Here is a 57671-nt window from a genome sequence, read left to right on the forward strand (position 1 = left end):
GAAAGCATATGTTTTCCCGGGGCAGGGTTCTCAGTTTGTAGGCATGGGCAAAGACCTGTATGAGCAGCACGAAGAGGCGAAGAATCTGTTCGACAAGGCAAACGAGATTCTTGGCTTCAACATCACCGAGATCATGTTCAACGGCACGGATGAGGAGCTGAAGCAGACCAAAGTGACCCAACCGGCTATCTTCCTGCACTCGGTGGCACAAGCTGCCGTAGCTCAAGAATTTAGCCCCGAAATGGTGGCAGGCCACTCTTTAGGTGAGTTTTCTGCCCTTGTTGCCAGCAAGGTATTGAGCTTTGAGGACGGTTTACGCCTGGTGTCGAAGCGTGCGCTGGCCATGCAGGCTGCCTGCGAGGCAAACCCCTCTACCATGGCCGCCATACTTGGCCTGGAAGATGAGAAAGTGGAGGAGGTGTGCGCTTCTATTGACGAAGTAGTAGTGGCGGCCAACTACAACTGTCCGGGTCAGCTCGTGATCTCAGGCTCTAACAAAGGCATCGAGATTGCCTGCGAGAAGATGAAGGAGGCCGGTGCCAAGCGTGCTCTTCCGCTACCGGTGGGTGGCGCATTCCACTCGCCGCTAATGAAGCCAGCCGAAGAAGAATTGGCGAAGGCGATTGAGGAAACCACCTTCTCAGAGGGTATTTGCCCTATCTACCAAAACGTGGATGCCAAACCGCATACCGACCCAAGTGAGATCAAGCAGAACCTGATCAAGCAACTGACCGCCCCGGTGCGCTGGACACAGTCGGTGCAGCGGATGCTGGCCGACGGCGCGACGCATTTTGTGGAGTGCGGACCGGGCAAAGTGCTGCAGGGACTGGTGAAGAAAATTGACCGCAACGCCGAAGTGAGCTCTGCGGAGTAACAGTTAGCGATTGCCAAAGTATAACGCCCGCCCTGGCCATGAGCCGGAGCGGGCGTTTGCTTTTTTTACCCTGGCTGATACTTTTGCCTGAAGTGAGGCGCTGAAGCGTGATGTTTTATATTTTCTCTTCCTGATCCCTCCTAGACTATGGAAAATAAAACGCTGCTGCTCCTCGTGCTAGGGATGTTCCGCCACAGAAAAGCCGAGCCAAAGTCGCGGTTACCTGAAAAGCTGGTAGCCTGACAAAATTTTGTATGCTACTTACCTGAGCGAAAGTTTGCCAGTAGGTAAGGGATATCAACGGATTTAGGCCAGTTGGTTGGCCGCTCAAAATCCTGCCCCGATTGCAGCACCTGTGCCTGCGGGTATCGTTTTTTAACCTCTTTCCAACTCGTGTCCTCCCAATGTGCCTTATCAAGCTCCTGCAGGCGCACACCTTTCAAGGGGCCAGACACTGCTTTCTCTACCAAGGGCCACCATAGGCTTTCTGTCTCACGGTCCCACAGCACAAAAGCGTCAAGCCCGTTCCAGATCGCTGGGTCATAATAGGTATAGCCACTCAAGGCAAAGGTGAGGACTTCATCGCCGTACTGGCGCTTGTATACAGCGCCCAAATCCGCTAAGATACAATATGCCGCCATGATCGGATGCCCGTTCAGTTCATCGTTCACGACCTCGTGCCGGATCAGATCCTGCACGGCATAGGCTTTCACCTCATCACCGGCGTGCGCTACCAGAAAGCGCGCGTTGTTCGGCCACAGCCGGTCTGCCTCTGCCACGGATATGAATGCAGGCTGGAGCAGTGCCGGAAATGCCTCACGCCCCAAGCCATAATGAAACTGCTCTTTTTTCAGCTCCAGGTTACTGACATCAAAGTGGTCGGAGTCGCACGGGCCACCGTAAAGGAGCTGCTTACCTTGCCCGGAAAAAAACTTCCCGTCTTGCAGCGCAAGGGGCCGCAGTGGTTGTTTCGTTTGCTGGGAATGCGAGGCGATGTGGTCTGTCTGCTTCACGCTATGCGAGTTGCAGGCGGCAAGCAGTACCATCAGCAGTATACTTAGTGGCTTCATAAAGAACATGTGCGTGGTTCTTAAACAACGTGGCCGTATGCGGAGGCAGTTCCCAATCTCGTCTACCTTTGGCAAAATAGAGAAGTAAGTTACAGGAAGTGAACGGCAGCCGTGCCAGATAGAACTTGCAGCAAGGCCACCCAGGACTCCGGTTAGCTGCTATACCCCCCGCTTATGCCTTAAACTCCCATACCTCCAAGGGGTCGAGGCAAGCCGCCAGTAGGTGTGCTGCACTAAGTTTCAACACCGGGTGCTGCAGGTCCGGGGCCAATTCGGCCAGCGGCAGCAGCGTGAAGCGACGCAGGTGCAGTTGCGGGTGCGGAATCGTCAGGCGCTGGGTTTGCAGCACCAGGGCGTCATAAAAAAGGATGTCGATGTCGATGACGCGGGCACCCCAGTGCTCCTGCCGCACTCGCCCCAGGTCCGCCTCAATTTGGTTGACCGTTTGCAGCACCTGCTCCGGCGTCAGCGCGGTGTGCAGCTCCAGCACCTGGTTCAGGAAGTTAGGCTGCTCCGTATTGCCCCAGGCCGCTGTTTCGTACAGCCGCGAGGCATTGGTGGTAGGGCCTATCTGCTCAGAAAGGCGCGCGCGGGCCTGCTGCAGGTAATCGGCGCGGTTGCCAAGGTTGCCGCCCAGCAGGAGGTATAGCCTAGGCATGTCTCCGGAAGAAATCAATTGTTAGGTCAGCAGCAGCTTTTGCAGGCGCCGGAAGTTCCTCTGGCGCATAGGGGTGCTCTCCGCCAAACGAGTGGTTGGTATCCGGCAGGAAGTGCAGCTCGGCATCCGGCTTCCAGCTCTTCAGGTCCAGGGCCATTTGGGTGGGCAGCGTCTCGTCTTGCTCACCGTGCAATAAAAGCAGTGGCTGCTGCATGCGTTTCACCACGGTAGGTATATCGAGCCGGTATTTGTTCTCGATGAAATTCTCCACGATCTGGTAATACAGCGGCATTTGCTGGCCGGTGCGCCCGTTCAGCACGTACTGTACGCCTTTCTCTTTCCACTCACCCATGTGCAGCTCGTCCCAGCGGTTGTCGTAGCGGTTCACGGCGGCCCAGGTAGCCACGGCTTTGATGCGCGGCTCCTCGGCGGCTTTCAGGATAACGGCGCCGCCACCCCGGCTGTGGCCAACCAGGTAGATGCGTCTCAGGTCCAGTTCTTTTGTTTGGATCGGCGGGTTCTCGCTGTGCAGCAACTCTACCAGCGCCTGCATGTCATCCAGCTCCAGCGTAAAATTGTTCAACCCGAACGCCTCCAGGTCGTGCATGTCCGAGTGGTCGTCCACGGAGGTGCCGTTGTAGGCAAAGTTAAACTTGATGAACACAAACCCATGCTTGGCAAAGTAGGTAGCCAGGTGGTTGAAGTGTCCCCAGTCTTTAAAGCCTTTAAATCCGTGCGCAAAGATCACGATAGGTTTGGGCTGGCTGTCGGGCCAGTACGTAGCATCGGCGGTGAAAGGGCGGCCGTGGTCAGGGTATACTACAAAATCAACTTTCATTTTTTCTGTGGGTTGGTGGCTTTGAGCTGTTTGTTAAGTGGCGCTGTAGTGCCGAAGCAAAGCAGATTGTTTATCCGCTGAACAACAGCGTAATGTAGTGGTTGATAAAAAACAGTGTTGTTCAGTCGGTTTACAGCCATACGTTCACGGTGCCGGGAAAGGCTACTTACATCCAGCAGGCAACAACCAGACTCTCGGGCAATTTAACAATTTCTATATAATATAACGCCGATTCGCAACGACACGTTTGGATACCACTTTGGCAGGTAGTAATATTGCGGTCTTAACACATGAGCATTAGCCTAAAGGAAATACAAGCGCCTGTTGCGCCGGAAATGCAGCTTTTCGAGAAGAAGTTCAGAGCCTCTATGAAATCGAAGGTGCTGCTGCTGGACCGGATCATGAGCTACATCGTGAAGCGCAAGGGGAAGCAGATGCGGCCCATGTTTGTGTTCTTCTCGGCCAAGCTTTTTAACGGCGCCATCAGTGAGGCGACCTACCGGGGTGCGGCCCTCATCGAGTTGCTGCACACCGCCACGCTGGTGCACGACGACGTGGTGGACGATGCCAACTACCGCCGCGGGTTCTTTTCGGTCAACGCCCTCTGGAAAAACAAGATCGCCGTGTTAGTGGGTGATTATCTCCTCTCCAAAGGCCTGCTGCTCTCGCTGCAAAACGATGATTACGAACTGCTCAAGATCGTGTCGAATGCGGTGAAGGAGATGAGCGAGGGCGAGCTGCTGCAGATTGAGAAAGCCCGCCGCCTTGACATCACTGAAGACATTTACTTTGACATTATCCGGCAGAAAACCGCCTCCCTTATTGCATCTTGCTGTGCCGTGGGAGCCGCCTCGGCGGGGGCCTGCAAAGAAGATGTGGAAAAGGCCCGCCTGTTCGGCGAAAAAGTAGGCATCGCTTTCCAGATCAAAGATGACCTGTTCGATTACGGGACTGCCGAGATAGGTAAGCCGGTTGGCATCGATATCAAGGAAAAGAAAATGACGCTTCCGCTGATCCATGCGCTGCAGGAGGCTGACTGGCTGACCAAGCGCAAGGTGATCTATAATGTTAAAAACAACAACGGCGATAGCAGGCGGGTACAGTACGTGATCGACTTCGTGAAAGAGTCCGGCGGTATTGCCTATACCATCGAGGTGATGAACCGTTACCATGCCGAGGCCCTGGCCATTCTGAATACCTTCCCGGCGTCTCCCTCGCGCCGCTCCCTGGAACAACTGATCGCCTATACCATAGAACGCGAAAAGTAGTATTTTAACAACCAGCGCAAACAATCTGAACCTTTTTGGGCGTTTTGCAGTAGCAGGTCTAACATTGGTTATATTGCTATATAAGCTTGTTGTTATAACACCTATTATTTATGCGTAATGCCCTCCTGTTGGCGAGCTTCGTGCTGTTGCTGTGCCCTTTTGCCGTGTTTTCCCAAAGCCACGAACCTGTCTTTGTGCATGAGAAATACCAGCATCCCACCCAACTCATTGCCGAGAACATGCTGCCTGATGTATATGAACTTTCTAAGCTATGTGTTAATTCGGTTACGTTTGTGCGCTTTGTAGTGGGGGCCGACGGGAAAGTGAAGAAAGTAGCCTGCACACAGAACACGCCTTCTGTGATAGCTAAAACGCTAAAGCAAACCGTTATGACTACCAGTGGGCATTGGCTGCCCAAACAGGTAAACGGTAAGGCCGTGGAGAGTAAGCCTTTCCTGCTCCCGGTAATGTTTGACGTGAATTACGGATGCCCCAAAGAGAACCAAAGCAAAAACAAGTATGAGGATGCCGTGCGCCTGATGCTGGTCTTTGATGACGGCAACTATTCCGATTCGATGGAGTGCACCATGTTGCCGCCAATGGTGCAGCGCTACGTAAAGAACTAAAGCTGTTCTACGAAAAGTATTGGTCTGAATCATGAGGTTCTTTATATTAGCCTTTGCTGATTTTTATACCCCATGGGACTCAACACCAACGCCTGGAACCGCCTTCGCTATACCTTGTACCTGCCCATTTATGACCTGGTGGCAGACCGGTTTTTTCGACGCTGCCGAAAACGCTCAGTGGCACTTTTGGGTGCGCACTCCACCGATGAACTGCTGATTCTGGGAGCCGGCAGCGGCCTGGATTTACCCTACTTGCAAGACTATCCCAACATCACAGCTATTGATATCACTCCCGGCATGATTGCATTGCTTCAAAAGCGGGCGGAGCGGCTGGGCATACCTGTCAAAGCCAAAGTAATGGATGGGCAGGCGCTGATGTTTGCGGATGCATCTTTCGATGCTGTGCTACTACACTTGATCCTGGCGGTGATACCAGACCCAGTTGCCTGTTTGCAGGAGGCAGAGCGGGTTTTGAAGCCGGGCGGCACCGTGATGGTGTTCGATAAGTTTTTATCCGATGGCGTTCAGCCTTCACCAGTACGCCGATTACTCAACCAAATAGCCAGCACCCTCTTCTCAGACATTAACCGCAGCATCGGCAGTATTGTAAGCCATACCTCCCTGCAAGTAGAACTGAATGAGCCAGCTGCATTGGGCGGTACTTTCCGACTCATCCGTCTGCGCAAACCGGCACTGAGCTAAATGGTTTACCGGCCCACCTATCCACCCATGAAGGGTAACGCGCCCCAGCCCGAGTGAGCGGTTGGAAACCAATTCAGCGCATGTGAGAGCAATGCAACAGGCATAACGAATAACCAGCTTTAGCTACTGGAGAAGGCCATACCCTCTCAGCTACACTAACTATGTGTTGCGCGCGATAAAGGCTTTGGCAAAGCATCGTAATTATAAGATATTTCAGGGGATTCATTAATTTTAGCTTTCATAATGTATCACGTGTGTGGCCTGCTAAGGGAGCATGCCTGCTGTTTTGCGCCTGGTTCGTTCAGGTGCAGGCAGCCAACAGACTTTTAACGATTCTTAAATGACTTCTATCCAAAAAATGCTTCCGCTACTCCTGTTGGCTGTTAGCGTGAGCACAGTAGCAGTGGCTCAGACAAAACCAAGAGCGCGCGAATTTGGGATACCGTTCGAAGGAACCACCGGTACGCATAACGCCATTACCGACGTGGCCGGGGTGCTGGTAGGGTATAAGACCAAGATCATCGGAAAAGCGCATCACGGCACGGGCCAAGCACCAATCCGGACTGGCGTGACGGTGATCCTGCCCAAGGGAAAATCCAATGCACCTGTGCCGGCGGGTTGGTTCTCGCTAAACGGCGATGGGGAAATGACCGGTACCACGGTGCTGGAGGAGTACGGCGTCACCTATGGTCCCATCGGCATCACCAACACCAACAGTGTGGGAGTAGTGCGCGATGCGATCGGGGAGTGGAATATCAAGCATTTCTCGGAAGGGGATATGCTTGATTTCTCGTTCGGGCTGCCGGTGGTGGCCGAAACCTTCGATGGGATTCTGAATGATATCAACGGGCTGCACATCAAGAAAGAAGATGTGTTTGAGGCGCTGGATGCTGCCCAGTCCGGGAGGGTTGCAGAGGGCAACGTGGGGGGCGGAACGGGTATGAGCCTCTTCCTTTTCAAGGGCGGCAGCGGTACCTCGTCCAGGGTTGTGCGCATCGGGGAGGCATCCTATACGGTGGGGGCCTTCGTGCAGGGCAACTTTGGCGGACGGCGAGACCTTGTTATTGCCGGGGTGCCGGTAGGCCAGGAAATACTGGAGGCCAGGCCTATTATCAACTCGAAGGAAAAAGACGGGTCAATCATCGTTATACTGGCCACAGACGCGCCCTTGCTGCCCATGCAGCTAAAGCAGGTAGCGAAACGGGCCTCCTTAGGCGTGGCGCGAACCGGCGGGTTGGGGCGCAACAGCTCAGGCGACATCTTCCTGGCTTTCAGCACGGCCACCTCAAAACTGAATAAGGATGAAACCATCGAAACCTGGCAAAGCTTGCCGAAAGAACATATGGATGAGGTATACAAAGCCGCTGTGGAGAGCACAGAAGAGGCGATCATCAATGCCCTAATGGCGGCTGAAACCATGGAAGGCGTCAATGGGAACACGCTCTATGAAATCCCAAAAGACAAGCTAAAAGCCGTGCTGCGCAAATACAACCGCTTCAAGGTTAAAAAATAGGCTGTTCCCAGGTCAGCGAGCGCCCTTGCCATCGAGATATGCTTGCACCCTTCGCCTGTTAGGGGTATGAGCAAGGTTGCTCACCACGAAAAAGCCATCTACCGTTTTCGACAGTAGATGGCTTTTTGCTGAAGGCGTTTCAGTGAGACTATTTCTCAGCCAGTAGCTTTTCCATGGTTTGGTTAAAGTCCGCTACAAACTCCTCGTAATACTTGCCGGTTCCGGGCCCGGAGAAACCCGTATGGATCTTGCGTACCTTGCCATCGCGGCCAATGAAGATGGTGGTCGGGAAGGACATCACGTGGTTCAGAGCGGGGAGGGCTTTGGCTGCGGCCTCTTTGTCCGACACGCCTGCCACCAGCAAGTCGTAGTTGATGTTGAGGCGGTCTTGCATCTTTTGCAGGCGCGCGGCGGCCTTCTCAAACTCCGGGCTGCGTTCAAAGCCAAGCCCGATGATTTCCACGCCTCTGTCTTTGTTCTTGATATAGTAAGGAATCAGGAACTGCGTTTCATCCAGGCAGTTCGGGCACCACGAGCCCAGCAACTGCACAATCACCACCTTGCCTTTGTATTTAGGGTCCGACAAGGAAACAGATTCTCCCTCCAGGTTCGGGAACGTAAAGTCAAGCGACTCATACCCCGCCTTCAGGTAAGTCAGGGTGTCGGCGCTGGCGAGCTCGGCATTGGCGTTGCGCTTTGCCGTCCAGCTTTCGTAACCGCTTATGCCGGAGTAAAAGTCACCGATGAGGGTGCTGTCAGATGCTGGCTTTGCCGTGAACAGGTAAGCGTGGTTGCCATCAAAGGTCGAGAGCTTCAGCTGGTCGCCTTCCACCTGGCCTTCGAGGTAGCGGTAGTCGCCTGTTTCTGTCAGGAAAGTTCCGGTTACGTGGTTGTCCTGTTGCTCAAACACACCGATGGCGTTGTAGCTGCCGCCTTCCCTGTCCGAGAAAACCACTTCCCATTTACCATCATAGGTATAAGTAGCAGGAGCGGGACTTTCAGAAAAGCGGTTCTGCTTGCCATGCACAGCGGTAAAAGGCACCGAGTAACGGGTCTGGGTGTCGTTCTTCACGAAGCGGCCGGCCATCTTACCATCCTTGACACTTGCAATCAAGTCGGCGTCAAAAATATGCAGGCCGATCTTAAGCGAGTCGCCTTGCGGGGTGATGTCGTCCAGCAGCAGGCGCTCGTCACCGTTAATTAAATAAAGCACGGGCTTGCCGTCTTTTTGCGCGGCTTCCATCACAAAGGGGATTTCCTGGCCCTGTGCCTGCAAGGCAACGCGCCAGTAGCCTTCTTCAATCGTGTTATCGGGGGTGTCCATTGAGGTACAGGAGTATAAAAATTGACTGATTACTATTGCCAAAAACAAAAACAGGCTGGCAGGGGTATTAACAAACTGATGTTTCATGCGGAATAGGAGTATGAATCGGTATCACAAAACTACACCATGCGGCCCAAAAATCCGCATACGGCACTAAGAGCCTGTCTAATTAATCATGTACCCTATATTCGTAGGGGCTAATGTTTTAAGAGAAACTTAGTTTTCGTACCTTTGTGGACTTTATAAGTAAGCAATATAAAAATTAACAATAGCAAAACTATGGCATTTGATTTAGGAATGATCAAGGCAGTATATGCCGGCATGGAAGAGCGCATTACCGCTGCCCGTCAGGCAGTTGGCCGACCGCTTACCCAAACAGAGAAAATCCTGTACGCCCACCTTTACGAAGGCAAAGCAACGCAGGGTTTTGAGCGTGGCAAGTCTTACGTGGATTTCGCCCCGGACAGGGTAGCGATGCAGGATGCAACCGCTCAGATGGCGTTGCTCCAGTTTATGCAGGCTGGCAAACCGCAGGTGGCGGTTCCATCTACCGTGCATTGCGACCACCTGATCCAGGCGCGCGTGGGCGCTGACGCTGACTTGCAGGATGCATACGATGAGAACAAGGAAGTGTATGATTTCCTGGCCTCTGTATCCAACAAATATGGTCTTGGCTTCTGGAAGCCGGGTGCGGGTATCATTCACCAGGTAGTGCTGGAGAACTATGCCTTCCCGGGTGGTATGATGATCGGAACTGACTCGCACACACCGAATGCCGGTGGTTTGGGTATGGTGGCGATTGGTGTCGGCGGTGCAGATGCCGTAGACGTAATGGCCGGCATGGCCTGGGAGCTGAAGTTCCCTAAAGTGATCGGTGTGAAACTGACTGGCAGGCTGAGCGGCTGGACTTCTCCGAAAGACGTGATCCTGAAAGTGGCTGGTATCCTGACTGTAAAAGGTGGTACGGGCGCTATCGTGGAGTATTTCGGTGACGGTGCTGAGTCGATGTCTTGTACTGGCAAGGGCACCATCTGTAACATGGGTGCTGAGATCGGGGCGACGACTTCGCTTTTCCCTTATGACCGCAAAATGCGTGAGTACCTGATGTCCACTAACCGCGAGGAGATTGCTGACATGGCCGATGAGGTAGCAGCACACCTGCGTGCCGACGACGAGGTATACGCTGACCCAGCTGCCTTCTATGACCAACTGATCGAGATCGACCTGTCTACCTTGGAGCCACACGTAAACGGCCCGTTCACGCCGGACGCAGCCTGGCCAATCTCTCAGTTCGCAGCCGTTGTTAAAGAGCACAACTGGCCAGCTAAACTAGAAGTAGGTTTGATCGGCTCATGCACCAACTCATCTTACGAAGACCTTACCCGTTCTGCTTCTATCGCCTCACAGGCAATCGAAAAGGGCTTGGTAGCCCAGGCAGAATTCACCATCACGCCAGGCTCTGAGATGGTGCGTTACACCACAGCCCGCGATGGCTTGTTGGACACATTCGCGGAAATGGGCGGTGTGGTGTTGGCAAACGCCTGCGGTCCGTGCATCGGCCAGTGGGCACGCCATACCGATGACCCGACGCGCAAGAACTCTATCATCACCTCCTTCAACCGTAACTTCGCGAAGCGTAACGACGGTAACCCGAACACACATGCGTTCGTGGCATCGCCAGAGATCGTAACTGCTTTCGCTATTGCCGGTGACCTGACTTTTAACCCGCTGACAGATACCCTGACGAACAAGGACGGCCAGCAGGTGAAATTCGATGAGCCACAGGGTATCGAGTTGCCGACTCAGGGCTTCGCTGTAGAAGACGCTGGTTATGTGGCCCCTGCTGAGGATGGCAGCCAGGTAGATGTAGTGGTAAGCCCTGCATCTGACCGCCTGCAACTGCTGGAAGGCTTTAAGCCATGGGAAGGCACTGACCTGAGAGGTCTGAAGCTGCTGATCAAGGCGCAAGGCAAGTGTACCACAGACCACATCTCGATGGCTGGCCCATGGTTGAAGTACCGCGGCCACCTCGACAACATCTCTAACAACATGTTGATCGGTGCCATCAACGCCTTTAACGGCGAGTCTAACAAGGTATACAACGACATGACCCGTGGCTATGACACCGTGCCGGCAACCGCCCGTACGTACAAAGCCGCCGGTATCGGAACGGTGGTAGTGGGAGACGAGAACTACGGTGAGGGATCTTCTCGTGAGCACGCGGCTATGGAGCCACGTCACTTAGGTGTTCGTGCCGTGATCGTGAAGTCGTTCGCGCGTATCCACGAAACTAACCTGAAGAAGCAGGGTATGCTGGGTCTGACATTCGCCAACAAAGCGGATTACGACCTGATCGAGGAGACCGATACGTTTGATATCTTGGGTCTGGAAGACTTCCAGGAAGGCAAGCCATTAAAAGTGGTTGTGCACCACGCAGATGGCAGCCAGGACAGCTTCATGGTAAACCATACCTACAACCAGGGACAGATTGAGTGGTTCAAGGCAGGCTCTGCCCTTAACCTGATCCGTCTGAAGGAAAAAGGCGCACAAGCTTAATTCTTTCCTGTTGATACTTCATTGCGAAGGCCTCCTGCAAGCAGGAGGCCTTCGTGTTTTATACCGGTTAAGTGAGGTGGTAGGAGCGAAGTACAATAACAGGGTATGAGGAACTATCAACCTTGTGGCTGTGCCTTAATGGGAGCAAAAAGAAGCATGCATAGCAGCAACGGCCTGATCATACGCTGTAACCTGAAAATATCGGGCAAGCAAAAATCCCCCTGCAGCTAACCGCAGGGGGATTTTTGCTTGATGGTTTTGATGGTATAAATAATGCCGGTTAGTCAACTCCAAGCTTTACCTGTGGCGCACCAAGATGCGTTTGGTTATGGTCGTGTTGTTGTATCGCACATGCGCAATGTAAATACCCGCGGTCAGTCTGCTCACATCGAAATGCAGGTTGCTGCCTTGTATAGAGCTGTCAGGACTTACGACTTTTCCCGTCAGGTCGGTTAGCGTTAAGTGCGGTGTGGAGGCCTTGTTGTGGGGGTCAATAGGGCCGAGCAGCGAAAGCGCGACAAAGTTGTAGGCCGGGTTAGGGTATAAGACTATTTCGTTGGCGTACACCTGCACTTGTTTCTGAGTGATGCTCTGTGTGCAGCCCATGCTGTCGGTTGCGGTGAGCGTGATGGAGTACAGGCCGGCGTTTTGGTAAGTGTGCTGTGGCTGCAGGTCCGTAGAAACTGTTCCGTCTCCGAAGTCCCAGAGAAGCGAGGCGGCGTGCTCGCTGTGGTTTACGGGGCTGATGGCGGCAGCGGTGGTGGCATATGCTTTTTCCAGGGTGAAGTTGGCTACGGGTAGCGCGGCTACCTGGTAGGTATAGGCTACCGTCGCACTCTCGAAAAGCGAATCTGCGTTGCTCACGTAAATGGTTTTATTATCAACCAGAGTGCCCAGGTTCAAAGAGTTTCCCTCGCCAATCAGGTGTTGCTTTGGTTGGTCGGTATAAAAACGGAAGTTGCTGCCTTTGTCAGGTGTTACGAGCACTGCAGCGCCTTTGCAGATGCTTTGCTGCACCCCGGAAGGAAGCGGGCCTGTCTTGATGCTTTTATACTTGGCCTGCGCGGCAGCGGCAGAGGTTCTCATGTCATCCAGGTTGTCGGCGGCCAGCACAGCAAAGGCTACCGTGCGGGTTTCGTTCGGGGCCAACTGGTAAAAAGTCTCCCCCAGCACATGCGACACGCTGTTGCCGTTTACCCCTCCGGCACGCGTGCGGCTGATGCCCCTCGAGATGATCTTGTACTTTTCTAAATCCGTGAAGCCATCATCCACAGTCACAGTGGAGTCGTTGCCGCCAACGTTGTCCGCAGCATGGTAAAGTGGAGCACCCGTATCGCTTAGCAGTTTCAGGCCAGCGTAAGGGAGTGGGGCTACGGTATTGTAGACGTAGCCCAATGCCAGTGCGCTGTCCCAGGCGGCAGCGTTTTGGGTATAATTTCCGATGTCCCAGTCTGCAAACAAGCCGGCGTGCACTTTCCTGAGGGTATCGGGGGTGATGTTGGTCAGCTGATACTCCACGATCACGTAATCCAGATCCGGGCTGCTTTTCCAGGCCGAGGCCACCTGCTTCACTTTCACGCCTGCCTTTCCCTCTCCGGCAGCAGTCATGGCCGAGCGTACCTCCTGGTCGGCTAAAGCAGTGCTGTTGTACAGCTGGATCGGGCCTGCCGATTTGTAGTTGTTATCGTTTAGCCAGTCAGCGTTATGCAGGTTATCGGAAACCCTGGTGGAGTCTGTTGCTACGATTAGTCCTCCCTCAAACAAAAGCGAAGGGCCCCCTTTGTACTGCATGCCCACGCCTTGTTTAAAGTTCAGGCCATTATAGCCCAGGTTCCCTGTATTGTTCAGGCTGATGTTGATGTTGTTGGCCGTCAGGGTAACAATGCTTGGGTTGATGACAAGCGGGATGTACTGAAAATCTGTGTAACTGTCATCGCTAAAATCCAGGCGCAAGTATACGGTATAGTTTTCGGGTGCATCTGCGGTGATGCGCAGCGTGTACGGCCGAGCCCCGGTATGGCTGGTGCTGTTGGTAGCCATTACCCCCGCAATGAAGGTGCCCTGCTCCACCTGCACGTAAGGGGAGGCAGTCGACAGGCTTACGGTCAGGTTACTGACAGGGGCCAGGTAGTTCTGGAAGCTTGCCTCCAGGAACACGGTGCTGCCTGCAGCCGCAACAGGACTGCGGGCTTCCAGTTTGGCAAGCGTGCAGCGCACCGAGCGTAGCTGTGCTTCCTTCAGGGCGCGCTTCAGGTTCAAGCGACCTTTGCCAAGTAGCCCCACGTAAGGTTGGTTGCCTGTCAGGCTATAAATGTCATCGGTGCTGACGCGTAGCCGCTCAATCGCCTGCAAGGCAGTCAGGTGCGGAAACCGTGACCTCACTAATGCTGCAGCCCCCGCCACAATAGGGGAGGCAAATGAGGTTCCCCAGGCTCCGGCATAGCTGTTGTCGCTGGTCATGTTCGGGGACAGAATGTTCTCGCTCGGCGCTGTCAGGTCTATCCGGTAATTGTAGGAATGGTCCCTGGACTTTACATCGAGGGTATTGGAGCCGCCCACCGAGAGCACATTGTCGTATGCCGCCGGGAAGATGTCCAATAATTTATTAGTGTTGCCGGCAGCGGCCACGATCAGCACGTCGTAGTCAAGGGCAGCAAAGTTGATAATGTCCTGCTCAAACTGCGATTGGCCGGTGCCGCCCCACGATAGGTTGATGACCTTACAGCCGTGGGTGGCCGCATACACAATAGCCTCATACCCCCCAAAGCGCCCGTTCTTGACAGATGAAAATACCTTAAGGGGCATGAAAAGGGTGTTATAGCCGAGGCTGGCAATGCCCTTGCCGTTGTTGGTGGCACCTGCGGCCACACCTGCCACCCCGGTGCCATGGCCTTTGTACTGTGTATCGTCAAACACATTGTTGTCCTGGTCCGAGAAATCCCAGCCTGTGTAGTTGTCCACGTAGCCATCCCCGTCGTTGTCAATGCCGTCGATAGGGTCGCTGTAATTGCGCTTTACCTTGGTGCGCAGGTCCTCGTGGCTCAGTTTGTATCCTGTGTCCAGTATCCCGATCACAACGTTTGTGTCTCCTTTCTCCACTGCCCATCCCTCATAGGCGCGCACCAGCTTAAGGTAAAACTGATTTGTTTTCAGGGAGTCTGCGTGTGGGTCGTTGGGTTGGGAAAGGGGCTCCCGGATATAAAGCGGCTCGGCATACGCCACCAGTCCGGTTGCCATGAGCGTTTGCTGTACCTCCTCCAGTTTCATGCCTGGGGCATACTGCAGCTCGTAAATCAGGGAAAGGTCTACGGTTGGGGTTCTTTTGCGGGTATTGGTTGCTGGAGCAGCTGCCTGAGCCGGGAACTTCTGGTGCACCCGTTGGGCCCCGATGTGCTCCAGGGCCCTGTTAAAGCTGCGCGCCGATGCCTGGTTTGTGCGGGCGGCCTGCGCAGCGGCGGGCTTCAGTTTATATACAATTGTGTTCGGAACCGTGTTCTCTCCAAAAGTGGCCGGGCGCTGCCCGTAAACCCAGTTAGACAAAAATAGGACTGCAACGATAGTGCAGACGCCATGCTTAAGCAAAGAGAGGAGTGGGAACATGGAGTAAATATAAAAGAGAATAGGCTTTAAATCTATTAACGGGCATGAAAATGATTTGTATTTCGTTGTGTTACAGGTTTCTAGATGTAGTTTTATTTACTTCTGCAACCAAGGCAATTTTTTAGTATCTTTCCTTAAAGCAAGTGCCCCCTGAAAGGGCAAGGCAGTGTAAAAGCGAATTGATGGCTTTATGGCGTAAATAAGCTTTTGTTGTGTTATTTTGTTGTTAATGTATATGTTTTCTATTATATAATCAAACTACTATGAATTTAAATTTAGTGGATAAGCACAATTCCACCCTCGAAGCGGCAGTTCGTGCCTTGCATGAACGCACCTTTTTCGCCCATTTCCCTGAAAACCCTTCACCGGATGTATATGGGGAGACTGCGGACAAAGATGGCCGCGAGAAATACAAGGCACAACTGAACAGGAATTTCGACGAGCTGCTGCAGCAAGACCCTGAAACATGGGTAGGGCAGGAAGAGTCGCCTTACGAGCAGCAGCCACTGGGAGTTAAGTACCCTTTCTTTTCGCCTGAAACGTTAGTGACACGTGCCGAAGAGGCTTTCCATGCATGGCGTAAGGTAAAGCCCGCAGATAGAGCGGCACTGTTGGTAGAGGCCATTGAGCGCCTGAGGGGCCGCTTTTTTGAGATTGCCTATGCCACCATGCATACCACCGGTCAGGCTTACATGATGTCGTTCCAGGCTTCGGGGCCGCACGCCGCGGACCGCGCGCTGGAGGCTGTGGCCGCTGGCTACGAGGAGCAGACACGCTTCCCGGAAGCTGTGAGTTGGGAGAAAGCGATGGGGAAATACAGCCTGAGGCTGAACAAAAGCTGGAAAGCAGTGCCAAAAGGTGTTGCCCTGGTAATTGGCTGCGCGACCTTCCCGACCTGGAACACTGTGCCGGGCATGTTTGCCAGTCTGGTAACCGGCAACCCTGTGATCGTGAAGCCACATCCGAAGGCCGTGCTGCCGATTGCCATTGTGGTGGCCGAGGTGCAGCGCGTGCTGCAGGAAAACGGGCTTAACCCCAACATCTGCCAACTTGGCGTGGATGCCGATGACCGCCTCATTACGAAAGAGCTGGCAGAGCACCCGAAGGTAAAAGTGATTGATTATACCGGCGGTTCGGCGTTCGGGAATTACCTGGAGGGCCTGCAGGGCAAAGTGATCTTCACCGAAAAAGCAGGCGTCAACTCTGTCATCCTAGACTCGATGGAGGATTTGGACAAAGTGGTGCAGAACCTGGCTTTCTCGGTGACACTGTACTCCGGGCAAATGTGCACGGCTCCGCAAAACTTCTACATCCCGGAGAGCGGGGTTGTGGTAGCAGGCGAGACCGTGCCTTATGAGCAAGTGGTGCAGAAGTTTTCGGATGCGGTTACGGCACTCGTGAACAACCCAAAGGCGGGACCGCACGTGCTGGGTGCCATTCAAAACCCCGCCACACTGGAGCGCGTGAAAGGCGCCAAGGACCTGAAAGGCAAAGAAGTGCTGAGCACCTGCGATTTTGCGCACCCGGTATTTGAGAATGCCCGCACCTGCACCCCGGTAATCTATGAAATAGACGCTACAGAAAAGGAAAGCTATAGCCGCGAGATGTTCGGGCCGGTGGTGCTCGTTGTAAAGACGAAGGATACCAGTCAATCCGTGGAGCTTGCAAAGGAGATGGCCCTGAACCATGGGGCGCTTTCCTGCGGTGCCTATACCACCGATCCTGAAATGAGGGAGTTGATCATGGATGAGATGAGCCTGGCGGGTACTTCCGTTGCCATTAACCTGACAGGGGCCACCTACCTCAACCAGAACGCCGCCTTCTCAGACTTCCACGGGACGGGCGGGAACCCGGCAGGCAATGCTTCTTTCTCTAACCCGGAGTTCGTGATCAAGCGATTTACCTGGGTAGGGTTCAGAGAGCCTGCAGCAAGCTAATTTTGCCGATAGCCTATAAAAAGGAATCCCCTGCCTTGTACGGACAGGGGATTCCTTTTTTGTTTCAGCGATGTAAGTTGCAAACCATACCCGGTAACAAGGCCATCTAAAGAGACCCGGCAGCCTTGTTACAGGGGAATTTACTTAAACAAACTGGTGATCTCTTTTTTCAGGCTCTCAAGGCCTTCCCGGAGTTCGTGCCAGCTGCTCTGGTCTTCTTTGGCGTCGGCCATTTTAGAGGCAATCAGTTCCCGCTTTTTCTCCAGCCCCGCAATGTGCTCGTGGTAGGTATGGTTCGAGTCGGCGGCAGTGGCGTTGGCGCGCCCTTTCAGCACTTTTATTTTGCTGTCCAGTTCATCCAGGCTTAGCTGTATCTCCTCGCGGGTAAGGTGCGCGGGTGCTTTCATGTTTTCGGGTTTGAGAGGGTAGTGGTCCATAGCTTTAGAAATCGTTATACCATGCCCATTGCAGGCGATTTATTGAGAGACTTGTTTCATGTAATACTTATCTCATCAAAAAAGGATATACCAAGGTCGCGTGTTTCGGGTGCTTTAAGGATATCTCTTTAATCCCGATTGTGCCTAGATGTTAAATAGCCGGGCCTGGAATTCCGTATACAAACACGATACACTAACCTGAATGACACATGAAACCAATATGCTGTTTGCTGTTCCTTCCTTTGCTCATCTGGCTTGCGGGGTGCAGGCCAGCCATACATGTCACCACCGAACCCGCCCCCGATTTCAGGCTAGGCGAGTATAAAACCTTTACTTTCTATGACATGGATGCTGCCTCAGAGCAGGGTATCGGCCAGGCATACGCCACGGAATTAGCCTCCCTGCAGCAAGCCATCGCCGCGCAACTGAAGCAGCGCGGCCTCAAACAAACCGCCTCAAGCCCGGACTTACTCGTTAACCTGGGGATTGTAGTGAAGGAGAGAGTACAGACCCGCGAGACGAATATCCTGACAGACCCGCCGCAGTATATCGGGCAGCGGCGCTATACCTGGCGCAGCCGTGAGGTTGAAGTAGGGCGTTACCAGGAAGGCACTGTGTCGGTGGACTTTGTAAACAACGAGCGAAACGAACTGGTTTGGCAGGGCACTGCAGAGGCCATCCTGAAGAGTGAGCCAGCGAAGGTGCAAGAGCAAATGCAGCGGGGTATGGCCAAATTATTTGAAGATATACCCTTGTAAGGCTTAGTGCAGGGGATTAAGCCTTACAAGGGTTTGTTTTGCCGGCAGCTTTCGTGAGGCGTTCGTTTATCGTTTTGCCTAACCCGTAGTCCGGCAGTCTTTCCGCGATGATGCATGTCAGGTTCAGGGCGTCCAGCCGGTGCAGGGCTTGGTACAAGTTACGCGCAGCCTCCCTTACATTGCCTGACTCAGATAGTATGGCCAGATGCTCTTGCGGGACATCTTTAACAGCTCGGTTAAACGTGATCATGCCTGTAGCGCTAAGGTCAGCGTTCTGAAGCAGGTCTTCTGGTTTATCTGCCAGGTAAAAGGACGTTCGGGGCGAGTAGTGAAAAAGCAGCATGCCCGGGCCCACCGGATGGCTGTCAATTTTCTGGTGCATTTTGACTTCGCCTACCACTTCCGCTATCTCTTCTGGCGCAATGGCCCCCAAACGATAAATAACCGGTACATCTTCCTCAAAGCCAACAATAGTAGATTCGAGCCCCTGTTGGCACGGGCCACCCTCCAGTATATATGGAATCTTGTTTCCGATTTGCTGCTCCACGTGCTCGGTGTGGGTAGGGCTTATGTAGCAAAACGGATTGGCACTTGGGGCCGCCAACGGGAAATCTATCTGTTGCAACAGCTGTAAAGTGAGGGGGTGGTTCGGTACACGTATGGCAACCTGTGGCAAAGAGGCCGTGACCAGGTGCGGGACGATGTCCTTTTTAGGCAACAGCAACGTCAAAGGCCCGGGCCAAAACGCATCGATCAGCTTTTGTGCTAAAGCAGGAACCGCTGACACATACTTATGCAAATCATCGCTGCTACCGATATGGAGGATCAGGGGGTTATAATGCGGCCTGCCCTTCACCCTGAAAATTTCCTCCACGGCCTGCTGGTCTAAGGCGTTTGCCGCCAGGCCATACACCGTTTCCGTTGGGATCGCGACAACCTTTCCCTCTCTTAGCAACTGCGCAGCGCGTTGAATGTCCTGACCAATAGCAGCCATACCTATATGCTTTAGCTTTACGGGAAGTACCACATTACTTCACCCTACAAAGGTATGCAAGCCGCGTTATAAGCGCCTATTTATATTCTTTATGCAAGGCATAAGATGTGCTTATAGGTATGGCTAATTTCGGGTTCGCATTTAGCGAATCAAATTAAATTTAACAGGCTGAGGATTGACTTAGAATTGATCGAGCCAACCGAACCATTCCTGCATAATGCGGCTTTTTTCGTGCTCGATATACTTTAGGAAGGCCGCAGCCACCGGAGAAAAGCTTTTGTTTTTAAGCCAGATAATGTTCCAGGTCGAGTTGATGGGGAAGCCCTTGACGGGTATGATCTGCAGGTCGCCGTTCGTCAATTCGTTTTTGATGCCTATCAGGGGCATAATGGAATAGCCGAGCCCGGCGATCACAGCTTGCTTCACGGCCTCGTTAGAGGTGAGTTCCAGCTTATTGATAACAGCCAGGTTGTTCTGCTTGATAAACTTCTCCATACTGTGGCGGGTGCCCGAGCCCTGCTCACGGTAAATCAGCGGCATTTGCTCCAGCAGGCTCTGCTCGTGCGTTTTCCCCCGGAAGGCTTGTCCCTTGCCGCCCACCAGGTAGAGTTTGTTCTCCATCAACTCAATTTTCTCTGTCTGCAGATTGTCCGGCAACACCGACACCAGCGAGAAATCGACCTCATTTTGCTTCAGGCTTTCAATCACCTTGGTCTTGTTGGTCACATCCAGCACCAACTCTACCCCGCTGTGCTGCTTCAGAAAATCCGACAGGAAGTAGGGCATCACGTACTTGCCCGTCGAGACCACCGTGATCTTCAGCCGGCCAATCAATTGCCCTTTGTGCGCCTGTGTTTTGTAATTGATGGCATGCACCTCATTCAGGATCTTCTCTGCCGCCTCAGCTATCTCCTTTCCAAAATCCGTGATGAATATCTTCCTGCCCACTACTTCTGTAAGCGGAATGTCAAACTGGTCCTGCAGGTTTTTAAGTTGGATGGATACAGCCGGTTGAGTTAAGTGCAATTCCTCTGCCGCTTTGGTAATGCTCATGGTCTGCGTGATTTTCAGAAACACCTGAAGCTGGTGCAGGGTATAGTTCATAAGTTTTATTTATGGGTTTCATTAAAAGTATATATTTTTATTTATGTAAGCAAATGCGGAGGTTTGTATCGCCGAATGACACAACGGGCAGGCAGTCATGAGAAGGGGGCTTATGCACCGAAGCAGGAAATCAAATAGGGGAGAGGGGGCATAAGTAGTAAGTCATACACCAGGCACAGGCATAAACCAAAACCAATTATAAACCAAAACGATACATGAAGCCTTTTATCACCCTCTTGAACGTGCTGCTGCTGGCAATCTGCCTGCTGACTGCAGTTGTAAACCAGGACCCCATCCTTACTGAATTCCTGAAAGGGGCTGTCCTGCTGCTGTTCCTGAATGTATTTCGCTTAAACACTAATTCAACCCTTAACTTATAATCAAATTACCATGAACACATTCGATCTGATTGCCGGTGAGTACACGCCCCTGGAGGCCAAAGAAATTCTTTTCAAGACGATTGAGAGCAAGATAAACTTTCATGAACTGAAGAGCTTTAGCTCGCTGATGCGGTTAGGCTATGCCGATGAAAAATCGGAAGCACGGCTGGAAGAACTAAGAGAAGCTAAAAAACAAGTTATTGCCATGGTTGAGAAAGCAACCCAGGAAAACACCACCTTGAAAATACAGGCGACAGTACATGTCGTGCCTGGCCCCACTCTTCAAAGCTCAGCCCATGTTCAACGGCAGGAAGTTGTTAATAGCAACTAAGCATCAGAAAGAGCAGGTAATTTCCCCCTTGTTTCAGCAAGGTTTGGGAGTTACCTGCGTTATTGCCCAGAATTTCGACACAGATGTGTTTGGCACCTTTTGCGGGAAGGTAGAAAGAAAGGCAGACCCCTTAACTACAGTCCGGAAGAAATGCCTGGAAGCCATGGCCTTTTCCGGTCATGATCTGGCCATCGCCAGCGAAGGCTCATTTGGGCCGCACCCACAACTCTTCTTCCTGCAAGCAGATGAGGAGGTGCTGATGCTGATCGACAAGAAGCATAACCTGGAGATTACGGTGCGGGAGTTAAGCGCAGATACCAACTTTGGGGGCGAGGAAATCTTTAATGAGATGGAGCTGCTTGAGTTCGCCGAACGGGCGCTGTTTCCCTCTCACGGGTTGATTGTCCGGAAGCCGGGAAGCCATAATGCGGATGCCGTGAAGGGTATAACCGACTGGGAGTTGCTCCTCGACTCCTTCCGAAGCCTGCAGCAGAAGCACGGGGTGGTATATGTCGAGACAGACATGCGGGCCATGTATAACCCCACCCGTATGGCCGTGATCGAAAAGGCTGCCCAGAAACTGTTGCAGAAGGTAAACTCCTGCTGCCCGAAATGCGATATCCCTGGGTTTGCCGTTACAGAGGTTACCCAGGGTTTGCCCTGCGACCATTGCCGTTTCCCTACCCAGTCAATCCTTGGGTATAAGTATACTTGCCAGCACTGTAACTTTGTGCAGGTAGAGAACTACCCACATCAAAAAGCGACCGAAGACCCCATGTACTGCAGCCTCTGTAACCCTTAACGGCACTATGCACACGTAAGGGGTATGGAACCGGGAGATGTAACAGTCAGGAATAGGAAGGGCAGGCCGTAGCGCACTTGTCCTGCACCGCCACTACCCAGCCAATTACAATAAGCGCGGGATAGGTGAGCTGATGGTCCTGAATAAGCTGCGGGAGGTTTTTTACCTTGCCAACCGCTGATTTCCGATGCGGCAGGGAGGCATGCTGGATCACGGCCACAGGCATGTCGCCCTTGCCCTCCTGCACGTAAGTTGCGGCAATCTCCGCAGCCTTTTTCATGCCCATGTATATAACCACGGTGGCATTGCTCTGCATCGACAGGCGCAGGTCCCTGGAAAGGGAGCCGTCTTTCTTGGTGCCCGTAATAGCCCATACCCCCTCGCTGACCGCCCGGTGCGTGAGCGGTATATCTTCAAAGCCGCTCGCCTGCATACTCGTGATACCCGGAATATAATGCGTGCGTATACCATGCGCGCGGGCATAAAGCACCTCCTCAAAACCGCGCCCGAATATGTAAGGGTCGCCGCCCTTCAGCCGCACCACCATGCCTTTGGTCAAAGCCTTCTCTTTGATGAGCTCATGAATGGTTTCCTGGGGGGTATAATCTCCATAGGGCATTTTTCCTACATAGATGTGCTCACAGTCGGGTTTGGTAATATCAAGCAGTTCCTGGTTTGCCAGGTTATCATAGAGTATTACCGCTGCCTGCTGTAATACCCGGTAGGCTTTCATAGTGAGGAGTTCTGGGTCTCCTGGGCCAGCGCCCACCACATATAATTCTGGTGTCTGTAGTTGTCCGGACATAAATGTATTTACGGTTAAGGGCACTATAAGCTGCGCAGCCTTAAAATTGGGCATCAGCAATCCACCTCAATCAGCCAGCATTGTTCGGCTTTAGCTTCCCTTTCATATAGTTCCTCCCGCTCTTGCCTCTACCTGTTTCTGTAAGGTTAAGCATGAAGGATGTTTTGAGTGTATTATTAAAAAAGCATAAGTTATGTCTAAATAAGGTATAAAATAGAATAGGTCCAAATATAAAGGTGGTATTGATGATTTTAAGTGTGATTAAGAAATTATACCCTCTATTTATAAAGGGTGGTTAGTGTAAATATGTTAAATAATAATTTATGGTACCTTGATTATGTGGGGTAATTAAAAATTCGCAAGTTTTTTTCAAGGTTTCACAATATGGGTATTGTTCAATTAAACCACGTTGAACTGGCGAATTTTGCTGTAATTGTTAAAATTTTAATAATCAGGATAGTTGTTGTAGTGGTTGCAATGGATGACAGCTATTTTGATAATTTGTTAACGGTTGTTAAGTTTGGTTAATAAAATCATTAATAATAATGCTTTTATGTGCAATACGGAGTAAGGATAGCAAGCTTTGTAAGGCAGCAAATGATAAGCTGACACAGCTAAGTGGCGAATAAAATTGAATATTATGAATAAGCCCCGGCAAACAATAGTGGTAGTAGGCAACGGAATGGTTGGCTACAAATTCTGCGAGAAACTACGCAAGAAAGACGCAGCGTTCGATATCGTCGTGTTCGGAGAGGAGCCGCGCCATGCCTACGACCGCGTGCACCTGAGCGAGTACTTCAATGGCAAGTCGGCGGACGATCTTTCGATGTCGCACCTGGACTGGTATAGCGAAAACGGCATTACCCTGCACCTGGGCGAAACCATCACGGAGATCAACCGCGCTGAGAAGATTATCCATTCCCAGAAGGGGGTATCCCAACCGTACGATTACCTGGTGCTGGCCACGGGCTCGTCGGCCTTTGTGCCTGATATACCGGGGGTGGAGAAGGACGGCGTATTTGTATACCGCACCATCGAAGACCTCGACCTGATCCAGGCCTACGCCAAAGTAGCCCGCCGGGGAGCCGTGCTGGGCGGCGGCCTGCTGGGGCTGGAGGCGGCCAAAGCGCTGATTGACCTGGGCCTGGAGGAAGCGCACGTAATTGAGTTCGCCTCCCGCCTGATGCCCCGGCAGATAGATTCGGCAGGCAGCCGCATGCTGCAATCCAAGCTGGAGTCGCTGGGCCTGAAGATACACCTCAATAAGAGCACCAGCAGCATACAGGGAGCCGACAACATCAAAGGCGTGCAGTTCGCTGACGAAACCGCCCTGGAGGTGGACATGCTGGTGATCTCGGCGGGTATACGTCCGCGCGACGAGCTGGCCAGACTGGCCGGACTGGAGACAGGCACGCGTGGCGGCATCGTGGTGAACGAGCAGATGCAGACCAGCGACCCCAGCATCTTCGCCATCGGCGAGTGCGCCCTGTACGACGGGATGATCTACGGGCTGGTGGCACCGGGGTATGAGATGGCCGAAGTGGTGGCCACGCAGCTAAGCGCCGGCCAGCGGGAATTCACGGGCTACGACATGAGCACCAAACTGAAGCTCATCGGGGTGGACGTGGCTAGCTTCGGCGATCCCTTCGTGACCGAGCCCGACAGCCGCTCCATCGTGTTCGAGGACGCGCATAAAGGCGTGTACAAGCGCATCAACATCAGCACCGACGGCAAATACCTGCTGGGAGGCGTGCTGATCGGGGATGCTGATGCCTATAATATCCTGCTGCAAACGGTGAACAACAAGCTCGTGCTGCCGCCAAACCCCGAAGACCTGATTCTGGGGGCAAGAGGCGGCGAGGCGGCTGGTGGTGCCGGTGTAACGGCTTTGCCGGACGAGGCCCTGATCTGTTCCTGCGAGGCCGTGTCGAAAGGCGCTATATGCGGTGCCGTGACAGACCTGAACGTGACCAGCGTGGATGGAATGAAGAAGTGCAACAAGGCCGGTACGGGCTGTGGCGGCTGTGTGCCGCTAGTGAAAGACCTCATCCACGAAACCCTGAAAGCCAACGGCACCTACATCAAGAACGTGGTGTGCGAGCACTTCGACCTGTCGCGCCAGGAACTCTTCGACCTGGTGAAAATGAACAGCATCAAGACCTACGACGATACCCTGGACCAGCTGGGCAAGGGCGACGGCTGCGAGGTATGCAAGCCGGTGGTGGCCAGCATCCTGGCCAGCCTCTGGAACGACGTGATCGTGAAGCAGCACACCATCCAGGACAGCAACGACCGCTACCTGGCCAACATCCAGAAAGGCGGCTCTTACTCGGTGGTGCCGCGCATACCGGGCGGCGAGATAACACCGGATAAACTGATCGTGATCGGGCAGGTGGCCAAGAAATACGGGCTCTACACCAAGATCACGGGTGGTCAGCGCATCGACCTGTTCGGCGCGCATGTCAGCGACCTACCGGATATCTGGGAAGAACTGATTGACGCCGGCTTTGAGAGCGGACACGCCTACGGCAAAGCCCTGCGCACCGTCAAGAGCTGTGTGGGCAGCACCTGGTGCCGCTTCGGCCTGCACGACTCGGTGTCGTTTGCCATTGAGGTGGAGGAGCGCTACCGCGGCATCCGGGCCCCCCACAAGATAAAGGGCGGCGTGAGCGGCTGCGTGCGCGAGTGCGCCGAGGCACAGTCAAAGGACTTCGGCATCATCGCCACCGAAAAGGGCTGGAACCTGTATGTGGGCGGGAACGGCGGCTCCAAGCCGCAGCATGCCCAACTGCTGGCCACCGACATTGACAAGGAGACCTGTGTCAAGTACCTCGACCGCTTCCTGATGTTCTACATCAAAACCGCCGACTCCCTTACCCGCACCGCCACCTGGCTCAACAAGATGGAGGGGGGCATGAGTTACCTCAAGAATGTGATCATCAACGACAGCCTGGGTATAAACGAGCAGCTCGAAACTGAGATGGCCGCCCTGGTAAACAGCTACCATTGCGAGTGGAAAGAGGTGGTGGACAACCCGGACCTGCGCAAGCAGTTCTCACACTTCGTGAACGCCCCGAAAGAGAAGGACCCGAACCTGCAATTCGACAGCATGCGCGAGCAGGTGAAAGCCAAAGAGTGGTAGCCTTCCATTTTTAGTAGCATCACCATTATTACTTAACATATGAATACAGCAGTAGAGATAGCAGTAGCGTGGGTATATGTGTGCACCACAAGCGACATTCCGCAAAATGGCGGCGGCTGCGTGAAGGTGGGTGACGAGCAGATCGCTTTGTTCAACTTCAGCCGCCGCGGTGCCTGGTACGCTACCCAAAACCTGTGCCCGCACAAGCAGCAAATGGTGCTCTCCAGGGGGATGATCGGGAGTGCCGGTGATGCCTGCGAGCCCAAAGTGGCCTGCCCTTTCCATAAAAAGACCTTCTCTTTACTCTCCGGCGAGTGCCTCAGCGGAGACGAGTACCAGCTGAAAACGTACCCCGTGAAGGTGGAAGGCGATAAGGTGTATGTAGGCATGGAATCCTGATCCTGCGACCTCACCCTCACGCACCATCCCATGCACGACCTTACCCATAGCAGCACAAAACTGCACGAGGCCCACGCAAGAGGCATACTTTTTTGCGGAGCGCCCACACAGCAGTCGCTGCAGGCGCAAGCTTGCACGGTGGCCGGAATGTTTGGGATGGCGCGGGCGGCGGGTTTCTTAGGGGCGAAGGCTAGCCCGCAGCTGCTTCCCAGCACCCATACCCCTGCCCTTGACGGACTGGAGCTCACTTTTGAGTGGCTGGATGCCGCGCAACACGCGAGCATGTTTCCGGAGACAGTGCTGCAACGGTCCGGGATTGTGGTGACGGGCCAGGCCAAGTCGATTGGGCGGGCAGGTATAGACATGCAAATCCTGACCGCGGTAACAGTGGCTATACTGGAGCTTTACAACAGCCTTCGGGTGCAGGATGCCCAGCTGGAAATCGGGCAGGTGCGCCTGCTGGACTTACCGGCGCAACGACACCGCAAAGGCAAGTATTTTGCCACGCCGCCCATCTGTGCCGTCCTTTCCTGCTCCGACGAGAAAGCTGCAGGCAGGCGCCCGGACACCAGCGGCCTGCTGGCCAGGCAACTGCTGGAGGAGGCGGGAGCCCATGTGGCGCATTATACCCTCCTGCCAGATGACAGGCGGCAGCTACAACAACAAATCAAGGCCTGGGTGCACGAAGGGGTCGGTTTTATTTTCACCACAGGCGGCACGGGCCTGGGGCCGCAGCATACCGCAGTGGCGGCCGTGGAGGAACTGCTGGATAAACGGGCCGATGGCATTGTAGCCGCCATGCGGAGCCACGGCCAGGAGCGCAGCCCCCTGGCCATGATGAGCCAGGGCGTGGCCGGCGTGATCGGCAGCACTCTGGTAGTCACCTTGCCTGGTAGTTCAAATGGTGTCCGGGAGTCGTTGGAGGCCATTTTGCCGGCAGTGTTCCAGGCCCGGAATATGGTCCGGAAGCGCGCCAAACCATACCTGCTTAGCAAGCTGTAAGCCCTGCCTGAGAAAAGTCGCGGCACAGTGTTTTATACCTTAAATTCTTTCAAAATGACAGGAAGCTTTACCCGCAATGCATTTTTTGGCTTGTGTCTGTTGCTCTTGAGCGCGCAGGCTTCGTTGGCCCAATTCACGTTATCGGCAGAGGTGCGCCCCCGGGCAGAGCTTCGCGACGGCTTTAAGTCGGTGCAGCCGGAGAGCGAGTCGCCTGCCTTTTTCATCGAGCAGCGCTCGCGGCTGAACGCCAGCTACAAAGCCGACAAACTGCGGCTGCGCCTCTCGGTGCAGGATATTCGGGTATGGGGCAACACCCCCCAGATTTACAAGGCAGACCCCAGCCTGCTGAACATGTACGAGGCCTACGGCGAGTACCAGTTCACGCCGCGGCTGGCCCTGCGCGTGGGGCGCCAGGAACTGGACTACGACAATGCCCGCTTCTTGGGCAACCTCGACTGGGCGCAGCAGGGCCGCAGCCACGATGCCGCCCGCCTGATGTATGCCGACAGCACCGGCTTTGCCGTGCATGTGGGGGCGGGGTTCAACCAGCAAGTGGCCTTTGAGCCCGCCAAGCTTTCCGGCACCTTCTACGGCACCAACGACAACTACAAAGCCATGCAGTACCTCTGGCTCCATAAGGAGTGGGGCACGGCCACCAGACTCTCTGCCTTGCTCTTCAACGACGGGCGGCAGCGCAGCGCTGATTCGACGGTGTTCTTCCGGCAAACCTACGGGTTAGTGGGTGAGCACAAAATAGGGCAAGTGCTGCTGGGTGGCGAGCTCTACTACCAGGGCGGCAAAGACCCGGCTGGCAGAACCGTGAACGCTTACCTGGCGGCTGTGTCTGCAACCTATGCTACAGCATTGGCGCCTATCACGTTGGGTATAGACTACTTGTCCGGCTCTGATGCCAACGACACCCGCAACAAAGCCTTTATACCCCTGTATGGCACCAACCACGCTTTTTACGGGCTCATGGATTACTTCTATGTTGGCAACCGGCACGGCCAGGCAGGGCAAACCGCTGGCCTGGCGGATGTATACCTCAAAACCAGCGTGAAGCTCGGTGGCAAAAGTAGCCTGATGGGGCAGTTCCACCACTTCGAGTCCGCAGCAACCGTGGTCGATCCCGCCGAGTCGGGTACTACGCTATCCTCACGGCTCGGGGAAGAGATAGACCTGGTGTACAACTACAACATCAGCCCCGATTTTAACCTGAAGGCCGGGTACTCGCAACTTTACGCCACCCCTTCGATGGAAGCACTGAAAGGCCGGCAGGGGCAAACCCTGAACCAGTGGGCCTGGCTGATGCTGACCTTTAAACCTACGCTTTTCAAGGAGTAACCCTCCCGCCACATCACCCTGTTAGCATCGCTTATTTCTAACTTTTTATCCTGAATAGTATGAACAACGCATCCAAAGGAAAAGCAACCTCCATTAACCTGTTTAGTCTGAAGACGATACCCATGCGTACGTTCCACCTCTCGTGGCTCGCTTTTTTCCTGTGCTTCTTCGGTTGGTTCGGCATTGCGCCGCTCATGGCGGTGGTGCGCGAGGAACTGAACCTCAGCAAAGACCAGATCGGGAACATCATCATCTCGTCGGTGGCCATCACGGTGGTGGCGCGCCTGGCCATCGGCTGGCTCTGCGACAAGATCGGCCCGCGCGTCGCCTACACTGGCCTGCTGCTGTTGGGCTCGCTGCCCGTGATATTTATCGGGCTTAGCAACAGCTACGAGTCGTTTCTGCTGTTCAGGTTAGCGATTGGCGTGATCGGGGCCTCCTTCGTGATCACGCAGTACCATACCACCGTGATGTTTGCGCCCAACGTGGTGGGCACGGCCAACGCTACGACCGCTGGCTGGGGCAACCTGGGCGGCGGCGTGACGCAGATGGTGATGCCGCTGCTGTTCGCGGCCTTTGTGGGGGCAGGCTTTGTGCAGGCAGAGGCCTGGCGCTATGCCATGGTGGTGCCGGGGCTGGCCATGATCGTCTGCGGCATCGCCTATTATCGGTATACCAAGGACTCACCTGCCGGGAATATCTCGGAGCTGGATGATATCGCCATGGCCAAGAAGAAGAAAGACACCGTGCCCTTCTGGAAGGCCGCGGCCGATTACCGGGTGTGGGCCCTGTTCGTGCTCTACGGGGCCTGCTTCGGCATCGAGCTGACGATCAATAACATCGCTGCCATCTACTACCACGACTACTTCTCACTGGACCTGGCCACCGCCGGGCTTATTGCCGGTTTGTTTGGGCTGATGAACATTTTTGCCCGCACCCTCGGTGGCTTCTTCGGCGACAAGGCCGGGATACGCTGGGGCCTCTCGGGCAGGGTATGGTTCCTGGGGGCGGTTATCCTGGTGGAGGGGCTGGCCCTGCTGCTGTTCTCGCAGATGACGGTGTTGCCGCTCTCCATCATGGCCATGATCGTTTTTAGTCTTTTCGTGCAGATGTCGGAGGGGGCCACCTTCTCGGTGGTGCCGTTCATCAACAAAAAAGCAATGGGTGCTGTGTCGGGTATTGTGGGCGCTGGCGGAAACGCGGGTGCCGTGGCGGCGGGCTTCCTGTTCAAGGTAGATTCGCTGTCGTACCCGGAGGCCCTCTTCATCATCGGGCTGGTGGTAGCAGGCACCTCGGTGCTGGCGCTGCTCGTGCGTTTCTCCCCGGAGATGGAAGAGGAGGCGCAGGCCGAAATGGAGCTGCTGCTGGCAGAGAGAGAAGGCATGCGCGTAGCCGAGCCTGTGCTGCAGGCAGAGCAGGTATAGCTTCAGCAGCAAACCCTGTGGAGGGACCTCACCTGCAGTAGAGCATATTAGGGCCAGTATCGCACCTGAAACAAACAAACATCAATGCCAGTGGAAACGCAACAAAAGGATTCGTTCAAAAGCACATGCTGCTACTGTGGGGTAGGCTGCGGCGTGGTGGTGCACCGCGAGAAGCATGGCACAGTGCGCGTGGAGGGAGACAGTGAGCATCCGGTGAACAAGGGGATGCTGTGCAGCAAGGGTATGAACCTGCAGTACACCGTGAACGACACCAGCGACCGGCTGCTGTACCCCGAGATGCGCTACAGCAAATCCATGCCCCGGCAGCGTGTTTCCTGGGATGCCGCGCTGGAACGTACCGCGGCTGTTTTCAAGACTTTCATCCAGAAGTACGGGCCTGACTCGGTAGCCTTTTACGCTTCGGGACAGTGCCTGACGGAGGAGTATTACGTCCTCAACAAGCTGATCAAAGGCTTTATCGGCAGCAACAACATCGACACCAACTCGCGGCTGTGCATGAGCAGCGCCGTGGCAGGGTATAAAATGGCGCTCGGCGAGGACAGCGTGCCCATTTGCTACGACGACATTGAGCTGGCCGACTGCTTTTATGTGACCGGCGCCAACCCCGCCTGGTGCCACCCCATCCTGTGGCGCAGGGTGGAGGCGCATAAGGCCCAAAACCCGGAGGTGAAGATTGTCGTGGTGGACCCGCGGGCAACGGACACCTGCGCCATCGCGGACCTGCACCTGCAGCTCAACCCCGGCACTGACGTGACGCTGAACCATGCCATCGGCCGCTTGCTGATCGAGCGCGGCGACATCGACCTGGCGTTTATACAGCAGCACGCGGAGGGGTATGAGCGGTACAAGGAGCTGGTGTTTGAGAGAACCCTGTCGGAGGCGGCCCGTATTTGCGGCCTCCCGGAAGACGACATCAAGCTGGCCGCAACATACATCGGCCAGGCCAAAGGCTTTATCTCAATGTGGACGATGGGGCTGAACCAGAGCGCTAACGGGGTGAACAAGAACCTGAGCCTGCTGAACCTCAACCTGATCACGGGACATATCGGAAAGCCCGGCTCCGGCCCCTTTTCCCTGACAGGCCAGCCCAATGCCATGGGTGGCTGGGAGGTGGGCGACCTGAGTAACCTGCTGGCCGCCCACCGCAACCTCAACGACCCGGCCCACCGGGCGGAGGTGCAGCGGTTCTGGGGCGGGACGGTTATCTCGGAGAAGCCGGGGCTCACGGCCACCGAGATGTTTGAAGCCCTGAACGACGGCAGCCTGAAAGCCATCTGGATTCTGTGCACTAACCCGCTTACCAGCCTGCCCAATGTGCGAATGGCCGAGGAAGGGCTGAAAAAGGCCAAGTTTGTGGTGGTGCAGGAGATCAGCAGCAAGCCCGAGACGCTGGCGTATGCCGACGTGGTGCTGCCCGCCGCCGCCTGGGCGGAGAAAGAGGGCACCATGACCAACTCTGAGCGCCGCGTAACCTACCTGCCGAAGGTGGTGGACGCGCCGGGGGAGGCCCTCCCGGATGCGGAGATCATCTGCCGCTTTGCCCGAAAAATGGGTTACCGCGGCTTCGACTACGCCAATTTCGCCGAGATCTACCACGAACATACCCAACTCACCGCCGGCACCAACATCGACGTGACCGGGCTTAACTACGAGGTTCTGCAGGCCAACCGCAGCCTGCAGTGGCCCTGCAGAACCGGTGATACGGGTAATGGCACGGCACGGCTTTTCACGGACAAGGTGTTTTATACCCCTTCCAAGAAAGCGGTGATACATGCCCCTTCGGACAAAATAGGAAGCGAGCTGCCAGACGAGGACTACCCGCTGATCCTGACCACGGGCCGCATCCGCGACCAGTGGCATACCATGAGCAAGACCGGCAAAGTAAGTAAGCTGAAGAAGCACATTTCACAGGCTTACCTGGAGGTGCACCCAACTGATGCCGAACGGCTGGAGGTGGCTGAGGGCGATGTGGTGGAGGTGAGGTCGCGGCGCGGCGAGGTGCGGGTAAAGGCAAAGCTCTCCGCCGGCATCAAGCCCGGCGTCGTGTTTTTGCCCATGCACTGGGGCAAGATACTGGGCAGCGACCTGCACCGGGCCAACAACCTGACCAGCGACGCGCTGGACCCCGTTTCGAAAGAGCCGGACTTCAAGTTTTGCGCCGTGCAGGTGCAAAAGTACCGGAAGCCTTTTCAGCGCATCGTGGTGATTGGGGCAGGAGCCGGGGCCTACGGCTTCGTGAAATCATACCGCGAGCTGAACCAGCAGGACCAGATCACGATTTTCAGCAAGGAGAATTTCCCGTTTTACAACCGCGTGATGCTGCCCGACTACATCAGTGGGCAGCAAAGCTGGGAGCAGCTCGTGAAGATGAAGGACTCTGAGGAGCCTGCCTACAACATCGAGCTGCTGCGGGGCGTGAGCGTGGAGCAGGTAAATCGCGAAAACAAGTTTGTGGTCGACTCGAGGGGCATCAGAACGGAGTATGATATCCTGCTGATGGCCACGGGCAGCCGGGCGGCGGTGCCGAAGCACATGCCGTCGCTCCCCGGTATTTTTACGATGCGCGACCGCATGGATGCCGACAGCTTCAAGAGCCATCTACCGGAGAACGGCCATGTGGTGATTGTGGGGGGAGGCCTGCTCGGGCTGGAGATGGCCGCCTCCTTGCGCGAGATCGGTATAAAGATCACGATCATCCAGCGGGTGTCGCGCTTCCTGAACCGCCAGCTCGACCCACTCGGGAGCCAGCTGCTGCATGAGGAAATGGTGGACCAGGGCTGCGATATTTACTACAACGATGAGGTACAGCTTTACTACGGCCGCTCCAAGCTGACGGGCGTGGGCCTGAAAAGCGGCCACCGCATCGATTGTGACGCCATGATCATCGCCATTGGCACGGTGCCCAACCTGGAGCTGGCCCGCGCCTGCGGCCTCGACTGCAAGCGCGGCGTGCTGGTCAACGAAAAGCTCCAAACCAACGATCCCAGCATTTATGCCATCGGTGAGATCGCTGAGTTTGAGGGGGTGCTCTATGGCATCACGGCGGCGGCAGAACAGCAGGCCGAGGTGCTGGCCCAGCACCTGAACGGTAACATTGCAAGCTACTACGAGGGCAGCACGTTCATGAACATCATCAAAATACACGGCTTTGACCTGTGCAGCATCGGCCTGGCCGAGAGCCCCGATGAGGAGCAGTACGAGGAGGTGGTGTTCATCGACAAGGCCAAGCGCTACTACAAGAAATGCATCATTCACCAGGACCGGCTGGTGGGTACCATCCTGATCGGTGACAAGACAGAGTTCCAAGAGTACCGGGAGCTGATCTCGAATAAAACGGAGCTGAGCGAGAAGCGCCTGCAGCTCCTGCGCAGCGGCCAGCAGGCCGAACCGGTGCTGGGCAAGCTCGTGTGCAGCTGCAACAACGTCGGCAGCGACAACATCCGGCAAAAAGTAACGGAGGGTTGCCACGACCTGAAAGAGCTATGCGCCAAAACGGGCGCTGGCACCGGCTGCGGCTCCTGCAGGCCCGAGGTGAAACAATTGCTGGAGGAGGCCTTGCAGCAGGAGGCACAGCCGGTTTTGGCCTAACACATAAGGTATGGACACGATGTTGAAAAAGAGCTTAGTAAAGATTAACCTGCCTGGTGGCATGGTATCGGCCGGCGACCTATACGGCATTTTGGACGCGGCAGAAAAGGCCGGGGTAGAGCACGTGCGCTTCGGAAACAGGCAGCAGATTATGTTTTATGTGCTGGCAGAGAAGCTGGGGGCCCTGCAACAGGACCTGCTGGCTGCCTCCATTATCTATGAGCTGGATGCCGACATGCACCCGAACATTATCAGCTCTTACGCCATGGAAGATATTTTTTACCACGCCGACTGGCTGCGTGAGGGGGTATACAAGGATATCCTGGACCTGTTTGACTACCGGCCGCAACTGAAGATCAGCCTGGTGGACAACAACCAGACGTTCTTTCCCTTCTTCACCGGAAACCTTAACTTCATCGCCTCCGACACCAGCAACTACTGGTACCTGTACATACGCTTCCCGAAAACCAACATCCTGTATGCCTGGCCTTCACTGGTTTACTCAGAGGACATTCCAAGGCTCAGCAGCACCATAGAAAGTATAGTGTTTTCCAGGAGGGAACAGTTTTACGACCAGCCGGCCATTGACGGGAACGTGCTGCATGGCCTGGTGAGCATGACGGGCAACTTTGTGGTGCAGCCGGTTACCAAGTCCCTGAAGCTCCCGGATTTTAAACTGCCTTATTACGAGGGTTTTAACCGGTATGGCAGCAAGCTTTGGCTGGGCATCTACCGCCGCGACGAGCTCTTCCCGGTACCCTTCCTGAAGGATGTCTGCAAGGTTTGCCTGAAGACCCGGGTAGGGCAGCTTTACACGACCTCCTGGAAATCCATCATCGTGAAGGGTATTGAGCTGGCGGACCGCGACCTGTGGGATGTGGTTTTATGCAAGCACCGCATTAACGTGCGCCACGCCTCCAACGAGCTGAACTGGCAGGTGGAGGATTTGTGCGAATACGGCCTTGACCTGAAAAACTACCTGGTGCGGCAGTTCAACGACGAGGACGTGCGCACCTACCGCCTGTGCTTTGCCATCAAAACGCAGCCGAAGACAGGGCTGTTCGGCTCCATCATTATCCGGACGCAGCACAGGAACCCGCAATTGGCCAACCGCGACGCTGAAAGCTTCGAGATTCTCCATACCCGCGAGTTCAACCCCAACTCCAAAGATTTTGTGGTGTTCAGAAGCGGGTTGAGCCGGACAGAACTCAGCCCCGCTCTGATAGAGCTCTGCAACTACTACTATGAACTGCAAAGCGAGCCGGAACTGATGGCCAACGTAGCGTACCTGGAGGAGGAGGCAACTGCTAGCGCGGTAGCTGCTGTGCTGCCGGTTTACCAATGCAGGCACTGCTTTACGGTGTACGATGAGCGGTATGGGGAAGAGGCAAGCGGCATTATGGCTGGCACCCCCTTCACGAGCTTGCAACACTACCAATGCCCTACCTGCGAGGCGACGAAAGAGGCCTTTGTACAGGTGGAGCTACTCACCCCGCAGCCCCTTTGAAGATAAAGGCTGTGCCTGTGCGGCGCGGGTTGCCTATTCGAAAATAATGGTCTTGTTGCGGTGCACAAACACCCGCTCGTTGAGCACCAGCCGCAGCGATTTTGCCAATACGTTTTTCTCCACATCGCGGCCCGCCTGCGCCATTTCGCGCGCGCTGTGGGTATGGTCCACAGGTATCACGTTCTGGGCGATGATAGGCCCCTGGTCGAGGTCGTTGTTGACGAAGTGCGCTGTAGCCCCGATGATTTTCACGCCGCGCTCATAGGCCTGAGCGTAGGGGTTGGCACCGACAAAGGCGGGCAAAAACGAGTGGTGGATGTTAATAATGCGATTCGAGAAATGCGCGACAAAGTCACCGGACAGGATGCGCATGTACTTGGCCAGCACCACAAAATCTGGGGTATACTGCTGCACCATTTCCAATACTGCAGCTTCGTGCGCCTCCCGACTCATACCCTCATGGCTGATGTGGTGGAAGGGGATATCGAACTTCTGCGTCAGGTTTTCAAGCACAGCATAGTTACTGATCACGCAGAGCACGTTCGCATTCAATTCGTTAAAAGCATGCCGAATCAGGAGGTCGCTGAGGCAATGGTGCTCTTTGGTGGCCAGCAGCACAATGTTCTTCTTGCGGCTGTCTGTCAGGCTGATTTCCACGTTGTCGGGCAGCACTTCATACAAGTCGCGCAGCAGTTCCTCCCGGTCAAACTCCCCCGAAAACTCCGTGCGCATAAAAAAGTGGTTGTAATTGCGCTCCACAAACTCCCCGTTGCTGATGATGTTCAGGTTGTACTTGTTATACAGGATGCTGGTGGCCTTAAAGACAAGCCCGCTCTCATCAGGGCAGTTGATCAGGAGTATGTTTGATTGCATGGTCGTTTATTCAATTGGCTAATAAAAAGAACTTACCGCAGCGCCTCGTATAACACTTCGATTGGGTGGAGGGCCTTTCGGCCAGTGCCATCTTTGATCTGGTGGCGGCAACTCGTGCCGGGGGCGGCAATGATCACCTCTTCGGGTTGCTGTCGCACCGTCGGGAACAGCACCAACTCGCCTACCTGCATCGACACGTCATAATGCTCGGCCTCATACCCGAACGAGCCGGCCATACCACAGCAGCCCGACGGAATGACCTCCACTTTGTAGTTGGGTGGCAGCGTGAGCATCTGCTGGGTATAGAGCACCGACGAAAGCGCCTTCTGGTGACAGTGCCCGTGCAGTTTGATCAACCTGGCTTCGTCTTTAAACAGCCCTTTGTCGATGTTGCCGTTCAGGATCTCGCGGGCGATAAACTCATCGAACTGCAGGCAGTGAATCGACAGGCTCTTCGCGTCCTCTTCCTGGTCGGCGTCCACGAGGTCAATGTACTCATCCCGGAAAGAGAGAATGCAGGACGGCTCAATCCCCACCAAAGGTGTGTCGCTCGTGATGATGTCTTTGAGCAGGGCCACGTTCTGCTGCGCCAGCTTTTTGGCCTCGCGCAACAGGCCCTTTGACATGTAGGTGCGGCCGCTTTCCTCGTGCTTCGGAATCTCCACCTCATACCCTAGCTTCTCTAGCAGCAGCACGGTGGTTTTGCCGATGTGCGTGTCGTTATAGTTTGTGAACTCGTCGCAGAACAGGTATACTTTCTTTTTAGCCTGCGGCTGCTGTTCGTTGCCGTAGCTTGCCTGCCGCTTGTGCTTTTTGAACCAGCTTTGCAGCGTGGTTTCCTGCAGCAGCGGAATGGTGCGCTTCGGAGCAAAGCCCATCATTTTCTTGGCGACGGCGGCGGTGGCATCCGTCCGGAACAGGAAATTGTATACCCCAGGCGCCATAGCAGCCAGCTTATTCGCCTTGGTAAAATTGCCAATCATACGCGTCCGGAAAGGCACGCCGTTGGCATCGTAATAGTGTTGCAGGAACTCCGCTTTCAGTTTGGCCACGTCCACGTTAGAGGGGCACTCCGATTTACAGCCTTTGCAGGAAAGGCACAGGTCCATCGTCTCTTTTATCTCCTCGTGGTCGAAGCGGTTGGTTTTGGGTGAGCGCGTCAGGAACTCGCGGAGTATGTTGGCGCGGCCGCGGGTGGTGTCGCGCTCGTTGCGGGTCACCATGTAGCTGGGGCACATGGTGCCGCCAGTGAGGTGCGTTTTGCGGCAGTCGCCGGAGCCGTTGCAAAGCTCCGCTGCCCGCAGCACGCCACCCGCCTGCCCGAAGCGAAACACGGTGTCAAACTCCGGCGTTTCCTGCCCGGGTTCATACCGAAGGAAGGTGTTCATGGAGGGCGTGTTCACGATCTTGCCGGGGTTGAAGATGTTGCCCGGGTCCCATACCCGCTTCACTTCCTCCAGCAGTTTATAGTTCTCTTCCCCGATCATGAAGGGTATGAACTCGCCTCGTAGGCGGCCGTCACCGTGCTCGCCGCTGAGGGAGCCACGGTACTTTTTCACGAGGTGCGCAATCTCAGTGGCAATGTCGCGGAAAAGCTTGTTGCCTTCCTCAGTTTTTAAATCGATGATGGGGCGCAGGTGCAACTCGCCGCTGCCAGCGTGGGCATAGTGCACGCAAAACAGGTTATACTGCTCCAGCGTGAGGTTAAACTCGCGGATAAACTCCGGCAGGTCGGCCACATCCACAGCCGTGTCCTCAATCACGGCCACCGGCTTGGCATCGCCGGGTATGTTGGAGAGCAGCCCGAGGCCCGCTTTGCGCAGCGTCCATACCTTCTTGGTGTCGGGGCCTGTCACGAGCGGGTAATGGTAGCCCAGTTTATTCTTCCCTAGGTCGCGCACCAATGCCTCGGCGCGTTCCTGTACTTTTTCCAGGGTATCATCACCCAACTCCACTACCAAAATAGCACCCGGGTCGCCTTTCACAAAAAAGCGGTTCTGGCTTTGCTCGATGTTGGTTTTGGTGCACTCCAGGATGTAATGGTCCATCAACTCACTGGCGCTCGGCTTGTGGTGCAGGGCCACTAGGTTAGCGCGCAACGACTCGTCGATGCTGTTGCAATGTATGCACACTAGGCCCGTCTCTTTGGGAGGCAGCGGGTCGACGTGCAGTTTGATCTCGGTCAGGAACGCCAAGGTGCCCTCCGATCCTGCGATCAGCTTGCAGAAGTTAAAGGCTTCTTTCCCTTCCGTGAACGGCTCCGACTCCAGCAGCAGGTCGATGGCGTAGCCGGTGTTGCGGCGCTGGATGCTGGGCTTCGGAAACTCCCTCCGGATGTTTTCCTGCGTCTGGGTATGCGACAGCATGGCCTTAGTAGCCTGGTAAATGCGTGTCTCCAACTCGCCGGATGTGTTCTCGCCGCGGCACTTGGCCTCAAACTCCTCTAGCGTCAGCACGCCAAACTCTGCCTCCGTGCCATCGCTCAGGATAGCTTTCACGGAGAGGGTATGCTCGCGGGCGCTGCCGTAAACTACTGAGTTAGAGCCGCAGGAGTTGTTGCCTACCATCCCCCCAATCATGGCGCGGTTCGCCGTGGAGGTTTCAGGACCGAAATACAGCCCGTAAGGTTTCAGCGCCATGTTCAGCTCGTCGCGGATCACGCCGGGCTGCACCAGCACCCAGTTTTCGGAGGGGTTCACTTCCAGAATCTCCGTAAAGGTGCGCGACACATCCACCACAATGCCGTTGCCTACCACCTGGCCTGCCAGCGAGGTGCCTGCCGTGCGCGGAATGAGCGAGGTGCCTTCTTGCCGGGCAAAGGCGATCAGCTTTTTGATGTCGGCAATCGTTTTGGGAAAAGCGACGGCTTCGGGCATTTCGCGGTAAGCCGAAGCATCCGTGGCGTACAGGGTACGCATGGTGCTATCGAAATAAAACTCACCTTCCAGTTGAGAGGAAAGCTGTTTCAGTTTTTCTGGGTTCATATAAAGAGGCGCAAGCTCCGCATGCATAGGGCACGGCAAGCTGATCGTATCATAGTGAAATTAGTTACTTTGCTAAAATTGTTGCCAACCATTCTGAATATGGCAAACAAAGTATTTGCCTTGTTGAACTTTTAGCAAAGTTTCTTTCCCCCGAAGGTAAGCAGCAGGAGGTTAAAGTCAAAGAAGATTTGAGTGGACATGCTGCATCAGGGCACTGCAAATTTTGACTGCCCTACAGCTTAAATGTACTATACCCGGCATGGTTAGTGGCGTTTAGCCAGCAGAAATCAGGCAAATTTACTGCAGCCATGTGCCTCTGGCGGCTTTGGTTGCAATATAGCAGGAGCCCTGGGATCAGTAGTTGACCTGAGCGACCACCTCTATGTCGCGGGGCTGGCTCAGTTTCATCTCATGGTCTACGACAAACTTCTCGCCCTGCGTTTCAGTGATCATGATATCATCCAGCAGAAAGCGGCGGTGTTTGTGTTCGCCACCTCCCACGGTGCCCCATACCCAGGCCTGCTCGTCAGAGTCTTTGCCGTAGACGTAGGGTGCCAGTGTTACCTGCTCCTCACGGCCCTTGCCGTCGTTGAAGAGAAGGTTAAGGGTTGTTTGACTTTCGATGGCCTGAATAATAGTGGCAATCTTTCGGTTCCCCTCCAGGTAATACATGCCCTTTTGGGTCATTTTGGCAGCGATAGGCTGTATCTCTTCCTGGTTTTTTGGGGTCTCAAAGGCGGTTTTCTCTTTCAACTCAATAAAACCCTCGAGGTGGAGGTTCTGGATATAGGTTTCAGTAATCTCGGACGGGTTCTGCTTCATCAGCGGCGTCAGGGCATGAAACTTGTTGTCACCGTAGTACTGGTGCAGGTAGGATAAAACTGGATTTATCATGGCGCTTTAGCGTTTAGGTTTTCGGTAAAGCCGTCCTGCTGTTGCTCCCTCATCACACAACGGGCTGCAACTTATATCACCTGACACACCCAGCGTAAATGCCTGATGGATGGTTGACATGTATATATAGTGCCTGGCGGCTACACTCCCTTGTATGCTATAAATCCTAAAAAAGTTTTAAAATAAAAGAAGGCTTTGCACATCCCTGTACAAAGCCTTTTAAACGTCGGAGTGGCGGGATTCGAACCCACGACCTCCAGCACCCCATGCTGGCGCGATACCAGGCTACGCTACACCCCGAAACTGGTGGCAAAATAAACGCTGCACCTAAAATATGCAAGCTGTTGTGGGTGAGGACGTGCAAATTATTTCTGCAGCCACCCATACCCTGCCTGCCAGGCACAGCAGTTAGACCCCTTGGGCATGACAGTGCAGGACAGTAATTCGCTTTCTCCTTTATACTTTTATACTTGCCAGCCCGCCCGCCGCAACACATAGCGCTCTGGAGCGACACTGCGTGCCCTCCGATAGTTGGGGTTTTACAGGATATACCACGATAAAAAAAAATTGGGAGAGCCTCTGAGAAGCGTCTTCGGTTGCTGGCAGGTATGAAAGCTGAGGAATTTCTTTTATACCTAAAGAAAAGGTAGTGCCTAAGTTCATCCAAATAAATCGAAATTATAATCATTGAAGCATATGTTAGCATCGACGACAAAAACGGAATTCAAGCATGTCAGCTACCTCTGGGACGAGGCGGAGGCGGCCAAGCTAGCCGGAGACGAGGTGGGGCTGCTGATCTACCGATCGAACCTGCTGGGGGCCGACCTGCGCCTGACCAACTACGGCGGGGGCAACACCTCCTGCAAGGCCATGGCCAAAGACCCGCTCACGGGCCAGGAGACGGAGGTGATGTGGGTGAAGGGATCGGGCGGAGACCTGGGCACGCTCAAGCGCAGCGGCCTGGCCGCTTTGTATGTCGATAGGCTGCGGAGCCTGAAGCACGTGTACCGGGGCATCGAGCACGAGGACGAGATGGTGGCGCTTTTCAACCACAGCATCTTCGACCTGAGCTCCAAGGCCCCCTCCATCGACACGCCGCTGCACGGCTTTTTGCCTTTCAAGCACATCGACCACCTGCACCCGGACGCGGCCATTGCCATCGCCGCTGCCAAAGACGGTAAGAAAATAACAGCGGAGCTTTTTGAGGGCACCATCGGGTGGGTGGACTGGCAGCGACCAGGCTTCGACCTGGGGCTGCAGTTGCGCCAATGCCTGGACGAGAATCCGGGCATCCGAGGCATCATGCTGGGCTCCCACGGCCTTTTCACCTGGGGCGACACGGCTTACGAAAGTTATGTGAACACCTTGGAGGTGATTGAGCGCTGCGCCGCCTACCTCGAGCAGCACTACGGCCGGAAAGGCCCGGTGTTCGGCGGGGCGAAGATCCAGAGCCTGGGGGAGGCGGACCGCAAAAAGCAGGCCGCTGCCCTGGCACCGGTGCTGCGCGGCTTCTGCTCCAGCGAGCGCCACATGGTGGGCCACTTCACCGACGATGCGCGCGTGCTGGAGTTCATCAACTCCAACGACCTGGAGCGGCTCGCGCCGATGGGCACCAGCTGCCCCGACCACTTCCTGCGCACCAAGATCAGCCCGCTGGTGCTGGATTTGAAACCGGACGAGGACCTCACGGATGTGCAGGTACTGAAGGAGCGGCTGGCCCCTGCCTTTGCGGCATACCGCCAGATGTACGCGGACTACTACGAAAAACACAAGCACCCCAACAGCCCGGCGGTGCGCGACAAAAACCCGGTCATCATTCTATACCCTGGCGTGGGCATGTTCTCCTTCTCAAAAGACAAGCAGACGACACGCGTGGCGTCGGAGTTTTACCTCAACGCCATCAACGTGATGAAGGGGGCCGAGGCCATCTCGGAGTATACCTCGCTGCCGCGCCAGGAGGCCTTTGATATTGAGTACTGGCTGCTGGAGGAAGCAAAACTGCAGCGCATGCCCAAGCCCAAGTCACTGTCTGGCAAAATTGCCCTGATCACAGGCAGTGCCGGCGGCATCGGCAAGGCCATCGCCAAGCGGTTTGTGGAGGAAGGCGCCGTCGTGGTGCTCAACGACATGAACGAGGAGCGCCTGCAGGGCGCCGGGGAGGAGTTCAAGGCCCAGTTTGGGAAAGACAGCTATGCCACAGCGATGCTGGACGTGACCAAGGCCAATCAGATAAAAGAGGCTTTTGATGTGGCGGCACTCGCTTTCGGGGGGGTAGATATCATCGTCAACAACGCCGGGCTGTCTATCTCCAAGTCCATCGAGGACCACTCAGAAAAGGATTGGGACCTGCTCTACGACGTGCTCGTGAAGGGGCAGTTCCTGGTGACGCAGGCGGCAACGGAGGTAATGCGCAAGCAGGCCATCGGTGGCGACGTGCTCAACATCGTGAGTAAGAACGCGCTGGTGTCCGGCCCCAACAACGCGGGCTACGGCTCGGCCAAGGCCGCGCAGCTGCACCTGAGCCGCCTGAACGCCGCCGAGCTCGGCGGAGACGGGATTCGGGTGAACGTGGTGAACCCCGACGCCGTGATCAGCGACAGCAACATCTGGGCCGGTGGCTGGGCCGAAGGCCGCGCCAAGGCCTACGGGGTGAAAGTGGAGGAGCTGCCGGCTTTCTATGCCAAGCGCACGCTGCTAAACGAGATCATTTTACCCGATGACATTGCCAACGCCTGTTTCGCCTTTGTGGGCGGACTGCTGAGCAAGTCCACCGGCAACGTGCTGAACGTGGACGGTGGCGTGGCCATGGCCTTTGTGCGGTAATTGTAGGCAGTGAACCTTGCCAAGAGGTACATTGTGTAAGGAAAATCCCCCTTGGGGGTAGCAGGGCCGTTAAGTTCTACCTGATTCTGGCGCGAATCTCCAGATTCGTGTCTTAAAGTGAATGTTGAGTCTCCGACTCAACTGGCCCAGAGGGCCAGAAAATAGTAGGACACGAGCGAGGACGCTCGCGCCATGGCTTAATATAATGTAGAACTTAACGGCCCTACCTACCCTTGGGGGTAGGGGCCCTCGACAAAGCAGGGCTGTTTCATTCTCTATCTTGATGGCGCCCTAGAGGCTTTTGGGGTGTCTAAAAATGATGTCGGGTTGGTAACTCGACTGTGCTAGAGGCCCAACTATATCCTACACGCGCAAGATGCGAGCGAAGGCAAGCTTAGAATGAAACGACCCTACCCTTTAAAGGAAGACGAAAGTAAAGCTGTGTTCAGATAAAGTCACCAAACTATACCGCAAGTTTAGCGGCATCGTAACTTGTGGCAGGGTATGAGGCAAGTTTATAACTTGTCTGCGTGTGCCGCCACCTTTACCGCTTCGCTCAAACTGGCGGTATGGAAAGCGGGCGAATAAATGTAACCGGTTATCGGGAACTCTTTCCTGCGGCCACTTTCATCAAACAGATTATAGTCATGCAAATAGAACAGTATAAGATAGACGAGTTCAACCAGCGGCATGCCTCGGAGCATGGACGCAGGTTCGACTTTGTTTCCGCTTCCTTCCGCAATGTGGAGGGGATCCTGCAAAAGCTAGTGGATTTCCAGATCGGCATTCCGAGCTGGGCACTGGGCACGGGCGGTACCCGCTTCGGGCGCTTTGCGGGTATAGGCGAGCCACGGAGCCTGGAGGAGAAGATCGAGGACGTGGGCCTGCTCCATGCCCTGAACCGGTCAAGCGGGGCCATCTCGCTGCACATCCCCTGGGACATCCCCAGTGACTACAGCGCCATCAATGCCCTGGCAGCGCAGCACGGGCTGAAGTTCGATGCCGTGAACTCCAACACCTTCCAGGACCAGCCCGGCCAAAGCCTGAGCTACAAATACGGCTCGATGCAGCACGTGGACAAAGCCGTGCGGCGTCAGGCCGTGGAGCACAACATCGAGGTAATCCGGCACGGCGTGGCGTTGGGGTCTGACGCGCTGACGGTATGGCTTTCAGACGGTTCCAGCTTTCCGGGGCAGCTCAACTTCCGCCAGGCCTTCGAGAACACGCTGGAGAGCCTGCAGGAGGTATACGCCGCCCTGCCCGACGACTGGAAAGTGTTTGTGGAGTACAAGGCCTTTGAGCCTAACTTTTACTCCATGACGGTGGGCGACTGGGGGCAGTCGCTGCTGTTTGCCAACAAACTCGGCCCCAAAGCCTATACCCTGGTGGACCTGGGCCACCACTTGCCCAACGCCAACATCGAGCAAATTGTCTCGCTGCTGCTGATGGAGGGCAAACTGGGCGGCTTCCACTTCAACGACTCCAAATACGGCGACGACGACCTGACCACGGGCAGCATCAAGCCCTACCAATTGTTCCTGATCTTCAACAGCCTGATAGACGGGATGGATGCCCGGGGTATGGAGCATGCCAGCAGCCTGGCCTGGATGATCGACGCCTCGCACAATGTGAAAGACCCGCTCGAGGATTTGCTGCAGTCGGTGGAGGCCATCCTGATCGCCTATGCCCAGGCCTTGCTGGTGGACCAACAGGCGCTTCAGGAGGCACAGCAGGAGAACGACGTGGCGCGCTGCCAGGAAATACTGCAGGAAGCCTACCGCACCGATGTGCGCCCAATCGTGGCCGAGGCGCGGCTGCGTTCCGGCGCCGCTTTGCGCCCGCTGCAGCTGTTCCGGGAGCTGAAAGTGCGGGAGCAACTGGTAAGCGAACGCGGATTGAAAACTGTCTCAACCGGCCTATAAGCATGCAAAAGATACCAGTAGTCGCCATTTTTGACGTAGGGAAGACCAATAAGAAGCTCTTCCTCTTCGACGAGCACTATAAGATTGTGTACGAGAAATCGGCGCGCTTCATAGAAACCGTGGACGAGGACGGGGAACCCTGCGAGAACCTGGAAAGCCTGCGGTTATCTGTCTTCGACTCGCTGCGGGACGTGTTCCGGCGGCAGGAGTTTGAGGTTAAGGCCATCAACTTCTCTACCTACGGCGCCAGCTTCGTCTACATCGACGAGGAGGGCAAGCCGCTCGCGCCCCTCTACAATTACCTGAAGCCCTACCCGGAGGATCTGAAGAAAAAGTTTTACGACACTTACGGCGGTGAGGTGAAGTTCTCGAAGGAGACCGCCTCGCCGGTGCTGGGGAGCCTGAACTCCGGCATGCAACTCTACCGCATCAAGCACGAGCAGCCGGAGCTATTTAAGAAGATAAAGTACGCCCTGCACCTGCCCCAGTATTTGAGCTATCTTATCTCCGGGGAAGCGTATTCCGATATCACCAGCATCGGCTGCCACACCAATCTCTGGGACTTCTCGAGGGGGGACTACCATGCCTGGGTGCGGCAGGAGAGCGTGCTGGAGAAGCTGGCGCCCCTGGCACCGGCCGACAGCGTGGTGCCGGCCGCTTTCCCCGGCAACAACTACGCGGTGGGCATCGGCCTGCACGACAGCTCGGCCGCGCTCATCCCGTACCTGGTCAACTTCCAGGACCCTTTCGTGCTCATCTCCACTGGCACCTGGTGCATTAGCCTGAACCCCTTCAACACCGCGCCCCTCACTGAAGACGAGCTGCGGCACGACTGCCTCTGCTACATGCAGTACAAGGATAAGCCCGTTAAGGCGTCGCGCTTTTTCGGGGGGTATGAGCATGAGCAGCAGGTAAAGCGCATCGCCGCCCACTTCAACCAAAACACCGCCCACTACAAGTCCGTGCTCTTCGACCCCGAGATCATCGCGAAGCTGCAGCAGGAGGAGCACCCCCTGTCTGGCGCAGGAGGGGCAGGAAAACAGCTGCAGGAGTCTGTTTTTGCGCAGCGCGACCTGGCCTCTTTCTCAACGGATGCGGAGGCGTATCACCAGTTCATCCTCGAGCTGGTGGAGCAGCAGGTCGCCTCCACGCAACTTATTTTGGAGGGCTCGGACGTGCGGCGCATCTTTGTGGACGGTGGGTTTGGCAAGAATGCCATCTACATGAACCTGCTGGCCTCCTTTTATCCCGACAAGGAGATTTTCGCCGCCTCCATGGCGCAGGCCACGGCCATCGGCACGGCCCTGGCCATACACCGGCACTGGAACACCAAGCCCCTGCCCAACGACATCATCGAACTGAAATACTATGCGGTCACGCATGACGCCAAACTATGAGAGTAGCTCTTTTTATCCCTTGTTACGTTGACCAGTTTTACCCCAACGCCGCCATTGCCACGCTGGAGCTGCTCGAGAAGCTGGGTGTGGAGGTGGCTTACCCCCCCAGCCAAACCTGCTGCGGCCAGCCCATGGCTAACTCAGGCTTCGAGCACCTGATCAAAGGCAGCAATGACCTGTTTATCCAGAACTTCAGCGGCTTTGACTATATCGTGGCACCGTCGGGTAGCTGCGTGCTGCACCTGAAGGACCACCTGCATTCCGACAAGCACCCGGCCGAGGCTGCAGCCATCCGGGGAAAGCTCTATGAGCTGACTGAGTTCCTGACGGATGTGCTGAAAATAGGCGACTTGCAGGCGCGCTTCCCATACCGGGTGGGCCTGCACCAGAGCTGCCACGGGCAGCGGGGCCTGAAGCTGGCCCAGATGTCTGAGCTCGTCGCGTCGCCTTTCTCCAAGCCGAAACAACTGCTGAATATGGTGGAGGGGTTGGAGTTGGTGGAGCTTGCCCGGAAAGACGAGTGCTGCGGCTTCGGAGGCACTTTCTGCGTGGCAGAGGAGGCCGTGTCGGTAAAGATGGGCAAGGACCGCGTGGCGGACCACCTGCAGCACGGGGCCGAGTACATCACTGCCTCCGACATGAGCTGCCTGATGCACCTGGAGGGTATACTCCGGAGGCAGAAAAGCAACGTAAAGGTGCTGCACATCGCCGAAATCCTTAACTCCCAAGCCCTATGAGCCATACCAAAGACCACGCCGCCCTGGCCGATGCCTTCAACATAGATGAGTCACGGGTAGACTGGCACGACGAAACACTTTGGTTCATCCGGCAGAAGCGTGACAAGGCGGCCCATACCATACCGGATTGGGAGCTGCTCCGCGAGACAGCCTCCCAGATAAAACAGCACGTGCTATCTAATTTGCATGACTACCTGCTGCAGTTTGAGGCCAAGGCCAAAGCCAACGGTATCATTGTGCATTGGGCCTCCGACGCTGCCGAGCACAACCGCATCGTGCACGGCATCCTGCGGCAGCACAAGGTAGACCGCATGGTGAAAAGCAAGTCGATGCTGACCGAGGAGTGCCACCTCAACGACTACCTGGCCGGGCAGGGCATCGAGGTGATTGACTCGGACCTGGGCGAGCGCATCGTGCAGCTAGCCAAGGAGCCGCCGAGCCACATCGTGCTGCCCTGCATCCACAAGAAGAAAGAGGAGATCGGGGAGCTTTTCCATGAGCACCTCGGTACGCCCACCGGTATGGCCGACCCGCAGGTATTGACAGAGGCCGCCCGGCAGCACCTTCGTGAGACTTTCCTGACGCGCCGCGCCGCCCTGACGGGCGTTAACTTCGCGGTGGCCGAAACGGGCGAGTTCGTGATCTGCACAAACGAGGGCAACGCCGACATGGGCGCGCACCTGGCCGACGTGCACATCGCCTGCATGGGCATCGAGAAGCTGATTCCGAAAAGGGAGCACCTGGGCGTGTTCCTGCGGCTGCTGGCCCGGAGCGCCACCGGCCAGCCGATCACCACGTACTCCAGCCACTTTAGAAGGCCGAGGCCGGGCCACGAATTGCACCTGGTGCTGGTGGACAACGGGCGGAGCGTGCAGCTGGGCCGCGAGGATTTCCGCAACTCACTCAAGTGCATCCGCTGCGGGGCCTGCATGAACACCTGCCCGGTATACCGGCGCAGCGGCGGCCACAGCTATCACACGGCCGTGGCCGGGCCGATCGGCTCCATCCTGGCCCCGAACCTCGACATGAAGAAGCACGCTGACCTGCCTTTTGCCTCGACCCTGTGCGGCTCCTGCTCCAACGTGTGCCCCGTCAAGATCGACATCCACGAGCAGCTCTACAAATGGCGACAGGTGATCGTGAAGGAAGGGTATGGGGACAGGAAAAAGGCACTGGGCATGAAAGCCATGGCGCAGACCTTCGCCTCGCCCACCACCTTCCGGCTGGCAGGCAAAGCCGGGCGCTGGTTTATGCGGCATGTGCCGTTTGTGGTGAGCAACAACCTCAACCCCTGGTACAAGCAGCGGGAAATGCCTGCGCCGCCGAAAGCGTCGTTTGGGGAGTGGTACCTGAAAAACAGAAAAAAGCATGAATAGCAGAGATAGCATACTGGCCGCCGTGGCCAGAAACCAACCCGACCGTTTGCCCCTGCCGGAGGTTCCTGCCTTTGCATCAGGCGAGGCGGATCTGGTTGAGAAGTTCACTAATGTGGCCATCAGCATCGGGAGCAGGGTTTTTCCGGTAAAGGGTATGGACGAGGTGAAAACGCTGCTGCGGCAGGAGCACGGCACTGCGAAAAGAGTCATCACCGCCTTTCCGGAACTAAAGGACCTGGGCGGGGCTTCCGTGGCGGCGGACGCGGACCCGCACACGCTGGCGGACGTTGACCTGGCCGTGCTGCCCGCCCAGCTCGGGGTGGCCGAGAACAGTGCCCTGTGGGTGACGGATGCACACTTGCCCGCGCGCGCGCTGCCCTTCATCTGCCAGCACCTGGCCCTGGTGGTCCCGCAGCATAGCATCGTGCCCTTAATGCACCAGGCCTATGAGGCGATCGGGGCGCAGGCATACGGCTTCGGCACCTTCATCGCAGGGCCCTCCAAAACCGCCGACATCGAACAGTCGCTGGTGCTGGGCGCCCACGGGGCCAGAACGCTGTCGGTATTTATCATGGAGGAAGCAGGGGTATAGCGAACCTCTTTTTCTTGCACGGAGCGCGTTGCCGCTACATTTTACAAAACCCTGCTGGCCATTAAAGAGGAAGGTAGGGGCCTTGCAAGACAAGTACTGCACATGCTTTGTATTTGATCAACCAGTTTTCATACCCCCTCCGTTGGTTTTTAGCTGGCTCACCTCTTGCCTGAGCTTGTTTTTAGAGCATTATGATTTACCCTACCAACGCGATTTGATTTAATGCTGATACCCGTAATTCCTGATTTTGGTGAGCAAGCTCATCTGGGTTGAGTTTATGCTATCAGCTTAACGCTAGTATAGCTAATTGGCTATTACTGCAGCAAGCGAACAATAAAGGTTAATCATCCCATTGGTTATTCCAGGCTAAAACCATTTCAGGCTTTTTCGTAAAGCGTTTCCCTGCTCCTTCTATTTATTCAAGCATACCTGCTTACGACGCTGGCTTAGCTAATCTGCTGGTTCCCTGTCCGGAGACAGCGTCCATTCCTCCTGTAACCAAGTAAAGTACTCCATTAAGGGCATCCAATATCTCACGTGTCTAATGCCAACAAGTGAGTGGTTAGGCATTTTGTGCCATCGATACCACTTGTCCGTAGCTGACAGAAAAGGAAAATCAGGAATAAAGATTTTTTGATAGCGTAAATAATTGTTATATTGACTTTTGAAAGAATGATTGACCAGTCACTTTTATAAGATAGTAGCTATTCAGATGCCCATGGGGCATTATTTTTTGGCCCTATGCGCAATCGGTTGCGCAGTCTGAAGGCTCAGGATAGGAATTTGGCATCTATGCTATTGAATGGCTTAACAACCTGAATCTGCGGCTAGCTATCAGCAAAGTGATTGCCGTGGTTTTTAACGGAGGCTGGTCGGTCATCTTGAAGTGCTTTGGAAACTGGTAATAATGTTCATCCTTATTAAGCTTTATGACTATGGAATTACTAGACAGAATTGATGCAACATCCGCGACACCTAAATATTTGCAGGTGGTCAATGCCGTTATTTCAGATATAGAGGCTGGCGTATTGAAGATCGGTGAGCGTGTTCCTTCCATCAACGAGACAAGCGAGATGTACTACCTCTCGCGCGACACCATAGAAAAAGCTTACAAAGTACTGCGGAAAAAGGGCGTGATCAGTTCTGTGAAGGGGAAAGGCTGCTACATCAGCAAGACCTTCTCGGTAGATAAGATCCGGGTGCTGTTGCTGTTCAACAAACTGAGCGCCTACAAAAAAACGGTATACTACGCCATCCTCAAAACGCTGGGAGAGGATGCGGTGGTGGATTTGCAGATCCATCATTTTGATGGAAAGATCTGCCAGAACATGCTCAAGGAGAATGCAGGCAAGTACCATTATTACGTCATCATGCCGCACTTTACCACCAATGTAGAGGCCGGGAAACAGGCGATCAAAAACATACCCGCAGAAAAACTGGTGGTGCTGGACAAAAACATCGAACACCACCCCGGCAACTATGCTGCCGTTTACCAGGATTTTGAGCGTGACATCCGTAACGCCCTCCATTCAGGAAAAGACCTCATCAGCAATTACAAGAAGTTTGTGTTAGTATACCCCAAAGACGTTGCCTATCCTTTTGAGATCGTGAAAGGCTTCCGCCAGTTTTGCAGGGATATCTCGATGGAGCATACGGTGGTTAACTGCGTGCACCAGGAGCCTTTAGTGCCCGGAACAGGGTACATTGTGCTCGAAGAGTCTGATTTAGCCGAACTGGTGAAGCAAAGCCGTGAAAAGGGGCTGCGTCTAGGCAAGGAGATCGGGGTCATTTCCTATAACGACACGCCTATCAAAGAGATTCTGGACAACGGCATTACGGTGCTATCCACGGATCATGAGCGGATGGGTGAGATGGCTGCCTATCTGATGAAAGAAAATCTTAAGGAGCAAATACACAACCCGTTTACCCTGATTCGGAGAAAATCGCTGTAACAGCTTCAATAGTTGCTTCGATGCTATAGCGCGAATGTGTTATTATCGTGTTATTAGAAAAAGTCCTGCCGCCACAGATGCGCGCTACAAGCGGGTATCTGTGGCGGCAGGACTTTTTGTTTATGCAGGGTATGGCGTAGCGTTTTCCCTCCTGTTACATTAATATGGCCATATATTGAGAGCCAAAGCAGCACCCAGAGCGGCATCCTGAACAGTTCGCCCGGCTTTTACTTTCAGGTTGGGCAGTTTGTGGCTGAGTATGGCCATGAAAAGCTCGTTCCGGCTAAAGTCTCCGTCCACGATCAGGCTTCTGAACCCACTCAGGTCTCCTTCGGCGGCTAACAGCAAAGAGGCAAGCTGCTGCTCAGTAATCTGCTCTAGCAACCGGTGGTAAGCCTCCTCATAGGTGTCGTACAGGTGCAGGTCAAGCTCAAAGCGGGTTGCTACGGCCTTTTTCTCCTGCACACCGACATTCCCCTGCGCTTCTTCCCGGGCGGTTCCCAGGTCTGCTTTTTCGGTCAGGCTAGCATCATAAGCTACGGTTTGGTAATACTCCAGTGGCTTATCGAAGTGTGCTGCCAGGCGGTATACCTGTGCTTCATGCGCACTTCGGATGTACTGCCGCGAGGCTTTCACCTGATCTCCCCGAAACGTCAGGTACTGCAGGCAATCCTGCTGCAACTCTTCCCGGCTGAGGGGTTTCTTGGCAAAAGGATTGAGAGTGATGCCCCAGGTAGCCGCGGAAAGCAACAGGAATCCGGTGCGATACTGCTTGAGATAAGGGATCAGCGCAGCGGAACTGTCGTGCAAGCCCAGACCCGCCGGAATAGGGGTGCCCCTGAAAGTGGTTTCGAGAGGTCGGTAATGCTGCCGCAAGGGCGGGAAAAGCGCATCTAGTTTTTCGGCGTATACCCAGGCATGGTAATCTTTGGCCTGGAAATCCCAGAGGGTGGTATGGCAACCTAAGCTGGTATATTCTGTAACCAACTGTCCGGTAAACACAAAGGCCATGTATTGCGACAGGTGCAGCGAATGCCGGATCTGGCGAAACATGGCGGGCTTTTGGTGCTTTAGCCAGTAGAGCTGCAGGCCTGCGTTAAGCATGCCTAAGGCGGGAGAGGCCGTCTGCTCCGAGAGCCGCAGCTTGTCGCCGTATACCGCGTAAAACTGCTGTTCCAGCTCCTGCGGGTATGGCTTCAGGTAATTGTAAAGCGGCGTTACTGGTGCCAGGTCCTCGTTCAGGTGCACCATGCTGGCGCCATACGCCACAAAGTTCACGGCCAGCACGTCATAGGCCTTGTCTGCCTGCAGGGCGGTCCAGGTCGTGCGCAGCCAGTCTGTCAGCGCTGCCAGGTTCTCGCCTGAGTCTCCATCATCGTCTGCCGTTTCGGGTAAGCAGATTTCTTCTTCCTTTACAACCTGGTAGTACTGGTTAAAAAGCAGGAGCCTTTTAATGGATTTACCGATGTGAAAAATGGCGATACAAGGAATCATAAAAGGAATAATGGAAATGGTTATACAATAAGAGGTAAAACGGCTTAGGCAACAAAACAAAAAGCGTTACTTGTTTAAGCACTCAGAGCATGGAAGCTTAGCTGGATAGTACCCAGGATAGCTGTCGTCAGTTCTCGATGCACGTGTGTTTGCAGCCGGGGCATGCCTGGCCCGAACAAAACTAAAGAGCTGTGAAAAGGCTGCTTTGGACAGAATATCCGCTTTAGAGAAAACGAATCTAGGAAAGCATCGCGCTCGTAACCTTCACAGGGGATTGGTGCTAGGCTGCTTCGGGGTGATCTGATTTGTTCAGCCAAAACGGCGCCGTAACAAACCAAAGCAAGGTGCCGACCAGCATGAGGGTTTTGTGAAAGCTAAGCTCAATAGCCCCGGAAAATACCAGGATAGACGGAACGATTGTCAGGGCCAGGCCGAGGTAGGATAAGATTTTAAGTATGAGTTGCATGGTATGGCTATAAAATGCGTTTCGAAAATTTTAAAAAGTGCTGCGGGAGACCTCCTGAAGCTTCTGCGGAGCGGTTTGCTTCTGCTGCAACATTTTGCTGAGCACAATGTAGAGGATAGCGGCAATAAACCAGCCCGGCAAGCCGAGGAAGAAGATCTCTATGCCCTGGAAGTAATTCAGGGAAAGGCAGATAAGCAATGTAGCAATCCAGGTGACGCCTGCCGCCACGTTAAAGCGAGAGTTCACGGCGCTGGCATAGTTGCTGCGCAGCCCAAGCTTCGGGATGATGTAAAAGTCGATGAAGATGATAGTACCCATCGGCATCAGCACCAATCCGTAGAGGGCAACAAAGTCCAGGAGGCGCATGACCAGGGCCGGGAAAAGCGCGGCTATGGTGGTAACCAGGCCCACCACCAGCGTTACCTTCCATCTCTTCACGTTCGGCACGATGGACTGTATGGCCAGCCCTGCCCGGTAAATGGTAGGGTTGGCAGTAGTCCAGCCCGCGATCATCACGCAAATGGCACCGGCGATGCCCGCGCTGTTATAGGCAATCGGGCCTGGGGTGATGGCTCCGCTGGCGGCGGCTACCAGTATACCCGAAGCGATCCAGGCAACCACATGGCCGAGGAACATGCCAGTGGTAGACGCAAAGCCATACTGCCACTTTTTGGCATAGCGCAAAATGGAGAGGTCGCCCATCCCGATGTGCATGGCCATGTTGGCAAACCAGGCAAAAAAAGCGACGTGCCAGAAGGTGAATTTGCTGAAGCCCGCTACCGGCACCCCGTTCCAGATGCGGGTTTGGGCAACCTGCCAGAAGCTCTCCAGAGAGGTGATACCCAACTGCGGCATCACGGCAAAAGCAGCCGCCACAAAAACCAGAATCATCCAGGGGGCGCAGATATTGGCGAACTTTGAGATTTGCTCATACCCCAGAATGGCGACCACTGTGATCACGGCACCGACAAAAAACACGGTCAACATCCAGCCCACGCTGCTCGGGTACAGGTCATCCAGCCCCGGCATGGCAATGTTAAACGGGATGCCCACCGCAGTGGCCGCCACTGCGATCATGGAGCCGGCCAGGAAGCAGAACATTAGCGCATTGACGATATTATACCCCGAAACCAGGTACCTCCCACATATTTTTTCTAATTGATAATACAAGGTTAGGCGGACCTTCACCGCAATCGGGGCACACAGGAGGGCCCAGCTCAACACCGCCAGTACGTTACCGGCCAGCAAACCCAGGAAAAGGTCGGGGGCGCTTACGCCGTGCACCACAAACAAAGGCCCGATCACGAACTCCGTTCCAGCCGTGTGCTCCCCGGCATACATGCCTATGAAGCTCTTCAGGCCTTTCAGTTTGCTCTGCGGCACCGGCTCCCGTTCATACTCATTAATGGCATCTAGCTGCTTGGCGAGGTTCTGCTTCATTTCTTATTTGTTATCTGATAAAATTCAGGGTGACACTGTAGCATTTGGCAGCGCAAACTTAAATGCTGCCTGACACGCAGGCTTAAAGGCGAAAGTATAAATGCGCTTTCTAAAAGTATAAAATTCTGCTCTCCGAACTATCCGGTAGTGTCCTGTATCGCTTGCCGCTGCCTGAAAAAAACATTTCCGGGCAAAACATCGCCGGCAGGGTATTTCCCTGATTAACAGAAATCCACGCATGATCCCCTATACTGCTGCGCACTTCAATTTTAGGCTTTCTTTATAATAAGGTGACTCCTGTTCACGTCCTAACACATCCTGTTGCAGGTGCTTCTAAGCTGTAATTGCCTGAAGGTCAGGTGTAAATAAGTGTGTGCTCACCTAGGTTGTATTGGTTTGGTAATCAGAAAATTCTGGGCTGGTAGCAGGATAGTGCAGGATAGAAAACGGGATGGCAGTGGCTAACTTTATAGAAAACTACATCATCTAAACGAACTTAATACTTGTTCTCGCCCCCATTGCCGCTCCTGAAATTGAAATGAAATTGCTGTGACATAGGAGCAGGCCTGTTGCAAATCAAATGTATGAGTAGCCCTTCCCTGGGTGGTGCCGATACAGGTTTTCGGCTTAACCCGTGCCAGTTTGGGCGCACAAACCAGCCATTGGCAGTGAATGGACGAAGAGAGATAGCCTAGTATATATGATGAATTTAACTACTAAACCGCTTACCTATGAGAAGTAAAAACACGCTATGGCAACTGCGCGGCTGCATGGCCTTTATACCACTTGCTCTTGCAGGAGCTGCCCTTCCGCAAAAGGCTTTCGCAAGTCCTTCTGCCATATCCGCTAACGCTTTTCAATGGACCGTGACAGGCAGAGTAACCGCTGCGTCTGGCGATCCGCTGCCGGGCGTTACTGTTTTGTTGAAAGGCACCACCAATGGCACCGCCACGGGGGCCGACGGCAGGTTCTCCTTGTCAGTGCCCGAAACTCCTGGGACGCTTGTGTTCACGTTTATCGGCTTTACGCCAGTAGAGCGGCAGTTCTCCGGCCAGCAAAGCATCAACGTGTCCATGTCGCAGGACACCAGGGCACTGGAAGAAGTAGTAGTAGTAGGCTACGGTACGCAGAAGAAGGCCGACATTACAGGCGCAATCGCGACGCTGGATGCAAAGGCAATAGAGGAAAGGCCCATTGCACGGGTAGACCAGGCCCTGGTAGGGCAGATGGCGGGCGTACGGGTACAGCAGACAAGCGGTTTGCCAGGGCAAGGCTTCAGCATACAGGTGCGGGGCTCGGGTTCGATTAGTGCGGGCAACGAGCCGCTTTATGTGATTGACGGCTTTCCGCTGGATGTGTCCACGCAGAACTCTGGCGGGGGCTTCTCGCAGGGTAATCCGCTGGATAACATCAACCCCAACGACATCGAGTCGATACAAGTGCTGAAAGATGCGTCGGCAGCGGCCATTTACGGCTCGCGGGGTGCAAACGGGGTCGTGATCATCACCACGAAATCCGGAAAGTCGGGCAAGGCCCAGATCAGCTTTAACACTTATACCGGCTGGAACGAAACAGCCAAGAAACTGGATGTGCTGAGTGGCGAGGAGTGGATTGAGCGGGCAACCGAGATGATCAACTTCAACTGGGTCAACTCCGGGCCAGGCCGAACAGCAAGCCAGACCAGTGCCGAGCGGCAAGCCATCCTCGGGCGCTTCAGCAGCAGCCTGATGTTGGACGAGCGCTGGTTGCAGCCAGGGTACCCGGGCTTGCGCATCGTGGACTGGCAGGATGAGATGTTCCGAAAAGGCAAGGTGCAGAACTACCAGGTCACGGCGTCTGGCGGCACTAAAGACGTGAATTACTTTGTGTCGGCGGACTACCTGAACCAGGAGGGAATCGCGCTGGGCGTAGGCTATGAGCGGTACTCCGGGCGCGCCAATGTGGAGGTGAAGGCAAATGAGAAACTGAAGTTCGGGCTGAACCTGAACCCCTCTTATTCCATCGCCAATGACCCCGGCGTAGAAGGGAAGGACCAGCAGATGCACATTGCTGTGGGCTTTAACCCGGTGGTGGAAGACACCGTGGGCTTGGATGTGAACACCGGCAATTTCCTGCCTTACCAATGGGGCGTGTCTCGTAACAGTCCGGTACGGGTTATCGAAAACTCCATCGGCGAGAACGCAATATTCAGAACGCTGGCTACTATGTATGGCGAGTACAGCATCCTGGACAACCTCCGTTTCCGGACAACGGTGAACCTGGACCATGCAGACGCTACCAACAAGTTCTTTCGTCCCTCTTATGTGAGCGGGCAGCGTGGCAACCGGCAGGCGGGCGGCACATTCAGTACTTACCGTAGGCAGACATTCGTGAACGAGAACACCCTCTCGTATGACAGAGTGTTCAGTGACAAGCACAATGTGTCGGCATTGCTGGGAGCCTCTTACAACATGGGCACTTTCAGCAACTCTCGTCTGGCCAGCACCGGCGGATTCGTGACGGACGACATCACCACCCTGAATGGCGCCCAAAGCATAGACAACCGCACCAACCGCTCGTTCACCACCGAAAGCAAAAACACCATGCTTTCCTATTTTGGACGCGTGCAGTACAGCTTCATGGACCGTTACTTGTTTAGCGCCACCGTACGCCGCGACGGTTCCTCCCGCTTCGGCGACGCCACCAAATGGGGTACATTCCCGTCAGCCTCGGTTGGCTGGAGAGTATCGGAAGAGAACTTCATGGCCGGTGTAGGCTTCATTAACGACCTGAAACTGCGCGGTAGCTGGGGTGTCTCCGGAAACAACGCCATCGGCAATTACGAGCACATTGCGCTGCTTGACCCTGCCGGCTACTCGCTCGGCGGGAGCCTGGCCACAGGGCAGGTGCCAGCCAACGCGCCGAATTCTGGCCTGGGCTGGGAAGAGTCCAGAACCGTTGACGTAGGCCTGGATATGGGCGTGCTGGGCAACCGCATCTTCCTGTCTGCCGACTATTACACCAAAGTAAACACCGACCTGTTACTGCGTATCCCGGTGCCCACGGCCACGGGTTTCTCTAACGCCCTCACTAACATTGGCGAGGTGTATAACAAAGGATGGGAGCTGGAACTGACCACGCACAACACCACCGGTGCCTTCCGTTGGTCCACCACGGCAAACATGAGCCACAACACCAACGAGGTGAGGAAGCTAGGCCCGAATAACACCCCGGTAGAAGGGGGAGACTTCGGTGTAGGCCACCGGATTCTGCAGGTAGGGCAGCCCCTGTGGAGCATTTATGTGGTAGAGCAGGATGGCATCCTGACGCAGCGGGACATTGATGCGGGGGCAGCCCTTTATGGCAAGCAAACCGTCGGGGACCCACGTTATGTGGATGCGAACGGCGATGGGCTGATCAACGAGAATGACCGTGTGATTGTGGGCAAGCCAAACCCGGATTACGTGTGGGGACTCACCAATACGTTCAACTTCAAGGGCTTTGACCTGCGTGTGCTCTTGCAGGGCCAGTGGGGAGGCGAGATCTATTCGCTCTTCGGCCGTGCCCTTGATCGTCCGGGACAGGGACTGGTGGAGAACACGCTTGGCCTGCACCGCGACCGCTGGAGATCGCCGGAAGACCCTGGGGCCGGACTGCGCGGAAAAGCCAATTCCAGCTTCGGTTTCCTGAAGAGCGATGCCTGGCTATACCCATCAGACTATGTGCGCGTCCGCAACA

42 protein-coding genes and 1 tRNA gene (2 of these 43 cut by a window edge) are annotated in these 57671 nt (G+C 55.0%); 26 read left to right on the forward strand and 17 right to left on the reverse strand.

Going from position 1 to position 57671, the window contains the following annotated elements; translation table 11 throughout:
• A protein-coding gene (gene fabD, locus ACXYMU_RS05335) for an ACP S-malonyltransferase (RefSeq protein WP_458985328.1) crosses the window boundary here: on the forward strand, positions 1-874 show its 3' portion. Its footprint begins 2 nt before the window's first position; the window shows 874 of its 876 coding nt (coding positions 3-876); its start codon straddles the left edge of the window (only 1 of its three bases is visible, at position 1); the stop codon is at positions 872-874.
• A 257-nt stretch (positions 875-1131) separates the two neighbouring features.
• Here fabD and ACXYMU_RS05340 read toward each other — a convergent pair whose 3' ends face one another.
• The 3 genes from ACXYMU_RS05340 to ACXYMU_RS05350 form a co-directional block, all read right to left on the reverse strand.
• Entirely contained in the window at positions 1132-1944 is an 813-nt protein-coding gene (locus ACXYMU_RS05340; protein ID WP_458985329.1) for a DUF3179 domain-containing (seleno)protein, read from the reverse strand.
• Between the two features lie 172 nt (positions 1945-2116).
• Positions 2117-2602 carry a 2-amino-4-hydroxy-6-hydroxymethyldihydropteridine diphosphokinase gene (folK, locus tag ACXYMU_RS05345; RefSeq protein ID WP_458985330.1) on the reverse strand — a complete coding sequence of 162 codons (486 nt, stop codon included), beginning with the start codon at positions 2600-2602 and terminating at the stop codon, positions 2117-2119.
• On the reverse strand, positions 2595-3440 hold the full coding sequence (locus ACXYMU_RS05350) for an alpha/beta hydrolase family protein (RefSeq protein ID WP_458985331.1): 846 nt from the start codon (positions 3438-3440) through the stop codon (positions 2595-2597). Before ACXYMU_RS05350 ends, folK begins: the two co-directional genes overlap by 8 nt.
• 290 nt (positions 3441-3730) lie before the next feature.
• Between ACXYMU_RS05350 and ACXYMU_RS05355 the strand changes: the two genes are divergently transcribed.
• From ACXYMU_RS05355 to ACXYMU_RS05370, 4 genes are all read left to right on the forward strand, one after another.
• Positions 3731-4708 (forward strand): polyprenyl synthetase family protein, encoded by a 978-nt coding sequence (locus tag ACXYMU_RS05355; protein WP_458985332.1) that lies wholly within the window; start codon positions 3731-3733, stop codon positions 4706-4708.
• A 110-nt stretch (positions 4709-4818) separates the two neighbouring features.
• Positions 4819-5334, forward strand: coding sequence for a hypothetical protein (locus ACXYMU_RS05360; protein WP_458985333.1), 516 nt, complete (start codon positions 4819-4821; stop codon positions 5332-5334).
• Between the two features lie 72 nt (positions 5335-5406).
• Entirely contained in the window at positions 5407-6036 is a 630-nt protein-coding gene (locus ACXYMU_RS05365; RefSeq protein WP_458985334.1) for a class I SAM-dependent methyltransferase, read from the forward strand.
• A gap of 340 nt (positions 6037-6376) precedes the next feature.
• Positions 6377-7549: a DmpA family aminopeptidase gene (locus ACXYMU_RS05370; RefSeq protein ID WP_458985335.1), complete on the forward strand. Its 1173-nt coding sequence runs from the start codon at positions 6377-6379 to the stop codon at positions 7547-7549.
• A gap of 148 nt (positions 7550-7697) precedes the next feature.
• On the opposite strand, the gene ACXYMU_RS05375 is transcribed toward ACXYMU_RS05370, so the two are convergent.
• Positions 7698-8873, reverse strand: coding sequence for a peroxiredoxin family protein (locus ACXYMU_RS05375; protein WP_458985336.1), 1176 nt, complete (start codon positions 8871-8873; stop codon positions 7698-7700).
• Positions 8874-9152: 279 nt separating this feature from the next.
• Between ACXYMU_RS05375 and ACXYMU_RS05380 the strand changes: the two genes are divergently transcribed.
• Positions 9153-11429, forward strand: a complete 2277-nt coding sequence (locus ACXYMU_RS05380; RefSeq protein WP_458985337.1) for an aconitate hydratase — start codon at positions 9153-9155, stop codon at positions 11427-11429.
• A gap of 297 nt (positions 11430-11726) precedes the next feature.
• On the opposite strand, the gene ACXYMU_RS05385 is transcribed toward ACXYMU_RS05380, so the two are convergent.
• Positions 11727-14969, reverse strand: coding sequence for a S8 family serine peptidase (locus ACXYMU_RS05385; RefSeq protein WP_458985338.1), 3243 nt, complete (start codon positions 14967-14969; stop codon positions 11727-11729).
• Positions 14970-15292: 323 nt separating this feature from the next.
• Between ACXYMU_RS05385 and paaN the strand changes: the two genes are divergently transcribed.
• Positions 15293-16966 (forward strand): phenylacetic acid degradation protein PaaN, encoded by a 1674-nt coding sequence (gene paaN, locus ACXYMU_RS05390; protein WP_458985339.1) that lies wholly within the window; start codon positions 15293-15295, stop codon positions 16964-16966.
• A gap of 140 nt (positions 16967-17106) precedes the next feature.
• Here paaN and ACXYMU_RS05395 read toward each other — a convergent pair whose 3' ends face one another.
• Positions 17107-17403 (reverse strand): sll1863 family stress response protein, encoded by a 297-nt coding sequence (locus ACXYMU_RS05395; RefSeq protein ID WP_458985340.1) that lies wholly within the window; start codon positions 17401-17403, stop codon positions 17107-17109.
• A 209-nt stretch (positions 17404-17612) separates the two neighbouring features.
• Here ACXYMU_RS05395 and ACXYMU_RS05400 point away from each other — a divergent pair, with 209 nt between their 5' ends.
• The gene (locus ACXYMU_RS05400) at positions 17613-18161 is read left to right on the forward strand and encodes a DUF4136 domain-containing protein (RefSeq protein WP_458985341.1); all 549 of its coding nucleotides are present in this window, start codon (positions 17613-17615) and stop codon (positions 18159-18161) included.
• Positions 18162-18177: 16 nt separating this feature from the next.
• On the opposite strand, the gene ACXYMU_RS05405 is transcribed toward ACXYMU_RS05400, so the two are convergent.
• Together ACXYMU_RS05405 and ACXYMU_RS05410 are read right to left on the reverse strand one after the other, a co-directional pair.
• Complete coding sequence (locus ACXYMU_RS05405) at positions 18178-19155, reverse strand: L-threonylcarbamoyladenylate synthase (protein WP_458985342.1); 978 nt, start codon at positions 19153-19155, stop codon at positions 18178-18180.
• Between the two features lie 180 nt (positions 19156-19335).
• Positions 19336-20259, reverse strand: a complete 924-nt coding sequence (locus ACXYMU_RS05410) for a LysR family transcriptional regulator (RefSeq protein ID WP_458985343.1) — start codon at positions 20257-20259, stop codon at positions 19336-19338.
• A 215-nt stretch (positions 20260-20474) separates the two neighbouring features.
• On the opposite strand from ACXYMU_RS05410, the gene ACXYMU_RS05415 reads away from it, so the two are divergent.
• Genes ACXYMU_RS05415 through ACXYMU_RS05425 form a run of 3 tightly spaced genes read left to right on the forward strand, consistent with a single transcriptional unit; the run spans position 20475 to position 21772 of the window.
• Positions 20475-20639, forward strand: a complete 165-nt coding sequence (locus ACXYMU_RS05415) for a hypothetical protein (RefSeq protein ID WP_458985344.1) — start codon at positions 20475-20477, stop codon at positions 20637-20639.
• A 10-nt stretch (positions 20640-20649) separates the two neighbouring features.
• A complete protein-coding gene (locus tag ACXYMU_RS05420) occupies positions 20650-20970 on the forward strand; it encodes a hypothetical protein (RefSeq protein WP_458985345.1) in 321 nt (106 codons plus the stop codon).
• Positions 20954-21772, forward strand: coding sequence for a DUF6671 family protein (locus ACXYMU_RS05425; protein ID WP_458985346.1), 819 nt, complete (start codon positions 20954-20956; stop codon positions 21770-21772). The genes ACXYMU_RS05420 and ACXYMU_RS05425 overlap by 17 nt, the downstream gene beginning before the upstream one ends.
• A gap of 46 nt (positions 21773-21818) precedes the next feature.
• Here ACXYMU_RS05425 and cobA read toward each other — a convergent pair whose 3' ends face one another.
• Positions 21819-22577 (reverse strand): uroporphyrinogen-III C-methyltransferase, encoded by a 759-nt coding sequence (gene cobA / locus ACXYMU_RS05430; protein ID WP_458985347.1) that lies wholly within the window; start codon positions 22575-22577, stop codon positions 21819-21821.
• A gap of 640 nt (positions 22578-23217) precedes the next feature.
• On the opposite strand from cobA, the gene nirB reads away from it, so the two are divergent.
• The 7 genes from nirB (at position 23218) to ACXYMU_RS05465 (ending at position 35004) form a co-directional block, all read left to right on the forward strand.
• The gene (nirB, locus tag ACXYMU_RS05435; protein ID WP_458985348.1) at positions 23218-25719 is read left to right on the forward strand and encodes a nitrite reductase large subunit NirB; all 2502 of its coding nucleotides are present in this window, start codon (positions 23218-23220) and stop codon (positions 25717-25719) included.
• 39 nt (positions 25720-25758) lie between these two features.
• Positions 25759-26118 carry a nitrite reductase small subunit NirD gene (gene nirD / locus ACXYMU_RS05440; protein WP_458985349.1) on the forward strand — a complete coding sequence of 120 codons (360 nt, stop codon included), beginning with the start codon at positions 25759-25761 and terminating at the stop codon, positions 26116-26118.
• A gap of 30 nt (positions 26119-26148) precedes the next feature.
• On the forward strand, positions 26149-27120 hold the full coding sequence (locus ACXYMU_RS05445) for a molybdenum cofactor synthesis domain-containing protein (RefSeq protein WP_458985350.1): 972 nt from the start codon (positions 26149-26151) through the stop codon (positions 27118-27120).
• Between the two features lie 54 nt (positions 27121-27174).
• A complete protein-coding gene (locus ACXYMU_RS05450; RefSeq protein ID WP_458985351.1) occupies positions 27175-28464 on the forward strand; it encodes an alginate export family protein in 1290 nt (429 codons plus the stop codon).
• Positions 28465-28523: 59 nt separating this feature from the next.
• A complete protein-coding gene (locus ACXYMU_RS05455; RefSeq protein WP_458985352.1) occupies positions 28524-29888 on the forward strand; it encodes an MFS transporter in 1365 nt (454 codons plus the stop codon).
• Positions 29889-29978: 90 nt separating this feature from the next.
• Positions 29979-33497: a molybdopterin-dependent oxidoreductase gene (locus ACXYMU_RS05460; protein ID WP_458985353.1), complete on the forward strand. Its 3519-nt coding sequence runs from the start codon at positions 29979-29981 to the stop codon at positions 33495-33497.
• A 10-nt stretch (positions 33498-33507) separates the two neighbouring features.
• Complete coding sequence (locus tag ACXYMU_RS05465) at positions 33508-35004, forward strand: rubredoxin (protein ID WP_458985354.1); 1497 nt, start codon at positions 33508-33510, stop codon at positions 35002-35004.
• Between the two features lie 33 nt (positions 35005-35037).
• Here ACXYMU_RS05465 and purU read toward each other — a convergent pair whose 3' ends face one another.
• The 4 genes from purU to ACXYMU_RS05485 all read right to left on the reverse strand — a co-directional run bounded on the left by purU (position 35038) and on the right by ACXYMU_RS05485 (position 40055).
• Entirely contained in the window at positions 35038-35877 is an 840-nt protein-coding gene (gene purU, locus ACXYMU_RS05470; RefSeq protein WP_458985355.1) for a formyltetrahydrofolate deformylase, read from the reverse strand.
• A 32-nt stretch (positions 35878-35909) separates the two neighbouring features.
• Complete coding sequence (locus ACXYMU_RS05475) at positions 35910-38861, reverse strand: FAD-binding and (Fe-S)-binding domain-containing protein (protein WP_458985356.1); 2952 nt, start codon at positions 38859-38861, stop codon at positions 35910-35912.
• Between the two features lie 354 nt (positions 38862-39215).
• Positions 39216-39755 carry a hypothetical protein gene (locus ACXYMU_RS05480; protein WP_458985357.1) on the reverse strand — a complete coding sequence of 180 codons (540 nt, stop codon included), beginning with the start codon at positions 39753-39755 and terminating at the stop codon, positions 39216-39218.
• 226 nt (positions 39756-39981) lie between these two features.
• A tRNA-Pro gene (locus ACXYMU_RS05485) sits at positions 39982-40055 on the reverse strand.
• A 396-nt stretch (positions 40056-40451) separates the two neighbouring features.
• Between ACXYMU_RS05485 and ACXYMU_RS05490 the strand changes: the two genes are divergently transcribed.
• The gene (locus ACXYMU_RS05490) at positions 40452-42578 is read left to right on the forward strand and encodes a bifunctional aldolase/short-chain dehydrogenase (protein ID WP_458985358.1); all 2127 of its coding nucleotides are present in this window, start codon (positions 40452-40454) and stop codon (positions 42576-42578) included.
• 515 nt (positions 42579-43093) lie between these two features.
• Here the strand turns inward: ACXYMU_RS05490 and ACXYMU_RS05495 are convergent.
• Complete coding sequence (locus tag ACXYMU_RS05495; RefSeq protein ID WP_458985359.1) at positions 43094-43231, reverse strand: hypothetical protein; 138 nt, start codon at positions 43229-43231, stop codon at positions 43094-43096.
• Here ACXYMU_RS05495 and ACXYMU_RS05500 point away from each other — a divergent pair.
• From ACXYMU_RS05500 to ACXYMU_RS05525, 6 genes are all read left to right on the forward strand, one after another.
• Positions 43226-44500 (forward strand): sugar isomerase, encoded by a 1275-nt coding sequence (locus ACXYMU_RS05500; protein WP_458985360.1) that lies wholly within the window; start codon positions 43226-43228, stop codon positions 44498-44500. The two genes, ACXYMU_RS05495 and ACXYMU_RS05500, sit on opposite strands and share 6 nt — an antisense overlap.
• Before the next feature lie 2 nt (positions 44501-44502).
• A complete protein-coding gene (locus ACXYMU_RS05505; protein ID WP_458985361.1) occupies positions 44503-45897 on the forward strand; it encodes an FGGY-family carbohydrate kinase in 1395 nt (464 codons plus the stop codon).
• On the forward strand, positions 45894-46634 hold the full coding sequence (locus ACXYMU_RS05510; RefSeq protein WP_458985362.1) for a (Fe-S)-binding protein: 741 nt from the start codon (positions 45894-45896) through the stop codon (positions 46632-46634). The genes ACXYMU_RS05505 and ACXYMU_RS05510 overlap by 4 nt, the downstream gene beginning before the upstream one ends.
• The gene (locus ACXYMU_RS05515; RefSeq protein WP_458985363.1) at positions 46631-48010 is read left to right on the forward strand and encodes a lactate utilization protein B; all 1380 of its coding nucleotides are present in this window, start codon (positions 46631-46633) and stop codon (positions 48008-48010) included. The genes ACXYMU_RS05510 and ACXYMU_RS05515 overlap by 4 nt, the downstream gene beginning before the upstream one ends.
• Positions 48003-48602, forward strand: coding sequence for a LutC/YkgG family protein (locus ACXYMU_RS05520; RefSeq protein ID WP_458985364.1), 600 nt, complete (start codon positions 48003-48005; stop codon positions 48600-48602). The genes ACXYMU_RS05515 and ACXYMU_RS05520 overlap by 8 nt, the downstream gene beginning before the upstream one ends.
• Positions 48603-49537: 935 nt before the next feature.
• Positions 49538-50554, forward strand: a complete 1017-nt coding sequence (locus ACXYMU_RS05525; RefSeq protein ID WP_458985365.1) for a GntR family transcriptional regulator — start codon at positions 49538-49540, stop codon at positions 50552-50554.
• 159 nt (positions 50555-50713) lie between these two features.
• Here the strand turns inward: ACXYMU_RS05525 and ACXYMU_RS05530 are convergent, their stop codons facing one another.
• The 3 genes from ACXYMU_RS05530 to ACXYMU_RS05540 all read right to left on the reverse strand — a co-directional run bounded on the left by ACXYMU_RS05530 (position 50714) and on the right by ACXYMU_RS05540 (position 53954).
• Positions 50714-52048: an FGGY family carbohydrate kinase gene (locus ACXYMU_RS05530; RefSeq protein ID WP_458985366.1), complete on the reverse strand. Its 1335-nt coding sequence runs from the start codon at positions 52046-52048 to the stop codon at positions 50714-50716.
• A 280-nt stretch (positions 52049-52328) separates the two neighbouring features.
• The gene (locus ACXYMU_RS05535) at positions 52329-52514 is read right to left on the reverse strand and encodes a hypothetical protein (RefSeq protein ID WP_458985367.1); all 186 of its coding nucleotides are present in this window, start codon (positions 52512-52514) and stop codon (positions 52329-52331) included.
• Positions 52515-52544: 30 nt separating this feature from the next.
• On the reverse strand, positions 52545-53954 hold the full coding sequence (locus tag ACXYMU_RS05540; protein WP_458985368.1) for a purine-cytosine permease family protein: 1410 nt from the start codon (positions 53952-53954) through the stop codon (positions 52545-52547).
• Between the two features lie 731 nt (positions 53955-54685).
• Between ACXYMU_RS05540 and ACXYMU_RS05545 the strand changes: the two genes are divergently transcribed.
• On the forward strand, positions 54686-57671 hold the 5' portion of the coding sequence (locus ACXYMU_RS05545) for a SusC/RagA family TonB-linked outer membrane protein (protein ID WP_458985369.1). The gene runs 206 nt beyond the window's last position; only the first 2986 of its 3192 coding nucleotides appear in the window; its start codon is at positions 54686-54688; its stop codon lies beyond the right edge, outside the window.

This window comes from Pontibacter sp. CAU 1760, from assembly GCF_054482735.1.

Coding starts and splice junctions, on each gene's coding strand:
- ACXYMU_RS05340 (WP_458985329.1), bottom strand. CDS start 1,944: ATGAAGCCACTAAGTATACTGCTGATGGTACTGCTTGCCGCCTGCAAC.
- folK (WP_458985330.1), bottom strand. CDS start 2,602: ATGCCTAGGCTATACCTCCTGCTGGGCGGCAACCTTGGCAACCGCGCC.
- ACXYMU_RS05350 (WP_458985331.1), bottom strand. CDS start 3,440: ATGAAAGTTGATTTTGTAGTATACCCTGACCACGGCCGCCCTTTCACC.
- ACXYMU_RS05355 (WP_458985332.1), top strand. CDS start 3,731: ATGAGCATTAGCCTAAAGGAAATACAAGCGCCTGTTGCGCCGGAAATG.
- ACXYMU_RS05360 (WP_458985333.1), top strand. CDS start 4,819: ATGCGTAATGCCCTCCTGTTGGCGAGCTTCGTGCTGTTGCTGTGCCCT.
- ACXYMU_RS05365 (WP_458985334.1), top strand. CDS start 5,407: ATGGGACTCAACACCAACGCCTGGAACCGCCTTCGCTATACCTTGTAC.
- ACXYMU_RS05370 (WP_458985335.1), top strand. CDS start 6,377: ATGACTTCTATCCAAAAAATGCTTCCGCTACTCCTGTTGGCTGTTAGC.
- ACXYMU_RS05375 (WP_458985336.1), bottom strand. CDS start 8,873: ATGGACACCCCCGATAACACGATTGAAGAAGGCTACTGGCGCGTTGCC.
- ACXYMU_RS05380 (WP_458985337.1), top strand. CDS start 9,153: ATGGCATTTGATTTAGGAATGATCAAGGCAGTATATGCCGGCATGGAA.
- paaN (WP_458985339.1), top strand. CDS start 15,293: ATGAATTTAAATTTAGTGGATAAGCACAATTCCACCCTCGAAGCGGCA.
- ACXYMU_RS05395 (WP_458985340.1), bottom strand. CDS start 17,403: ATGGACCACTACCCTCTCAAACCCGAAAACATGAAAGCACCCGCGCAC.
- ACXYMU_RS05400 (WP_458985341.1), top strand. CDS start 17,613: ATGAAACCAATATGCTGTTTGCTGTTCCTTCCTTTGCTCATCTGGCTT.
- ACXYMU_RS05405 (WP_458985342.1), bottom strand. CDS start 19,155: ATGGCTGCTATTGGTCAGGACATTCAACGCGCTGCGCAGTTGCTAAGA.
- ACXYMU_RS05410 (WP_458985343.1), bottom strand. CDS start 20,259: ATGAACTATACCCTGCACCAGCTTCAGGTGTTTCTGAAAATCACGCAG.
- ACXYMU_RS05415 (WP_458985344.1), top strand. CDS start 20,475: ATGAAGCCTTTTATCACCCTCTTGAACGTGCTGCTGCTGGCAATCTGC.
- ACXYMU_RS05420 (WP_458985345.1), top strand. CDS start 20,650: ATGAACACATTCGATCTGATTGCCGGTGAGTACACGCCCCTGGAGGCC.
- cobA (WP_458985347.1), bottom strand. CDS start 22,577: ATGTCCGGACAACTACAGACACCAGAATTATATGTGGTGGGCGCTGGC.
- nirB (WP_458985348.1), top strand. CDS start 23,218: ATGAATAAGCCCCGGCAAACAATAGTGGTAGTAGGCAACGGAATGGTT.
- nirD (WP_458985349.1), top strand. CDS start 25,759: ATGAATACAGCAGTAGAGATAGCAGTAGCGTGGGTATATGTGTGCACC.
- ACXYMU_RS05445 (WP_458985350.1), top strand. CDS start 26,149: ATGCACGACCTTACCCATAGCAGCACAAAACTGCACGAGGCCCACGCA.
- ACXYMU_RS05450 (WP_458985351.1), top strand. CDS start 27,175: ATGACAGGAAGCTTTACCCGCAATGCATTTTTTGGCTTGTGTCTGTTG.
- ACXYMU_RS05455 (WP_458985352.1), top strand. CDS start 28,524: ATGAACAACGCATCCAAAGGAAAAGCAACCTCCATTAACCTGTTTAGT.
- ACXYMU_RS05465 (WP_458985354.1), top strand. CDS start 33,508: ATGGACACGATGTTGAAAAAGAGCTTAGTAAAGATTAACCTGCCTGGT.
- purU (WP_458985355.1), bottom strand. CDS start 35,877: ATGCAATCAAACATACTCCTGATCAACTGCCCTGATGAGAGCGGGCTT.
- ACXYMU_RS05475 (WP_458985356.1), bottom strand. CDS start 38,861: ATGAACCCAGAAAAACTGAAACAGCTTTCCTCTCAACTGGAAGGTGAG.
- ACXYMU_RS05480 (WP_458985357.1), bottom strand. CDS start 39,755: ATGATAAATCCAGTTTTATCCTACCTGCACCAGTACTACGGTGACAAC.
- ACXYMU_RS05490 (WP_458985358.1), top strand. CDS start 40,452: ATGTTAGCATCGACGACAAAAACGGAATTCAAGCATGTCAGCTACCTC.
- ACXYMU_RS05500 (WP_458985360.1), top strand. CDS start 43,226: ATGCAAATAGAACAGTATAAGATAGACGAGTTCAACCAGCGGCATGCC.
- ACXYMU_RS05505 (WP_458985361.1), top strand. CDS start 44,503: ATGCAAAAGATACCAGTAGTCGCCATTTTTGACGTAGGGAAGACCAAT.
- ACXYMU_RS05510 (WP_458985362.1), top strand. CDS start 45,894: ATGAGAGTAGCTCTTTTTATCCCTTGTTACGTTGACCAGTTTTACCCC.
- ACXYMU_RS05515 (WP_458985363.1), top strand. CDS start 46,631: ATGAGCCATACCAAAGACCACGCCGCCCTGGCCGATGCCTTCAACATA.
- ACXYMU_RS05520 (WP_458985364.1), top strand. CDS start 48,003: ATGAATAGCAGAGATAGCATACTGGCCGCCGTGGCCAGAAACCAACCC.
- ACXYMU_RS05525 (WP_458985365.1), top strand. CDS start 49,538: ATGGAATTACTAGACAGAATTGATGCAACATCCGCGACACCTAAATAT.
- ACXYMU_RS05530 (WP_458985366.1), bottom strand. CDS start 52,048: ATGATTCCTTGTATCGCCATTTTTCACATCGGTAAATCCATTAAAAGG.
- ACXYMU_RS05535 (WP_458985367.1), bottom strand. CDS start 52,514: ATGCAACTCATACTTAAAATCTTATCCTACCTCGGCCTGGCCCTGACA.
- ACXYMU_RS05540 (WP_458985368.1), bottom strand. CDS start 53,954: ATGAAGCAGAACCTCGCCAAGCAGCTAGATGCCATTAATGAGTATGAA.